Origin of the sequence: Desemzia sp. FAM 23989 (genome assembly GCF_045528345.1) — a bacterium.
Lineage (GTDB): Bacteria > Bacillota > Bacilli > Lactobacillales > Carnobacteriaceae > Desemzia.
In genome coordinates this window covers 1-48,671 of the sequence record NZ_JBGQQT010000021.1, presented here as the reverse complement: position 1 = coordinate 48,671, position 48,671 = coordinate 1, and the positions used below count along the sequence as shown (strand labels likewise).

Below are 48,671 nucleotides of genomic sequence, written 5' to 3'. Positions count from 1 at the left end.
ACGAAGCTGAACAAACAGCTTAAGACTAATTTTAACAAATTCGGTCACATTAATGCAAGCTTTTGCGAAGTAAAAGCTTGCATTAATGTGAGCCTTGGTTTTAGGACATTTTAACTTTCGCTTGACACAACTAAATGTCGTGATACACGTTATACGCATGAAAAGTACTTTCTCCCAAAAAAATTAAGGTCTTCTTTTTAAACCGCTCTCTTAATGAGTAGGGGCGTCTCTATGAGGTGAAATTTCCTCCGGGATGGACGGGTTTGCTTGTGGAAAGCCATGGGACCGTCTGGAGCCTGTAGTCTCCAGACTTTCAAGCTTCAAACGGAATCGTAATCGCTGAAGCGCCAACGCTCTCTAATTCACATTTCATCCTTGACATGGCTACAAGCAACCCCTATTCCTCCAGAAATATCACGGGTTTCAAACGAGTCACAGCTTAAAAAGCGTGTCTAAACATTTCGGGAAGTTCAAAGAAAGCAGGTCTATCTCATAATGAAGACCGAAGTCTTTCACTTCACTCAACAGATGGAAAATCTCGTTCATGTCGCCCGTCTCCGCATTTTTCTTTTAGCAGAGCCGAGAGCATTCGTAATCTTATTTTTTATTTAAATTTTTTCATACGTATGATGTGGTCGTGATACTTCATTGATTTAGTCCAGAATAGTGTTCCAATATAAACGGTAAAAAAAGAGGACTGAATTTCGATATTCAGCCCTCTTTCTTTCTATACATGATTAATCTATTCTTCTGTATCTGCGTCTTCAGATTCAATCTCTTCAGCCATTTCTTCTTCTGAAAGAATTTCGATTTCACCATCTGAACCATTGATTACTTCGCTGGTATTTTCAGTATCTGCTGACAACTCTTCCTCTTCTTCCGGTTCTACTTTCGCCATAGAAGAAACTATCACGCCATCTGCTAGGCGCATCAAACGAACGCCTAATGTTGCACGTCCAGTTTGAGAAATAGTTCCTACGCCAATACGGATAATAATACCGGAGTTGGTGATCAGCATGACATCTTCTTTTCCGTTAACTGTAGTTAAACCCACTAATTCACCATTTTTCTCAGTAATATTAGCTGTTTTGACCCCTTTACCTCCGCGTCCGCGAATAGCATATTCGCTTGCAGCAGTACGTTTACCGTATCCTTTTTCAGTAATGATCAATACTTCAGAGTCTTCTTTCAGTAGATCCATACCGACTACGTAATCATCTTCTGCTACGCGAATACCACGAACTCCTCGGGCAGTACGTCCCATATTACGAACTTTGCTTTCATGGAAGCTTACTGCTAGTCCTTCATGAGTTCCAATAATGATGTTTTGGTTTCCATCAGTTACAGAAACTGTCATCAGTTCATCATCTTCATTTAGCGAGATAGCTTTCAAACCATTGCTGCGAATATTTGCAAATTCTGTTACAGCTGTCCGTTTAACCGTCCCTTTTCGAGTAGTAAAGAAAAGATATAACCCTTCTTCTGCTTCTCCTCGTACGTTGATGATAGCTTGGATGCTCTCTCCAGAATCAATGCCAAGTAAATTGATTGCTGGTATTCCTTTGGCAGTACGACCATACTCTGGAATCTCATACCCTTTAGACCGGTATACTTTTCCATTATTGGTAAAGAACAGCAATGTATCGTGAGTTGAACAAGATACTAAGGTTTCGATGAAATCATCATCGTGTACTCCCATACCCTGAACTCCGCGTCCGCCACGATTTTGGATTTTAAACTCAGAACTAGGAAGACGTTTAATATAACCATTGTTAGTTAATGTAATAACACTATTTTCTTCTTCGATTAAATCTTCATCTTCAATGCTCAACAATTCGCCTACTAGTAATTCAGTACGACGTTCATCTCCAAATTTAGCTTGAACCTCAGCCAATTCATCTTCAATGATCTTATGAATTCGTTCAGGTCTGGCTAGTATGTCAGCTAAATCGGCAATTAATGAAGACAACTCTAAATATTCGCCTTCAATTTTTTCACGTTCTAATCCAGTTAAACGGACCATACGCATATCTAAAATAGCTTGAGATTGTTTATCCGATAAATCGAAACGACTGATCAATGTTTGTTTAGCTAAATCAGCTGTTTGTGAACTGCGGATAATAGAAATAATTTCATCTATATGATCCAAAGCAATTCTTAAACCTTCTAAAATATGTGCTCTAGCTTCAGCTTTTTTCTTGTCAAAAGCTGTTCTTCTGCGAATAACGATTTCTTGGTGTTTTAAATATTCTTCAAGGATACTCTTCAAGCCAAGAACTTTTGGTTCACCATTCACAATAGCCAGCATGTTAAATCCAAAAGAAGTTTGCATAGAGGTCATCTTATACAAGTTATTTAATACTACACTCGCACTCACATCTCTTCGTACATCAATAACAATACGCATTCCATCACGGTCAGATTCATCCGCTAAGTCCGTGATTCCTTCTAACCGTTTCTCACGAGCTAATTCAGCGATGCGAGATACTAAGCGAGCTTTGTTGACCATATAAGGGATCTCAGAAACAATGATGCGTTCTCGTCCATTTTTTAATATTTCAATGTCCACTTTAGCCCGTAATGTAATTGAGCCTCTTCCAGTTTCGTAAGCTTTTCTGATTCCTGATTTTCCTATGACTAGACCGCCTGTTGGAAAGTCAGGACCAGGAACAGCTTCCATCAAGTCGGCTGTAGTAGCTTCTGGATTCTCCATCAAAATTTGCAAACCTGAAATGATTTCAGTTAAGTTATGCGGCGGGATATTTGTTGCCATCCCAACAGCAATACCTGTTGCTCCATTTACCAGTAAGTTTGGAAAGCGTGCAGGTAAAATCTCAGGCTCTCGTTCAGTACCGTCGTAGTTATCTATGAAGTCAATCGTATCTTTGTTGATATCTCTCAACATTTCCGTAGCTAATTTTGCCATACGTGCTTCAGTATAACGCATCGCCGCAGCGCCGTCACCATCGACGGAACCAAAGTTTCCATGTCCATCTACTAAAGGATAACGGTAACTAAAATCTTGTGACATCCGTACCATAGATTCATAGATCGCACTATCTCCATGAGGATGGTATTTCCCCATAACATCTCCTACAATACGTGCGGATTTTTTGTGTGCTTTATCTGGAGTTACTCCCAGCTCATTCATTCCATATAAAATACGACGGTGCACTGGTTTTAGTCCATCACGAACATCTGGTAATGCTCTAGCAACAATAACACTCATAGCATAATCAAGGAATGACGTACGCATTTCTTTTGACAAATTAATATCTTCTATTTTTCTATCGTAATTATTTTCTGTCATTTTTTCCCCTCCTTGATTAAATGTCTAAGTTCTGAACATATTTAGCATTGGTCTCAATAAAATCACGTCTGGGTTCTACTCGGTCACCCATCAACATATCTAAAACTTTATCTGCATCCGCTGCATCTTCTACCGTTACCCGCAACATTCTTCGGTGCTCAGGATTCATTGTTGTATCCCATAATTGTTCAGCATCCATCTCTCCAAGTCCTTTATAACGTTGGATAGAAGGTCGTGGACTAGCAGGAATCTCTTTCAAATAATTCTCTAGTTCTTCATCACTATCTAAATAGACTTCTTTTTTCCCTTGTTTTACTTGATACAAAGGTGGTTGAGCAATATAAACATAGCCCGCTTCTACGACTGGACGCATAAAACGATAGAATAAAGTTAAGAGTAATGTACGAATATGAGCGCCATCAACATCGGCATCGGTCATAATCACTAATTTATGGTAACGCGCTTTAGACACATCAAATTCTTCTCCAAAACCAGTCCCCATAGCTGTAAATAATGAACGAATCTCTTCATTCGCTAAAATACGATCTAATGAGGCTTTTTCAACGTTCAATATTTTACCACGAATCGGTAAAATGGCTTGGAAGATACGTGAACGGCCTTGTTTAGCAGAACCGCCCGCTGAATCCCCCTCAACGATGAATAATTCGCTGATTTCTGGATTTTTACTTGAACAGTCTGCTAATTTACCAGGTAAATTGCTGATCTCCAGTCCACTCTTCTTACGCGTCACTTCTCTTGCTCGTTTAGCAGCTAAACGAGCTTTTGCCGCCAGTAAACCTTTCTCAACGATTTTTTTAGCCGTTTGCGGATTTTCCATCAAAAAGCGGTCAAAATGTGTAGAAAATAGGCGATCTGTTATAGTACGAGCTTCAGAATTTCCTAATTTTGTTTTTGTTTGTCCTTCAAATTGAGGATCCGGATGTTTGATAGAGACTACTACTGTTAATCCTTCACGTACATCGTCCCCGCTCAAATTGTCTTCGTTATCTTTCATCAATTTGTTTTTACGAGCGTAATCATTTACAACACGTGTCAAAGCTGTTTTGAACCCTGACTCATGTGTTCCACCTTCATAGGTATGGATATTGTTCGCAAAACTCATTAAATTAGAATGGTACCCGTCTGTATGCTGCATAGCAACTTCAACCGCGATACCTTCTTGTTCGCCTTCCAAGAAAATCGGTTCTGGATAAATAACCTCTTTATTTTCATTTAAAAACTCAACGTAACTTTTAATTCCGCCTTCATAAAAGTAATCGTATTTTTCTTGATCTGGATTGCGTTTGTCTTCGATTGATATAGACAAACCTCGATTTAAAAAGGCTAATTCACGAACGCGAATAGCTAATTTATCAAAATCAAATGTAGTTGTTTCTGTAAAAATCGTTGGATCCGGCATAAAATGAACGGTTGTTCCATGGCGATCAGTGTCTCCAATGATTTCTAAATCATTCATTACTGCTCCGCGCTCAAAAGCTTGGTGGTATATTTTTCCATCTTTATGAATATAAACATCTAAAGCAGAAGATAACGCATTAACAACAGAGGAACCTACCCCATGTAGACCACCTGAAACTTTGTATCCTCCACCGCCGAACTTTCCTCCAGCATGCAAAATGGTAAATACTGTTTCAACTGCTGGACGACCGGTTTTTTCTTGAATATCTACTGGAATCCCACGTCCATTATCCACAACAGTGATACTGTCATCCGCTTCAATAGTAATATCAATTTCATCCGCAAATCCTGCTAGAGCTTCATCGATCGAATTATCTACGATCTCCCATACTAAATGGTGTAAACCTTCTTTACTTGTTGAACCAATATACATACCAGGGCGTTTACGTACAGCTTCTAATCCTTCTAATACTTGGATTTGGCTTGCATTATAGTCCTTTGCAAGATCAGCTCTGCTTCTCATTTCCTCTGCCACGCTTATTCACTCTCCATTTCTACTTGTCCTTGATCGATATTAAAAACTCTTGGAGCTTCGATAAGGTTTTTCTCAATGCCATCTAAACTAGTGGTTGTTAAAAAAGTTTGTACTTTATTTTGAATCGCTTTTAATAAATGAGTTTGTCTGCTGTCATCTAATTCAGACAACACATCATCTAACAACAATACAGGATACTCACCGGTCATTTCCTGCATCAAATTGATCTCCGCCAGTTTTACACTCAGTGCAGTCGTTCGTTGTTGTCCTTGTGATCCATACGTCTGGACATTTTTTCCGTTGACATAAAACTTTAAATCATCTCGATGTGGACCAGTAAGCGTTGTACGTTGTTCTAATTCTCTTGTTTGGTTTGCTTTATACGTATCCATCAGATGGATATAATTAGCATCCTTATCAGTTGGATTCTCTAAAGGAACACTGGAATGATAGTGTATTTCCAGCACTTCTTTTTGTTTAGAGATCTCTTGATGGATAGTTTGAGCCCAATTTTGCAATTGTTCGACAAATAAAAAGCGCTCCGCCAAAATCGAAGCTCCGTGGGCAGCCATTTGTTCAGTTAACACTTCTAAAAAGGTTAAATCTGAAGCTTGTTTCATACTCAACTGTTTTAAATACAGATTCCGCGACTTTAACAAGTGCTGGTACTCTACTAAATGGTGCAAATAAACGGGATTCATTTGTCCCAGTTCCATATCCACAAATTTACGCCGCACAGAAGGAGAACCTTTCACTAGAGACAAATCTTCCGGGGCAAATAAAATCACATTCAAATTTCCGATATAAGAGCTCAACTTTTTCTGCTCTAAATGGTTGAATCTCGCTTGCTTGCCTTTTTTGGACAAAACGATTTCCAAGGGAAAAGAAGAATTCTTTTTCTGGACTCTGCCGCTGATTTTAGCAAAATCTTTTTCCCATTGAATCAGTTCTTTATCACTTGAAGTCCGATGGCTTCTAGCCATCGCAAGAACATAGATAGCTTCCATCAAATTGGTCTTTCCTTGAGCATTTTCTCCCAAAAAAACATTGATTCCATTTGAAAAAGTTACCTCAGCATCTGCATAATTTCGATAATTCGTCAGTTTCATTTCATTGATATACATTAGCGCGATTCCTCAGAAAGTTCTTCTGAAGATTCATGTTGAATAAAATACGTTCCTTCACCTGGAATTTCTACGATCGATCCAGGAAAAATCTTCTTGCCTCTGCGATTTTCCAACTCATTGTCTAAAAAGACACTGTTTTCTGCTAAAAAATGTTTAGCCATGCCGCCGCTTGAAATAATATCGACATGTTTCAGCAATTGTCCTAATGTAATATATTCGCTGTCTATTAAGACCGTTTCTTTCATCTTGTCACCTGCTTTTCAATAAAATAAGCGTGGAACGTAAAAATCCACGCAAATCTCTTTTATGTCTTGGTTTTATTATACTCCTTTTTCGGCTATTTTACAAATTTATCTTAAAATAAACGTGTTTCTTTCGTTTTTACCTAAAAAACGTCTAAACTACCTAAATGGACCGAAAATAGCTAGAAACGAAAAATTTGCCTATATAAATCTATGCACATAAAAAAACACAGTCTGAGATAAAAAGTCTCGAACTGTGTTTTTTTTAATTATTTGATTGATAAATATGCAACAAAATCGGTTTGCTTTAAGTTTTGTGTGTTTATAACCGTCTTACGCAAAGCCCTTAAAATGTGCGTACTGGCGTAATCAGTTGAACAAATTCTTTTCCGTCTTCCGATGGCACGATGACAAATGGGCGGATTGGAGATGTAAATTTAATCAAAATATCTGATTGTCCAAATGTTCTTAGTGCATCTTTCATATAATCCGGATTAAATGATAGTTCGATTGCTTCCCCTTCAAATGATTGAAAGTTGATTTCTTCTTGGACATTTCCAATTTCAGGAGAATTTCCAGAAATTTCCACTCTATCTTTTGATACAGCTAGCTTAACGACATTGTTTTTTCCTTCATGAGAAAGAAGCGAAGCACGTTCAATAGACCCAAGTAAAGAATTCGCATTAAAAACAACACTTGTAGAAGATGTATCAGGAATCAAACGTTGTGTTTCAGGATAAATCCCTTCTAACAATCGTGTATAAAAATATAAATTCTCTGTTTTAAACAATACCTGATTTTCGGTGATCATCATTTCAGCAGTTTCGGCATCTTCTTCTAGAATTTTAGAAAGTTCCGTTAAACTTTTTCCAGGAATAATGATTTTGTATTTCTGTTGTGCTTGTTCTTCACTCATTGTCAAAGGGATGATCCGTTGACTTAAACGGTGGCTGTCTGTTGCTACAGCAGATAATGTTTGGTTTTCGATAACGATATTGACCCCTGTCAAAATTGGGCGGCTTTCATGAGTAGACGTTGCAATAACCGTTTGTGAGATCACTTGTTTGAATAAATTAACATTCAAAATAAAAGATTCATTGCTGTCAATAACTGGTAAATGTGGGTAATTATTTGGATCCAGTCCATTGATCGTAAATGAAGCTGATGCTGAAGTGATTTGTGTTTGGAAATGATCCAATACTTCAATAGTCATTTTGTCATCTGGTAATTTTCGAACGATTTCGTTGAAGAAACGGGCTTGAAGAATAATACCCCCTGTTTTTTCAATGTTCAATTGATTTTTGTCATCTTCAACAGGGATAAAAGCTTCAATTGAAATATCTGAATCGCTACCTGTTAAGGTAAGTCCTTCTTGGGAAGCAATGATTTTAACACCTGTAAGAATAGGGATCGTTGTTTTTGACGAAATAGCTCTTTGTACGTCAGCTAAGTTGTTTAAAAAAGCACTTCGATGAATTGTAAATTTCATAAATTAACCTCCGACTGTTTAGTTTTAATAGAGTAATTACTTTAGTAATAGTAGTAGGGCTTGTTGATACTGTGGATAACGCACATGAACCCAAACGACAGAGACTTTTACACATGTTGATAACTTGTGTAAAAGCTCGGGAAAACTCAACGAGTTATCCACATGTTAAAAAAGAGATTTATTTCCTTTATCAACTAAATGTTTTTTTCAATTCGCTGATTTCTTTTTTTAACTGATCATTTGTCGTCAAAGCTTGCGCAATTTTTTCATACGCATGAATAACGGTCGTATGATCTTTTCCTCCAAATTCAGCCCCAATCTTAGGCAATGAGCTGGAAGTCAATTCTCTAGATAAGTACATTGCGATCTGACGTGGCAAAACAATGGATTTCACTCGCTTTTTACCTTTCAAATCAACCATCGAAATTTGATAATATTTGCTGACAACAGATTGGATATCTTTGATCGTAATGGTTGTGGGTTTAGAAGATGGAAGCATGCTTTTTAGTGCATCAGCTGCTAAACTTGTCGTAATTTCTTGACTCACGATCGCGGCATAAGCTTGAACGCGTACTAAAGCTCCTTCGAGTTCGCGAATGTTTGAATCGATTTGTCCTGCAATGTAGCTTAACGTATCATCCGGAATCTCTAATCTTTCAGCATTAGCTTTTTTACGCAAAATAGCGATACGTGTTTCTAAATCTGGCGGTGTGATATCAACAGATAACCCCCATGCAAAGCGAGATACAAGACGTTCTTGTAATTTTGGTATTTCATTAGGCAGCCGATCACTTGTTAAAACGATTTGTTTGCGATCATCGTATAAAGCATTGAACGTATGGAAGAATTCTTCCTGCGTTCCTTCTTTATCTGCAAAAAATTGAATATCATCTACCAATAATAAGTCTACATTCCGGTACTCTTGACGAAATTTTTCTTGTGTTTTGTTTTGAATTGAATTAATGAAATCATTGGCAAAAGTTTCACTACTTACATATTTAATTTTTGCATCTGGATTCAATAATAACATTTGATGACCAATAGCATGCATCAAATGGGTTTTTCCTAAACCAACTCCTCCATAAAAGAACAATGGATTGTAAATAGTACCAGGTTCCTCAGCTACAACTAAAGCTGCGGCATGGGCCATTTGATTTCCTTTACCAATAACAAAAGTATCAAATGTGTATTTGTCATTTAACAAGGCATTCTTTTTGAATGGATTTTTTTGTTCTATAGATGTTGCAGAAGATTCTTTTTGTGCAGCAATAGCCTCTTCCTCATTTTTGATCACGAAAATTGGGGATAACTCTTGTCCGGAAAATTCATAAATATTTTCTACGATTCTCGTAGTCAGGTTGTTTTCCCAATATTCTTTGTGCAGCGACGAAGGAACTTCAACGATCACATGTTTGTCCGTCAAACGGATTGGGTTGGCAGATTCTATCCAAGTATCATAACTTACTTTAGAGAGTGAATCTTTAAATTTTTCTTTTAAATAGTTCCATAGAGAATGCAAGTCATCCAACAGAAAACCTCCTTTTAAAAATAAGAGCCAGAAAAGCTCCAGTACTTCATTAGTATTTTTGCTATTTTGTTTGTAAATAGGTTGAGAAAGAAATTACTTCCTGTTTAAAGTTCTCATTTCAATAAGTATGGCTCTAATTCATTTAGATCTATTCCTTATTGTTCCATGTATTTAAATATCAAAGAGAGCTTTTCCACACATTTTAAGGAAATGGTAAAACCAGCCACACTCCTAGATAATATCTTTTTCTATTCTAGCACGATAAATAAAAGTTTTCCACAAGTACTTTCCACCTGTTGAAAATATATCCAGACGAGGTGTATAAAGTTATCCACAAGGCAAAAAGAACAGGTGGATAACTTGGATTTTCTTTTTTTATCCCAGAAAAATTGTGGATAAAAATTTAGATTAAAAGCTTTTGTATCAATGGTTACGAGAGTTTTCCACAAATTTAACAAAAGAAAAGCGACAGCCTAGTAACAAGTTGTTGGTATGTGCATAAGTGCGGGAAAACATGGTGGAGAAGTTTATTAAATAAAAATGGCAAAAACAGAGTATGGGGATAGAAAAATAGGTGTGTGGATAACTATAGAGCAAGAAAAAGCACAGAGAAGGCCTGAAAAAATGTTCATTGTTTAACAATCGCTTATTAATTCGTGAGCAATCTCCTTCGGAAAAACTGGAATCAAAAAAGAAAAAAATTGAAAAAGGTCAAAATAAAAATATTTTTAGGAATTGCTAAAAAGAAGCGCTATAAAATGCAAATGAACTATTCTTCTATATATAAATAAAAAATAGCTGCAGTGTGCCTAGGACTGATCGATACTCATCGCATAATGGATTTTTTTAGACAAAAGGATAAAAAAAAGTGACAAATATGAGAAAATGCTAAAAAGTTGTTTTATGTTTATTTCATTTATGATATGATATCTTAGTGAATGATTGAAATTGGGTAGATGTCCTTGACAAGTCTAATTTTTATCATTAGAATGTTCAAGACTGTCTTTAAAAATCCTAATAATTTTAAGAAAGATAGTTTTTCAGGAGGTGTAACACGCATGAAAAGAACTTACCAACCTAAAAAGCGTAAACGTCAAAAAGTACATGGTTTCCGTAAACGTATGAGTACTAAAAATGGACGTAATGTATTGCAAAGTAGACGCCGTAAAGGCAGAAAAGTATTGTCTGCATAAGATCACTGACCGTCTCAGTGGTCTTTTTTTTCTATTTTTTATGCAAAGGGGCAGACTGTATCAAAAATTTGAATGAGTCACTAGGTCTCTATAAAAAAGATTTGTAAGATGAGGGAATGAACGTTATGAGGAAAGCTTATCGTGTAAAAAAAGAAACCGAATTTCAAAAAGTCTTTCATCACGGAAAATCCACAGCAAATCGTCAGTTTGTTGTTTATGTATTAAAGAAAGAAAATCAGCCTCATTTTAGAGTTGGACTTTCTGTTGGGAAAAAAATAGGCAATGCAGTTGTAAGAAATGCAGTAAAACGCAAAGTTCGGCAAAGTCTAACTGAACTGAAGCCGGAACTAAAAGCAGATAAAGATTTTATTGTTATTGCCCGTAAGCCGACAGCGACTATGTCGACGAGTGAAATCAAAAAAAGTTTGATTCACGTTCTGAAGTTAGCTAAAATGTTGGATAAATGAAGAGAAGTGGAGGAAATACAGCGTGAAAAAGCGTAAGCGATTACTTCTTTTATTAGGAATGTTGGGACTGACTGTAGTCTTAGCAGCATGTGGTACAAGTCCGATTACAAGTGACAGTACTGGTTTTTTTGATCGATATGTTATCTATAACTTTTCACAAGTTATTATTTGGTTGTCTAATTTATTTGGAGGAAATTATGGGATCGGTATTATTGCCTTTACCTTGATTATTCGAATCATTCTTTTGCCTCTTACTTATTACCAAACAAAGAGTAGTCGTAAGATGACAGATGTACAACCGCAATTAAAAGCTTTGCAAGAAAAATATTCTTCTAAAGATGCTGAAACAAAAGAAAAATTACAAGCCGAAACATCTAAGTTATATGAAGAAGCAGGAGTAAACCCTGCAGCAGGTTGTTTACCTCTATTGATTCAAATGCCTGTGTTGATTGCATTGTACCAATCAATTAATCGTACGGAAGTATTAAGTACAGGTGATTTCTTATGGGCAAACTTAGGAACACCGGATCCATACTTCATTTTACCAGTCTTGGCAGCTCTATTAACTTTAGCTACATCTAAGTTATCTAGTATGAGTCAAGCAGGTTCTAACCCGACAACGGCTATTATGACATACATGATGCCGATCATGATTTTATTCATCAGTATTTCATTACCAAGTGCTGTTTCATTGTACTTTGTAGTAAGTAATGGATTCTCTGTGGCTCAAACACTGTTGTTCAACAATCCATTTAAAATAAAAAAAGAGCGACAAGAAAAAGAAGACGCAGAAAGACAACGAGAAAAAGATCGTCAACGAGCGTTGAAATTAGCACAAAAAACAAAACGTAATGTGAAGAAAAAATAGTAGTTTAGGTTATAAAATCTTTATGATTATCTAACAGTTTTGAATGGAGGATAGATATGGATAAGTATACCGCAAAAGCCCCTACTGCTGAGGAAGCTGTTGACAAAGCTTTACGCACTTTAGGAATTAGTAAAGAGGAAGCTTCTATTGAGGTTATTGAAGAAGGGAAAAAAGGGTTTCTTGGATTCGGTCAAAAAGATGCGATCGTTACAGTCAGAAATAAATCTGCTGTTAGAGTAGAAAAGGATATTTTTACTGACACAGACGAAGCCGTACCAGAAAAGACTGAAGATAGTGAAGCTGAACTTCCCCATGTTACAATAACTGCTGAAGCTGAGAAGGGTCCTAATGAAGTAAATGATATGGAAGAATCCACTGACTTCAATGAAGATATCAATACTAGAAACGATAGCCAAGCTATTGAGACGGTATCTGATTATTTAGTAGATGTCGTTGCAAAACTTGGTGCTCCAGCGACCATTAGTGTTGAGCAAAAAGAAAAACAAGTCATTTTTCATTTAGATTCTCAAAAAGCAGGGGTCATCATTGGAAAGCATGGAAAAGTTTTGAATGCACTTCAATCTCTGGCACAAGTATTGCTGCACCGTCAAGCAAAAACGAAGATGGTTGCTGTAGTCAATGTGGGAGATTATCGAGAACGTCGGGAAGCTATTCTAAAACGTTTAGCAGAACGTACGGCATCAAAAGTGGAACAAACGAACCAACCAGTGTTCCTAGAACCTATGCCGGCTTTCGAAAGAAAGGTCATACATTATTATCTCAGTCAAAACGAATGGGTAACCACTCATTCAGAAGGCAGAGAGCCACATCGTTATTTGGTAGTAGAACCTTCGGATAAACAAATATAATCATTCAATCTTTAAACGCAGAAGTCTTCATCAAAGAATTCACTTTGATGAAGGCTTTTTTTTTGCATAAATAAGGGAAGCGAGCTACATTAAAACTAAAGAAACGAAAGGAGCGTGAAAGGTATCTGTGACTGTTTTACGGTACCGTCATTCTTTTAAAGTCCCCATAGTAAACATCTCTTCGCTAACCAGACAAGTTCATCGTCCGAGCACTTAAGCCACTCTCTCATTTCAACAAACCAAGGAAAATAACAATCTAAAAATAGTGAATCTATCCCTTTATTGTAGAGGAAAGCTGAACAAAATCGAAACTTGTTTTTAAAACGCTTGCAATAATAATAAAAAACGTTATAATAAACTTGTATATACAAGTTAAATAATTTTTTTCAGCACTTATTACATTTTTTTAAGGAGGAAACAAGATGGCAGATTTTAAGCAAGATGCAAAACAGTTGCTTGAGGATATTGGTGGATCAGATAACATTTCAGCTGTTACTCATTGTGCGACACGTATGCGGTTTGTATTGAACGATCCGAGCAAGGCAGACAACAAAAAGATCGAAAAAATTCCAGCAGTAAAGGGTACCTTTACACAAGCAGGACAATATCAGGTTATTATTGGAAATGATGTAGCTACTTTTTACAATGAATTTGAAAAGGTTTCCGGAAAATCCGGCGTTTCAAAAGATGATGTGAAAAAAGCCAGTAAGCAAAACCAAAACCTATTGCAACGTGCAATGTCGGTATTGGCAGAAGTTTTCTCACCTATTATTCCAGCAATCGTTGTTGGGGGTCTTATTTTAGGGTTCCGTAATATTTTGGAAGCCATTCCAATGGAAACACTTGGACAAGCAATAGTAGATGGTGTACCACAAGTTAATGCAGCTGGAGACCCTATTTACAATACGATCGTTCAAGTATCTCAATTCTGGAATGGGGTTAACTCTTTCTTATGGCTGATTGGTGAAGCGATCTTCCACTTCTTGCCAGTAGGAATCACGTGGAGTATTGCTAAGAAAATGGGAACAACTCAAATTCTTGGAATCGTACTTGGTATTACTTTAGTCTCTCCGCAATTACTAAATGCTTATGGAGTAGCTGAAGCAACAGAGATTCCATTTTGGGACTTTGGGTTCTTCCAAATCGATATGATCGGTTACCAAGCTCAAGTTATTCCGGCGATGTTGGCTGGTTTCGTATTGGCTTACTTGGAACTGGGTTTACGTAAAATCATCCCGCAAGCCATCTCGATGATTTTTGTTCCGTTATTTGCATTAGTACCGACAGTATTGATTGCTCACACGGTTTTAGGACCAATTGGCTGGCAAATTGGAGACTGGATCTCAAATGTTGTCTACTCTGGTTTGACAGGTTCATTCAGTTGGTTGTTTGGTCTATTATTTGGAACATTCTACTCGCCACTGGTTATTACTGGATTGCACCATATGACAAATGCAATCGACTTGCAGTTAGTAGCTGACTTTGGCGGAACAAACTTATGGCCGATGATCGCTTTATCTAATATTGCTCAAGGTTCAGCAGTATTGGCGATTATCTTCATCAACCGCGACAACAAAGAAGAACGCGATATTTCAATCCCAGCAGCTATTTCTTGTTACTTGGGAGTTACTGAACCGGCGATGTTCGGTATCAATATTAAATATGCGTACCCGTTCTTTGCAGCGATGATTGGTTCAGGAATTGCCGGGTTGGTCGCATCTATCTTTAACGTAACAGCAAACTCAATTGGTGTTGGTGGACTTCCAGGTATCTTGTCTATCCAAAATCAATATTGGGTAATTTTCCTAGTTTGTATGGCTATCGCTATCGTAGTACCTTTTGTATTGACATTTGTATTCAGCAAAAACAAACGATTCAGCAAAATGGGAATCGATGATCTACCACAACCTAAGTTAGGTTCATAATTTTTAAGAAAGCAGGGATTCTGTGAGTAACATGCATGAAAAAGTCGTCTATCAAGTTTATCCAAAATCTTTCAACGATTCGGATGGAAATGGAATTGGAGATTTAAGAGGCGTTATTGAAAAAATTCCTTATTTGACCGAATTAGGGGTAGAGATGTTGTGGCTGAATCCATTCTTTATTTCACCGCAAAATGATAATGGATATGATGTTGCACATTATACAGAAATAGACCCTTTATTTGGAACGATGAGTGATTTTGATGAGTTGGTATCAAAAGCAAAAGAAAATGGTATGGGACTTATGCTGGATATGGTGCTGAACCATACTTCTACAGAACATGAATGGTTTCAAAAAGCTTTGGCTGGAGAGAAGAAATACCAAGATTACTATATTTTAAGAGAAGCGAAAGCGGACGGCAGTTTGCCTACAAACTGGGCTTCCAAATTCGGAGGTCCATCATGGTCAAAATTTGGAGATACTGATCAATATTATCTGCACCTTTACGATGTTACCCAAGCTGACTTAGATTGGCGTAATCCTGAAGTGCGCGAAGAGCTCTTTAGCATCGTGAACTTCTGGCTGGAAAAAGGCGTAAAAGGGTTTCGTTTTGATGTGATCAATGTTATCGGTAAAGATGAAGTACTGTTGGATGCAGAAGACGGTATAGGGAAAGCACGTTATACTGACAGACCAATCGCACATGAATTTCTGCGTGAATTGAACCAACGCACATTTGGCCGATATGAAGACATCATGACAGTTGGAGAAATGTCTTCTACGACAGTGCCGAATGGAGTTCAATACTCTAATCCAGAAAATGAAGAGCTGTCTATGATTTTTAGTTTCCATCATTTGAAAGTGGATTACGTTGAGGGCGAAAAATGGACTAAAATGGACTTTGATTTCATGGAATTAAAGAGAATATTGGATGAGTGGCAAGATGGGATGTCAAAAGGGAATGGATGGAATGCCTTGTTCTGGAACAACCATGACCAACCCAGATCAATCAGTCGCTTTGGGGATCCGGTAAATCATTTTGAAGCCTCGGCTAAACTTCATGCTCAAACCATTCATTTACTAAGAGGAACTCCTTATGTTTATCAAGGCGAAGAAATTGGGATGACCAATCCGAATTATTCCGATATTCAAGATTTTGCGGATGTTGAAACCCTCAATGCCTATAAAGAACTATCTGAAAAAGGTATGCAACATGAAGAAATTATGGAAATCATCAGAGATAAATCGAGAGACAACAGTCGCACACCGATGCAATGGACAAATGAATTGAATGCTGGTTTTACAACTGGGGAACCTTGGTTGAAAGTGACTGATAATTTTCATGAAATCAATGTTGAAAATGAATTAGCAAACGGTTCGATTATAGAATACTACAAACGATTGATTGCTTTAAGAAAAGAAATGAAAGTTATTTCTGAAGGCAGCTATCGTGGAATAATGATGGATCATCCCAACGTCTACGCTTATGTAAGAGAATATGAAGGGCAGCAGTTATTAGTGCTGAACCATTTCTATGCTGATCCGGTAGCGATTGATGTTCCTGAAGAATTTCAAAACCGTAGTAGTAAATTCCTTATTGGTAATGGAGAAGAACGATCATTAGGTTCTTCCATTACTTTGGGAGCTTATGAAACGGCAGCTTACTTGTTTGAAAAATAAGTGTTAGAACAAAACAAAATGAGAACACCCTAAAATGCGGACTCTATAGTCTCATTTTAGGGTGTTTTCTGTTAAATGAATGGGTATTTGCTTAGTGCAGGTATGAAGTTCTGGACAATAGCGTGGTAAAAGGCCGTTAGCTGACTTGTGAGAAATATTCTGGCACTCACAAGTCAGGTTTATCTCTTAAAGCTGACTTGTGCCTCAGATTTTCATCTCCACAAGTCAGATAAAGAAGAGTTACCTGACTTGTGGCAATGATTTTGAGATCGATAAGTCAGGTAAGAGAATGCAGCCCTCCTGATAGGCATAAAAAGCAGAGACAACGGCAGGGTTGTTAAACAAGTTGGCTTTGTCCGCTCGCTTAAGGTAAATAGACAACAAAACACACTCCCTGCTGAACAAAATCGTTCATAGTTTTGGGAGTGTGTTTTAGTTTGTGCTCTGTAGACGAGCTGGACAAGGCAATTTAAACGCCTTGTCCAGCTCTCTTCTTATAGCCAGTAGTCTAAGCGCTCTGCTCAACTCTCTAGGGTGTTTTTCTTCTGGCGAAGTCTACAAACCTGAATTTATCGAGTCTGTGGCGGGATTCGGTGTATTGGAAAAATCGAGTGTCTTCTAAATATACCGTACTCCTGACTACGACTACATGAGAATCGTTGTGTAAGTCCATCAATAGCTTGTCATCTTTAGTAATTGGCTCAACCGTAAATTCTTTTTGAGCGTATCCGATTGTTAGTCCTAATCCATCTTCGATATAACGGTATAAGGAATTTTCAGCTTCTTTATCAGGTATCTGTGGAATGATGGAGGTCATTAAGTAGTCTTTATCTAAAATCACGCATTCGCCATCTACTTGACGCTGACGTTCAATATAATGGACTTCTGTGTCCGCAGGCATACCGAGTTGTTGAATAACGTGTTTGGGCAGTAATTGACGCTGATTCGCTGTCAGAATCGTCTTACCAGTTATATGTTGTGTTTCTTGCAGTTCTTTATAGCTTGTTAAACCAGAGACTGGGAAATTAAATCTTTTAACATCTAAAACGATGGAGCCTTTTCCTTGCTGTTTTTGAATGTATCCGCTTTCTAATAACAAGACCAAAGCCTTTCGTATTGTTTCACGGGAAACATTGTAATTTACAGCTAGTTTGTTTTCGCTTGGCAAAAGTTCGCCTGGTTTGTAACGTTGATTTAATATATCTGCCTCAAGGTCTAAATAAATTTCATGGAATTTATTCATATCATTAACCTCGCAATCCTTTATTCATCAATAGTTTACCACATTTAGAGACTAAATTCTTTAACTAGGCGCGTGTTGTAAATGAATTTATGGCAAAAAAGATAAGATTGCTTCAAAATATGAAAAAAAGTCTTCGAATTTATTGACAAAAAGTTAGAGACCTTGTATTATGCTTAAGGATGTAGGATTTATAGTTCTCTACAAGAATGCTCACTAATTAAATAAATTTATCTAAAGGATAAAAAGTAGTCAAAGTGCTTTATCCATTTCTAATTTGAACAGTTCAAATCAAGGGGTGGAGTGGGCACTTTTTTCGTGCAAAAAAATAAAGGAGTGAACGAGTTTGTCATTAGAATTTGATACTATTGCAGCTATTTCAACACCGCCTGGAGAAGGGGCTATCGGGATCGTCCGTTTAAGTGGAGAAGACGCGATAACTATTGCAGACAGTGTTTATCAACTAGGTTCAAAACAATTAAAAGATCAAGACAGCCATACGATTCACTATGGCCACATCGCTAATCCCAAGACAAATAAGACAGTCGATGAAGTGATGGTAACCATCATGCGTGCGCCAAAAACATTTACCAGAGAAGATGTCGTTGAAATCAACTGTCACGGCGGGATATTAGCTGTCAATCAAGTATTGCAAACGGTATTGCATAATGGCGCTCGTTTAGCTGAACCTGGTGAATTTACGAAACGTGCTTTCTTGAATGGTCGAATCGATCTATCTCAAGCAGAAGCTGTGATGGACTTGATACGTGCTAAAACAGATAAAGCAATGAATGTAGCTTTGCAACAATTGGACGGAAACTTGTCTAATTTAATTCGCAATTTACGTTCAGAAATATTGGATACTTTGGCCCAAGTAGAAGTGAATATTGATTACCCTGAATATGATGATGTAGAAGAAATGACTTCTATCTTGCTGATCGAAAAAGCGAAGCAAGTCAAAGCACATATCCAGCAATTATTGGAAACAGCGAGTCAAGGGAAAATTTTAAGAGAGGGATTAGCTACAGCAATCATTGGTCGTCCAAATGTAGGGAAATCCAGCCTGTTGAACCATTTGCTGCGTGAAGAAAAAGCAATTGTAACCGAAATAGCGGGGACGACACGGGATGTTATTGAAGAGTACGTGAGTGTTAAAGGCGTTCCGTTACGATTGATCGATACGGCGGGAATCAGGGAAACAGAAGATATCATTGAACGAATCGGTGTTGAACGTAGTCGTAAAGCGTTAGTAGACGCAGATTTGATTTTATTGGTGTTCAACCAAAATGAACCGTTGACCGATGAAGACAAAGCGTTGATCGAAGTGACAAACCACAACAACCGAATTGTTATCTTAAACAAAATGGACTTGCCCAACAAATTAGATTTAGAACAATTAGAGTTCCTAGTAGGAGAAGACACAATCGTTAAAACGTCTGTCTTGACTCAAGTAGGAGTAGATGTACTGGAACAAAAAATAGCTGATCTGTTTTTCTCAGGAAACACGGGAGAAAAAGATGCGACTTACGTATCGAACGTACGCCACATTGCTTTATTGAATGAAGCGGAAGAAGCATTAGACAGCGTGATCGAAGGAGTAGAGGACGGCATGCCTGTCGACCTTGTCCAAATCGATATGACTCGCTGTTGGGATTTATTAGGTGAAATTACCGGAGACAGTGTTCAGGATGAATTGTTGACGCAACTATTCTCCCAATTCTGTTTAGGAAAATAAGACGCCTTAGTTGAAAAAGAGAGGATGTTTAGATGAACCAATACGAAGCAGGATATTATGATGTTATTGTTGTTGGAGCAGGTCATGCAGGATCAGAAGCTGCCTTAGCTGCAGCACGCATGGGCTCAAAAACGTTGTTGATTACTATCAATTTGGATATGGTTGCTTTTATGCCATGTAATCCTTCTATTGGAGGACCGGCTAAAGGTGTAGTTGTACGTGAAATCGATGCATTAGGCGGAGAAATGGGACGCAACATCGATAAAACGTATATTCAAATGCGGATGTTGAACACATCAAAAGGACCTGCTGTTAGAGCTTTACGTGCGCAAGCAGACAAGTTTATGTATGCCAATGAAATGAAAAAAACGATTGAACAAGAAGAAAACTTGGATTTAAAACAAGGGATAGCTGAAGAATTAGTCATTGAAGATCGCGTCGTAAAAGGAATTATCACCAATACTGGTGCTGTTTATCGAGCTGGAGCAGTTATCTTAACTGCTGGGACATCTTCACGCGGAGAAATTATTATTGGAGAACTGAAATATTCTTCAGGTCCCAACAATTCTCAACCTTCGATCAAATTATCTGAAAGTTTATTGGAGCACGGCTTTGAATTGAACCGATTCAAAACAGGAACGCCACCGCGTGTAAATGCTTCAACAATCGATTACAGTGTCACAACTGAACAACCGGGTGATGAAGAAGCCAATCATTTTAGTTATGAAACGCCAAACAGTGCGTATTTGAAAGATCAGTTGTCTTGTTTCTTAACGTATACGAATGAAAGAACGCATGAGATTATTCAGAATAATTTGCACCGTGCACCGATGTTCACAGGAATCGTTGAAGGTGTAGGCGCACGTTACTGTCCATCGATCGAGGATAAAATCGTACGTTTCAGCGATAAACCACGTCATCAATTGTTCTTAGAACCAGAAGGCCGGAACACAGAGGAAGTTTATGTTCAAGGCTTATCTACGTCACTCCCTGAAGATGTTCAAGAAGAGATTTTACATTCCATTGCCGGTTTGGAAAATGCTCGTATGATGCGTACAGGATATGCGATTGAGTATGATGTAATCACTCCATACCAATTACGTCCATCTTTAGAAACGAAGAAAATTGAAAATTTATTTACAGCTGGTCAAATGAACGGAACATCTGGTTATGAAGAAGCAGCTGGACAAGGGATTATTGCTGGTATTAATGCGGCGTTGAAGGTTCAAGGAAAAGAACCGGTAATATTGAAACGCAGTGAAGGGTACATTGGCGTGATGATTGATGACTTGGTGACAAAAGGAACGAATGAGCCGTATCGTTTGTTAACGTCTCGCGCTGAATACCGTTTATTATTGCGTCATGACAATGCTGATTTACGTCTGACTCAATTAGGTTACGATATTGGTTTAGTCACACAAGAACGTTACGATACATTTTTAGTGAAAAAGGCTCAAATCGAAGGCGAAGTAGAACGATTAAGCAACATTCGGTTAAAACCTACAGCTGAGATCCAAGCTTTCTTAGCAGAAAAAGGAAAAGCACCGTTGAAAGATGGTATTTTAGCGATCGATTTCTTGCGTCGTCCAGAGATCAGCTTCCAAGATTTGATGTACTTTGCTGGAGATGATATTGAATTGCCTGAAGATGTGCAAGAACAAGTCTCTATTCAAGTGAAATATGAAGGTTACATTGCAAAAGCAGTTAATAAAGTGGATAAACTGAAACGCATGGAAAACAAACGTATTCCTGAAAATATTGATTACCGTGCCATCAATGGTTTAGCTACAGAAGCGAAAGAAAAATTGATTAAGATTCAACCTGAAACGATTGCTCAAGCAAGCCGGATCAGTGGTGTAAATCCTTCTGATATTTCGATATTGATGGTTTATGTAGAACAAGGAAAAATCGCAAAAGTGTAAGAAAATTTAGTCTCTTCATCTTCTAACGTTGGTAAAGAAATTTCCTCCGGCCTATGGGGTCGCTTATAGAACGCCATGGGAATGCCTTGAGCCGAAAACCGCGTCTTCAAGACTTGCAAGCTTTGCCGAAGCCGTTGGTTGGAGCGCTAGCAACGTACGGATATGGTATGCGCAGCGCAGCGGAGAACAAACCCCGAGTAAAAGCTGAAGCTTAACTCGGGGTAATTCTCATTGCATCCTTTTCATGGCTATAAGCAACCCCATATTCCTCCAGAAATTTCTAGAACTGAGTTTCTAATAGATTTAGAGTTAGAAAGAAGTGTATTTTCTACTTACCAACGTCAAATGTTGTAGAATCAAAATTCAACTGTGAGTTATGGCGAAAATCAAACAGGTGCCACTAAGAAAACAATTTTTCTTAGTGGGGCCTGTTTTTTCGCTCTAAATAAGAAGGCTGACGCAGCTAAAAGGTAACTTTCAGGAATGAGGGCAAAATAATGGTCGAATATGATATAATGTAGGTTAAGTTAGCGTTCTCAAAGAAAGGAAGAGAAAGAAGAATGAAAATCGATGTTATGAAAGTGAAAGCACCTATTTTGGATCATTCAGGTATTCCTGTTATGTTGACGGATGAAACGATTGAAGAGCGGAAGCAAAAAGTGAGACAATTGATGAAAGATTTTGGCTATAGTTCTTTGATTATTTATGCAGATAAAGAACATGGGAGCAACTTTGAGTATTTAGTTGGTTTTATTCCTCGCTTTGAAGAAGCTTTATTGGTTTTTAATGCAGACGGGAGCGCTCATTTGATTTTAGGAAATGAGAACTCTAATAAAGTTTCCTATTCGCGTATTAAAGCAGAAGGGCAGAAATGCTCATTATTTTCTCTGCCTAATCAGCCAATGGGAGACAGTAGTGAATTAACAGAATGTTTAAAAAAGGTTTCGTTAGATAAAAGCGAAAAAGTAGGACTGGTAGGCTGGAAACTGATGCCGGACACTTTAGGCAAGTCATTTGATCTACCGTATTTTGTTCTTGAAGCTGTTCGATCGATTGTAACAGATGATAAGTTACACAACGCTACCGGCTTATTTATCGGTCCTGTAGATGGAGCACGTACCACAAACAATGCAAATGAGATAGCTCATTATGAATTTGGAGCTTCCTTAGCTTCAGACGGTGTACTAGAAAGTATGAACAAGCTGCAAGTTGGAGTCGTGGAAACAGAAATAGGGAACTATTTGAATCGCGCTGGGCAATACAATAACGTTGTCACCATTTCAGCATTTGGTCCTCGTTTTGTGAAGGGGAATTTATACCCTACCGATAATAAACTAGAAAAAGGCGAAAAAGTTGCCTTAACAGTAGGATATAGAGGTGGTTTGTCTAGCCGATCAGGTTACGCTGTATCCAATAGAGATGAATTGGAAGCTGTAGACAAAAATTATTTTGATGAAGTAGTAAAACCTTATTTTTCGGCCTATCACTTCTGGCTTCAAAATATTGAGATCGGAAAAAATGGTGGGGATTTTTACCAAGAATTTGAAAAGTTTTATCCTCAAGCAACATACGGTTGGGAATTGTGTCCAGGACATCTAACAGCTGATGAAGAATGGTTGTCCTCGCCCTTTTATGCTGGTTCAAAAGCAACTATTCAAAGCGGAATGATATTTCAAGTTGATTTTATCCCTTCACAAGAAGGACACAATGGCATTTCAGCAGAAAGCACCGTTGCTTTAGCGGATGAGCAATTAAGAAAAGAGATTGCATCTAATTATCCGAAATTGTGGAAGCGTATTGAGGCAAGAAGGAACTATTTAGCCGAAGAGTTGAATATTCAATTAGACGCATCAGTTCTTCCTCTAGCGAGTACATTAGGGTACTATCGTCCGTTCTTACTCAATAAGGATTTCGCGTTAGGGATAAAAGAAAACTAAATGGACTATTACTAAAAAATACTGAACTTGTTTCAACCAAAAACCTTTTATCTAAAGAAACGCACAAACTGCCCCCTATAAGAAACAGCTTGTTAAAAGCTTGTTCATTATAGGGAGCAGTTTTTTTTAACCTAAAGCAACGTCTAGAACCATCATCACAGCAAATCCAATCATTAAGGACAGGGTAGCAATATCATTGTTCCCATTTGTTTGAGATTCAGGAATCAATTGTTCTACTACTACGAAGATCATAGCTCCTGCAGCAAATGCTAAGGCATAAGGTAAGATAGCTGCCATGGAGATAACTGCTACAGCACCAATAACAGCAGCAATCGGTTCTACGATAGCGGATAATTGACCCAGATTAAAGGCTTTCCAACGGCTGTTTCCAGCAGCACGAATCGGCATGGACAAAGCGGAGCCTTCTGGTATATTTTGAATCCCGATTCCTAAAGCAAGTCCAATCGCGCTTAAGAAAGCATCTCCATTAGCTGCTCCTGCAACAGTTGCTCCAAAAGCAACCCCTACAGACAACCCTTCAGGAATGTTGTGAATCGTAACGGCTAAAAAGAGCAATAAATTTTTGGAAGCTTTTGTTTTTGGACCTTCACTATGTTCGATAGGTTCTTCCAAATGCAGATGGGGAATGACCACATCGATCAATCTTAAAAAGAATCCTCCCACTAAAAACCCAACTGCTGCTGGAACCCAAGACCAAGTGCCGTAACCATTTTGTTCTGCATAAGAAATAGAGGGGGCTAGTAATGACCAAAATGATGCAGCAATCATGACACCAGCTGCAAAACCATTCATAGAATCAAGAAATTTGCGATTGATATCCTTAAATAAAAAGACAAAAGCTGAACCAAATATTGTACAACCCCATGTAAATAATCCTGCTATAAGTGCTTGTAGTACAGGGTGAAACGATGAAAATGTTTCAAGCATATTCTTTCCTCCTTGATAAACACCATTTTTATTAGATTAAAGATAAAGCGTGCCTAAAAATTTAAATGGAATCCATATAATGGATTCGATTTAAGAAATTAAATTCAGAATAATTTCATTTTATTATTAGTTTAGGCTTGCCTAAAATTTATATTAAACGTACTTGTCGGATTTTGCAAGAAATATATTAAAGATGCTTTACTTCCAATTGACTCAATTTGAAGCGAAGCACCTTCAATTAGCTGATTAAGCAACGATATTCTGGAATTTTGAAGCGCCCTGAAAACGATAAACAATTACTTGAAATGTATGTTGGAGAGAATAATTTTACTATTTGGGATAGTAGGAAATTCTGACAGATTAAAATTTAAGTCTTGTTCAGGAACAGAAAACTGCAGCTGATTGACCAAGTGGTCTAAAAATACATTCATCACTTTGATCGTGATCCATTCTCCGGCACACCGATGTCCGCCTAAGTGGTCTCCACCGCCTTGAGGAATAAAAGAGAAGGGACTTTCTTTCCAATCTTTAAATCGTTCAGGTAGAAATTCGTGAGCTTCTTTCCAAATTTTTGGATCGTGATTGGTTCCATAAATATCCAGAATGGTTAAGGTGTCTTTTTTAAATTCGTATCCATTCCAAGAGAAATCTTTTTTGGTTAAAGCACCTTGAAAAGGGAAGAAGGGATAAAAACGGCGCACCTCTTGGACAAAGTGCTGGTAGTCTGCAGGATTTTGTGAGTTCAATGTTTCTGCTGCAGTGGGAAACTGAATCAAGGCCAAAGCTGTAAAAGCTGCATAGATCGAAATAGCAACGATTGGACGAATAATATTTAATATTTCGACTGCTGCAACATCTTCATCTAGTAACTTTCCAGTAGTGTCTCTATGCCAAGCAAAGACATAAAGAGCAGTATTCTCTTCAACGGATAAGTTTTGATGACGAACTTGTTGGACAAGGTCTTTAATCCACTTTTCAGATTTTGTCCTAGAATGTCTGCCTTTTAAATAAGCGGGACTGACAGAAGCGGTCGTTTCAAATAAATTCGCGACGTCTTTTGTACGACCGGCCACCTCTTCTTCAGATAATGGCACACCAGCCCATTCACATGCTGTGTGGAAAAGAATCTCTTTGACTTCTTCATAAAAGACTACTTGATCCATTGATTTCCATTTAGAGGCATACTGATTCCAGTAGCTGTTTAAAATAGCAGTTAATCGGTCCAATTCTTTAGGCGACATCAAGGACATAAACATTTTTTTACGATTCTCGTGTTCTTCTCCATCCAGTGACTGCACTCCATGTTCGCCAGTAAGTACTTTTTGGATAGGTTTCGGCATGGCATTTTCTCTTTTAAATTTAGAAGTATCATAAAACAGTTCAGCACCTGCTTCTCCACCTAGACAATACGTTTTTTGTCCCAATACAGTCGTTTCAAATACATCCGTATCAAGTTTTTTACGTCTTTCCAGAAAATAAGCATAACCTTCTTTCAATACATCCAATGAATGATCCAATCCTTCTTCTTTAGGTATCTCTTGAGTATGAGTCATATTAAATTCCTCCCTTAATTCAAAGCATATTTTTTTCTAGGAATGGAGTCAACTAAAGAGCTTGAAAAAGAGAGATACAGTTGGAGAACTGTATCTCTCATGTGAAAATTAGAGCTAGTATTCGTTTAATGTTTGTTGGACCATACCTGCTGACTTCAAATCGCAAGCAATGACCAAGTGATCTCCAACATGAATCAAAGTTTCTCCATGAGGAACATGGTATTCGCTCCCTCTACGCAAGGATGTGATTACCATTTCTTTAGGCCAAGCGACTTCTTTGATCGATTTGCCAGCTAAAGAACTATCAGGCTCAACAGGATGAACAAAAGAGTAGGGTTTATGGAGAGTGACATTCGTGCTGGAAGGAATCAATTTTTCCAATAAACTTTCATAAATGGGTTTAGACCCTAAAAAGTCAGCTGTTACATAAGCGATTAAGGCAACGACCGCTAATGGCATCAATTGATTCAATCCACCTACCATCTCTGTTACCAATAAAATAGCTGTTAATGGAGCTTTACCAATAGCGGTAAAGTAACCTGCCATAGCAAATAAAATAAAATGCGTCACAAACAGAGGTTCCATTTGAAAATAAAGGACCAATAGTTGGGCGAACAACGCTCCAATAATGGCACCTAAAGATAAAATAGGCAAGAAAATACCGCCTGGAACATGAGCACCATAAGAGGCCATTGAAAAAATAAATCTAAAAATAAATAAGCCAAATAAGATGGCTAATGATAGATTCCATTCAGGTAGGTTCACAACGATCCCGCTTCCTCCGCCAACCAGTTCAGGCAAATAAAAGGTGATCGGGATCAAGAATAAAAGAGGAATCACTGAATTAAAATAGACAGGTATAAATGAAAAAAGCTGATAAAATTTAGGCAGTACATCTAATAAGACTTTGTTGTAAAACCAACCACAAAAGCCTAACACGATTCCTAATATCGGCAAATAGATGTAGTATTCTAACGGCAGCGAAAGTACAGGACCAATGTCCAACACCGGGGTTAAACCAAAAATAGTCAAAGATACAAAATTAGCGACTATAGCTGAAGTAAAGGTGGTGATTGCGACTACAGGGGAGAAATTGTGATGTACTTCTTCCAATACAAACATCAATCCTGCGATGGGAGCGTTGAATGCGGCCGCTAAACCCGCTCCAGCGCCACTAGATAAGAGGACATTTTCCTCCGTCTCATCCCCATGAGTCAACTGGCTAACTCCTAAGCCCACAGATGCTCCCAATTGGATTGAAGGACCTTCTCTTCCAAGAAACAGACCTGATCCAATCGCTAGTAGTCCGCTGATAAATTTTTTCCACAAAATAGGCCACCACTTGACCTGGATCACACCTTGGACTTGGCCTTCTACTTGCGGAATACCACTCCCTTTGATATGAGGTTCGCTTTTGACAAATAAACCAATAATGATTGCTGTAACGATTGAAACCAACACCCAAGGAATCAACCATAATGGTTGTTCATGGAAAAATGAATACAAATTAAGCATATGTTCAAGAATAAGTTCTACTCCTAAACGAAATAAACTGACAACTATACCTGCAAAAATACCTACCACAATCCCTTTAGTGATGTATCGGATACGGCGGTCAGCAAGTGCAGAAAATAATTTTTTCACGATAACGAGGTCCTTTCTCTATAAAACTGACTTTTAGACTCTACTTTCTATACTACTACTTTTCATTCAGCTAAAACAGGGCGTTTTCTTGAACAGTCAATAAAAAAAGGCTCAAAACTGGATATTCCTCCAGTGTTGAGCCTTTTTTAGCGGCTGTCGCTTGTGTACGTCAAATTATTTGTAATCTGTTTCTTCTATCACCTGATGCATATCGCGGACGCTAAAGATCGCTTTGATGATAATCGCTACGACTGCCCCTAAAAGCGCTCCAATCGGTCCAAAAATCAACACACAGACGATGGTAGACAGGAATGTGTACAGCGGACGAACCCCAATTTGTTTTCCAGTCAGATACGGTTCTGCGAATTGGCGTACCAGCAAAATGACGACGTAAAGCACGGCAATTTTCCAAGCGACATCTCCATCGCCCATTAAAGCTCGAATGATGGCCCAAGGAAGCATGATGATTCCACTGCCTAAAATTGGAATCATATCTACAATAGCGATACCTAGAGCTTTTAATCCCCACCAGTCAATTCCGATAACTACAAATCCGATACACAGTAAAACAAACGTTAATACAGAAAGTTTTAGTTGGGCAATCAGGAAACCTTTGATTCCTTTCCCAGTAGCATACAAAATTTCTCTTAAATAATAAGCCCATTTATCCATTTTCAAATCCCTCTCTTGATGAATTAGTAGGTGTAGTATAACACGAAGCTTTCCTATTTTACTCAGTCTAAGGTTTGAGCATTGAATTTTGCAGGATTATTTCCTGGGAAATAAAAATGAATCTCTATCTTGTATGAAATAAATAGAAAAATCACAACAAACCTGACCAGACAAAACTTGCGGCATTATGGATAGTAAAACTATCCTCAGGAATAGAAAGTTCTTGTGCTATCAGTTCTCTAAATTTTTCTTCAGATAGAGAAGTCGCTATTCTATAACTATTTTTCCCATAATTTTCCCAAATGCCCAGTATTTCTAACAGAGGCTGTTCCTCTATTAAAGGTTTAGGTATAGTGGTAAAGGTTAGAATGTAATCAAGTTTAGTCGTATTATTTTGAAAAAAAATCACTTTAAACTGGTCTTTAGGAATGTTTAATTCTGTATAAATCAATTGGACAAGATCTGATTTGGGAATGGTGATATTTCCTTTAAATGACAGTTGGCCGCTTTTTTCCCACTTAGCAACCTTCCTAAATAATTCGTAACTTCTAATATCTGCATAATAGTCCTCTTGAAAAGCAACTACCGTATTAAACTGAGTTCCTAACAGTGAGGACTCATCACCTTGTTTAGCAGAATAAACAAATATTCCAATGACGACAAGTAGTATCAAAAGACCAAACATATCTTATCCCTCCAGTACAGAATCCGCTTTCTTTTGGTTTATTATAACACATGTAGACACTAAAAATTTAAACAATGATTGGTTTTATAGGAGTTAATTCTTTTTATCGATATATTGGCAAGCTAGTTGAAAGATAACCAATATTAAAATGATCGAAATAAGGAAGGTTACTAAATTACTTCCAATACATACTTCAAAAAGAATATAAGATCCTCCTAAAATGATCGAAACACACGTAAGAAAAATGACTTCTTTCATAATTTATTTCTCCTCTTTCGCTCTTTTAACTATCATACTGAAAGTAATCAGCAATGACTATAAGCCATCAGTTGCTTTTTAGCACTCAATGGTTGCTGAAGTGTCAAAAGAAAAGAAATTTAATTTTAAGAGGGATTTTTTTACTTATTGTAAGTTTTATTCGAAGTGGGAAGTTAATAATTGTTCACTTAAATTAAAATAAGTAGTTATTAATGCGAACTTATCTGTTATATTTTATATGTTATTATAAAATATATTTGGAGGGATTTAGTTGAAAAAAATAGTTTTTCTTTTAAATTGTGTTACTTTTTTTAGTTTGGTCACTACAACGAAGGTGCACGCTGAAGAGACTTTTCCATCACCCTATAACAGTGTTTTTTATGATATAAACCAAGGCGGGATGCAACAATTTGAAGTTGAAGGCGATCTAGGGGAGACGTATATCATTAGTGTTGAAGAAGAGCCGCAATTTTTTATGAGGGCAAGCAACGTCAAGAATGGTACCTATAAAATTACTAAAGAAAGACCCTTACAGTGGAAGGCAAGCTATAAAATTGACATAAGCAATCAGAAAATTACAAGAGCACATTCTGCTTCGGCAACAGCTTTAATTGGAAGTTTTAAAAGCTTGCAACTAAAAGTAGATAGTCCTACACAAGCCACTTATTATTTAAAGAGAACGGTGCTGCTTGTAGAATCTTCTATAAATTTGAGAGCTAAATTATCTGGCAGTAATATTGTCATCACGTACTAGTTATTAATCGCCAAGATATTCAACAGTTGTTGTGCCCCAGCCCATATAGTCGCCGACAGCACTATACACAACAAATACATTAACGAATAAACAACAAGCACATGCTAAGTACACCAACTTATAGAGTGTGTTTGTTTTTTTGTTGCGCTTGATGAGGAATGGAGCCACAATAAACCCTAAAGGTGCAATTAAACAACCTATAAAAGCAAGGATTAACAGCATAAGACCTTCATCTTTGCCAGAATTTCCACGAATGAAATCCAATTTTTGGTAATTTTCCTCAATTTTAACTTCATTTTCTGCTATTTTCTTTTTAAATTCTTGATTCTCTTTTAGTAATTCATCGATGGAAACTTCGTAGTAGTTGCTTAACTTTACTAAATTATCTAAATCAGGGTAACTATTGCCATTTTCCCATTTTGAGATGGATTGTCTTGAAATATGTAAGAGTTCTGCTACATCACCTTGAGAATATCCTTTGTTGACTCTGCTTTCCTTTAATCTTTCACCTAAGGCCATTTTCTTCCTCCTTGTATCTTATTCATGTTTATCATACCGAAATTAAAGCTTAATGACTATCATTTATTAGTTGCACTTTAGCACTTGTTGGGTGCTGCAAATAATAGAGCATGTAACACCACATAAATTATTTTTATACTGTAGTATTTACGAACGATTATTTTTAGGGTATACTGATTAAGGATTGTGTAACAATGAACAAAAAATTGGTTCCTTAGCTCAGTTGGGAGAGCATCACCTCGACAAGGTGGGGGTCGCTGGTTCGAGCCCAGTAGGGACCATCAATTATAAAACAGCAATGGTTTTTTCTCTTAAAAGTCGTTGCTGTTTTTTGTTTTATTTTTTTGAAGATTCTGAGCTGAGAACAGGAGTGTATTTAATGAGTAAAATAATGAATAGGCTTACATTGAAAAAGATAATTTGTTGGATAGTGGTTATTTTTGGCGTGTTAATCCTGTTAGCTGCTTGCAGTTCGCCTGCTGTCGGTATCAGCGAAATGAAAAAGATTCCTAATGAGGTACAAGAAATCGCCAATCCTGATCATAGGCTGCAATTGATTTCTTTTGATGAGGATGCTTATTATGTTGTCTTTCATTCTGTAGGGACAGTGACGGCGGATACTGAAACCAATGAAGATACTTTAAATATTTTATTAGAAGTAGCAGATCAACAAGATGAAGAGCTGAAGCAGCATGTATACAAATTGATCTTGGCACCTGAACATGAAGTTATTGATGTTCAGATAAATGGACTATCGGTATATTTTGATGAAGTTACGGGAATCAATTAAATCAAAATAAGTGAGTTTTCTGTACTAGCAACTAATGGTTGCGTGTATGTAAACTGTTAGGTGCTTACTGTTTTTAAGAAATTAAACTACAGGATAAAAGAGTTCACCGATTTAATATTTTTTTTAATCATATCATTTATAAGGAGATGGTTAAATGAATAAAATGTACATACTAAAAGTATTGTTTTTGATTATAATGATTCCTGGAATAGTGTATTATTTTTTAAAAACACCTGTATCTGAAGTAACGATAGTTTCATTTTTTATACTGTTTTTTACAGCGATGCAAGTGCATGAAGAAGTCTCTTTAACTCGCCAACCTTCAGATAAAAGAACTAACTATCAAGTAGGTATAGATCGCACTGTGATTTTGCTTCTTATCATTATTTCAATTGATATTATAGCATCGGTTTGGGGCAACGGGATTTCTCTGTGACGTCGAACAACTTAATTTTTTTGCTTGTATTTTTTAAAAAACTGTCCGATTATCCATATCCCTACTAGTATTACTGGCAGTGTTTTTAGTAAATATTCCATTGTTCCTTTTGGAATATTGGTATAAATAGCCCAAAAAATACCAACATTAACCAAGTAAAGATGGCAAGACCTTCGAATACTTTGATTTTCATAATTTACTCCTTTGAATGGCCCTATATCTATCCAAGCACTAGTGAGAAATTACTCTCTTATGTGCGTTTTTTTTAATTATCTGCTGATTTGTTAAAGATAGCCATTATATTCTATATTTTCTCATCTTATAAGTAAGAAATGGAAAGGAATTTAGTTATGAAAAAGTATCAAACTATTTTAGGATGGGCTTTTATTGTAGTAGCTGTCATAATATTAGTTAATTTAACCGGCATGGTCTATCCAACGATTGGCGAAGATGGAATAGATACCAATCAATATTTTCTAGAAGTAATATTAAATGCAATAAGGTATATCGTACTTTCCATGTTCTCTTTCATTTTAGGGATGAAGTTTTTATTTCAGAATTAGTCAGATAATATTTATTAAAAAAATTTACGCTTCCTTTGCTGAACTCAGCAGAGGGAGCGTAAGTTTTATAAACTATTCAAAACAAATACTCTATTTAACCACTAAAGCCATATCACCTTTACGCACATACTCAAATTTGTTCATCGCAAATGAGATAAAGAACGTCACTGCAAATGGAACAACTACACCAGCCACCATATAATTAAGGAAGCTGCTCAAACCTTGGTTACCAAGAATAGTAATGGGAGCGATAAAAGAACAGAATCCCAGTCCGCCTAATGCACTTGCAGTAGTCAAACCAAGGACTGATGTTGCAATGGGTGCAGCAATTGCACAGGCAATTGTTGGAGCCACAAGAATCATGGGGTTTTTAATGATATTTGGCAATTGTACTTTTGGAGTACAAACAAATTGTGCCAAAAATCCGCCAAGGTCATTTTCACGTAACGATACAAATGAGAAAGCAACATACATACTAGTCGTTCCAATCAGCATAGCTGCACTGGATACTGGATCTAAGTTTAAGGCAATAGCAATTGCAGCGGAAGAAGCTGGCGACATCAATACAAGCCCTCCGACAACAGCAATGACAGCAGAACCGATAACTAGATACCCAGCTACAGAAGCAGAAATAAATGCACTAATCGTATTCAATAAAGGCGAAATCACAAAATTCAAATAATACCCGCTGATACCACCAACCAAAACAGCTGCTAAAGGAATAGCCATCATATCTAATGGAGTTTTTCCAGAAATCCGTTTTCCGACAAACGTAGCGATAGTAGCTGCGATTAAACACCCAATCGGTTCTCCTGAAGCAATGGAAATTATCCCATCAGCAGTTGTTTGAACAGCACCTGCACCTACCGTCCCAGCGGCCATAGCACTGAAGAGGGTCAAGTTGTTCCCGCCTAGCATAATAGCGATCCCTGCACCAATTGCTGGTGCCATCAGCATTTTCGTTGCTACGCCAATAGTCACTAAAACAGAGAGACCAGTCATGTTGCCAATAGTTTCTAACAATAAGCCGATACCGATGGTGACGAAAATAGCATTGGCTATTCCTGATGATGCCTTGTACATGCGATCTACTAAATATTTTTTCATACTTGTTGCCCTCCATTTTTAGTGATAGTTTTGGTCTTTTATGTCATCTAGGTAAAAAACGAAATAAAAAAAGAAGCAAGCCCCAAATCGTTCAGGCTTGCTTCATTACTAAAGCTAAGCCCGTGTACGCGAACAAGGACTCAACTAAATGAATAGTTCGAATCCTAGCTAAAGTAATAAAATGACAATGACGACAAAAGAGCTGCTGAAAATACGAGAAACAGGTCTCGCTAGATGTGTTTTTAGATTCATCATTTTTCAACAACTCCTTTGTCTGCACTGTATTTTTTTGACCATTGAAGATAGTTTAACGACCTTCTATGAGAACGTCAATAAATAAAATCATTTAATTTTAATCTTTCTAATCTAATTGTTATCCAAAGAGAGAATAGACAGAAATTTTTCGTAAAAATTCTTCTAAAAGCATTGAAGTTCAAAGGGATTTGTTATACAGTTAAACAAGTAATCCGTGAAACAAATTGTGTTTCACATTTGGAAAACAAGGAGTTGGAATGATGAACCCAGAAGAGTTTAAAAAAGCCCTTCAAGAGAAAGGGATTCCGCTTACAGAAAAGAAAATGGAACAGTTTGAGCAATATTTAAAACTGTTGCAAGAGTGGAACGAAAAAATCAACTTAACCGCAATTACTCAACGTGAAGAAGTTTATCTGAAACATTTTTATGATTCGATTACAGCTGGATTGTATGTGGATTTTACTAAAGGGGTCCAAAGCCTGTGTGATGTAGGTGCTGGTGCAGGATTTCCAAGCATCCCCCTAAAAATCGTTTTTCCAGAGTTGGAAGTAACGATTGTTGATTCACTAAATAAGCGAATTCAATTTTTGAAATTACTAGTTGAGACATTAGGATTAGAAAATGTTCATTTGTACCATGATCGTGCAGAAACATTTGGTCAAAATAAGCAATTCAGAGAAACTTTTGACTATGTTACAGCCAGAGCTGTAGCCAGAATGAGTGTATTGTCGGAATTGTGTTTGCCTTTGGTTAAAAAGGGCGGAGCATTTATAGCTATGAAAGCAGCCAGCAGCGAAACAGAAATGCAAGACAGTAAAAAAGCCATTGCTACTTTAGGCGGTAAGTTTCGCGAGGAATTCTCTTTTGAGTTGCCGAATGAAGCTGGGGAACGTCATATCTTAGTGATCGATAAGAAAAAAGAGACCCCAAATAAATACCCTAGAAAACCAGGTACACCAAATAAAAATCCTTTATAACGAACCAATTGCATGAGCATTTGAACAAGGATTGTCTTTTTGTGGCAGTACCTATGTTTTAAGAATGGCATTTGTTATAATAGAAGAGTATTTGGAGTTGTACAGAGTAGAAATTAAGGGGAGTTTAGCGAATTATGGCTTTGTCTGATTTGTTTGGTTCAGGAAAATCCAAGAAAAAAACAGAGAAAATGGAAGAAATATTTGCGGAGGAACTCAGTGATTCATCAAAAGTGCAACAGATTCCGGTAAAAAATATTCGTCCCAACCAGTTCCAGCCTAGAAAAATCTTTAATGATGAAAAGCTGCAGGAACTTTCGCGTACTATAGAAGAGCATGGATTGATCCAACCGATCATTTTGCGTAAAACAGAAGAAGATCATTATGAGATAATTGCTGGGGAACGTCGCTTTCGAGCTGTTCAACTATTAGAATGGACAGAAGTTACAGCGATCGTTACGGAAATGACGGATAAAGAAACCGCGTCGGTAGCGTTGATCGAGAATTTGCAGCGTGAAGAGTTGACTTCTATTGAAGAAGCGCAAGCGTATCGAGACTTGATGCACATGAATAAAATCACCCAAGAGACATTAGCTGGACGTATTGGGAAAAGCCAATCTTTTGTAGCCAATAAACTGAGGTTGCTGAAGTTGTCTGAACCCGTCAGAACGGCTTTATTGCAAAACGAGATCACTGAACGTCATGGACGTAGTTTGTTGGCAGTGGATACGGAAAAACAACAGGCATACCTTGGCCGGATCAAAGCAGAAAAATTAACGGTCAAAGAAGTAGAACAACTGATCAAAAATGAAACTGCAGAGTTGACAAAAGAAGTTCCAAAAAAAGCTAGACGAAAAAGCGTCTCTAAAGATGTTCGTTTGGCGATGAATACGATCAAAAAAACAGTCTCTATGGTAAAAGAGACCGGTATGAAGATCAAAGCAACCGAAGAAAACTTAGAGGATGTTTATCGGATCACGATTGAGATCCCTAAAGACAAAAAAGAATAAAGAGCGGCAAATGAAAAATCATTTGGAAAAGATGCGTATAAGGAGAGATGCGTGTCGTATCTCTCTTTTTGTTTGGTGTTGGAAAAGAAGAATTGTTCAGCTTTAGCGAGTTTATAATATGGAGGAAATGAAATGGCCCGAGTGATATCAGTAGCAAATCAAAAAGGCGGCGTTGGAAAAACAACCACAACGGTAAATCTAGGCGCTGCATTAGCGCATCAAGGAAAGAAGATTTTATTGATTGATATTGATGCACAAGGAAATGCGACAAGTGGTTTAGGAGTACGTAAGGTAGATGTTGAAAAAGACATTTATGATGTGTTGGTAAATGAAACCCCGATAGCAGAAGTTGTCATGCCATCCTCTAGAGAAAATCTATGGGTAGTGCCGGCAACCATTCAGTTGGCTGGGGCAGAAATTGAATTAACGACGCAAATGGCTCGAGAATCTCGTCTAAAAAGTGCTTTACGTGACTTGCAGGATGAGTACGATTATATTTTGATTGATTGTCCGCCTTCATTAGGGCATTTAACCATCAATGCTTTTACAGCTAGTGATTCCATTCTTATCCCAGTACAATGTGAGTACTATGCTCTTGAAGGGTTAAGCCAATTGCTGAATACAGTCCGGCTGGTTCAAAAACACTTTAACCCTGATCTAAGAATCGAAGGGGTATTGCTGACGATGTTAGATGCGCGAACAAATCTCGGTTATGAAGTAGTGGATGAAGTGAAAAAATATTTCCGTGAAAAAGTTTATAAAACGATTATTCCACGCAATATCCGTTTATCTGAAGCACCAAGCCATGGTTTATCTATTATTGATTACGATCCACGTTCCAGAGGTGCAGAAGTTTATGTTGAACTAGCAAAGGAAGTGTTAGCAGTTGGTTAATAAAAACAGTAAAGGTCTCGGCCGCGGAATCGATGCGTTGTTTACGGAATTTGCAGAATTTGATAAAGTGGACGCTAATGACGAACGGGTACAAGAGATTCAGTTGATCGAGATTCGTCCGAATCCTTATCAACCGCGCCGTACTTTTGACGAAGAAGCGTTGAATGAGTTAGCAGCTTCAATCAAACAGTCTGGTGTATTTCAGCCGATTATTTTACGAGAGTCTGCTGCAAAAGGGTTTGAAATCATTGCTGGAGAGCGCCGATTTAGAGCTTCTAAACTAGCTGGTAAAGATACGATTCCGGCTATTGTCAGAGAATTTGACGAAGAAACGATGATGCAAGTCGCTGTATTAGAAAACTTGCAACGAGAAGACTTATCACCTCTTGAAGAAGCAGAAGCTTACAACATGTTAATGAAAAATTTGAAATTGACTCAAGAAGAAGTGGCTCAACGATTAGGAAAAAGCCGTCCGTACATCGCCAATTATTTAAGACTGTTGGGATTGCCAGAGGAAGTCAAAAAAATGTTGCAAACGAATACTATTTCAATGGGACAAGCCCGCACTCTATTGGGTTTAAAAGATAAAAAACAAATCGTCCGAGTGGCCAAAAAAGTGATCAAAGATAATCTGACCGTTCGACAAATCGAGCAGTTGGTATCACAGATGAATGAAAGCAAACAAAAACCACAGTCTAAAGAACCTGTGAAAAAGCCTTATTATATTCGTGAAAGCGAAGAGCGTTTGATGGATAAATTTGGCACAAATGTCTCAATCAATGACAAGAAAAGCAAAGGAAAGATTGAAATTGAGTATCTTTCTACAGAGGATTTAACTCGGATCTTGGATATTCTTGAGATCCAATTTGATGAGGAATGAGTCCGGGCATAACTAAAGAATGGAAGTGGCTTTGATGTATGATTTAAACGATATTGTAGAAATGAAAAAACCGCATCCTTGTGGCGCAAATCGCTGGCAAATCATCCGTATGGGAATGGATATTCGCATCAAGTGCACAAAGTGCGGTCATATGGTCATGATGCCGAGAAGAGATTTTGAACGGAAAATGAAAAAAGTTCTTGAAACTGCAGAGAAGAAAAGTGAATCGAGCAGTAAATTTTAATCATAGAAAGTGAGCAGATAGTATGCCATTAACAGCAGGAATAGTAGGATTGCCAAATGTGGGGAAATCAACATTGTTTAACGCCATCACCAAAGCAGGAGCAGAAGCAGCAAATTACCCGTTTGCAACGATCGACCCTAACGTAGGAGTAGTAGAAGTACCGGATTACCGTTTGAATCGATTGACTGAACTAGTTGAACCGAAACGAACTGTTCCCACAACTTTTGAGTTTACAGATATTGCTGGAATCGTTAAAGGGGCTAGTAAAGGAGAAGGACTGGGAAATAAATTCTTGGCTAATATCCGTGAAGTAGATGCGATTTGTCAAGTCGTGCGTTGTTTTGATGATGACAATATCACGCATGTTAGCGGAAAAGTAGATCCGATCGATGATATCGAAACAATCAACTTAGAGTTGGTATTGGCGGATTTAGAGTCTGTTGATAAACGTCAAAAACGTGTAGCTAAAATGGCTAAAACTAAAGACAAGGAAGCTATGGCTGAATTAGCGGTTTTAAATAAAATCAAGCCGGCTTTAGAAGCTGGGCAACCCGCTCGTTCAGTAGACTTTACCGACGATGAAATGCCGACAGTAAAAAGCTTTTTCTTGTTAACAACAAAACCTGTTTTATATGTAGCTAACGTTGCAGAAGACGATATTACGAATGCTGATAAAAACGAATATGTAAAACAAGTGCGCGAGTATGCGGCTAAAGAAAATGCAGAAGTGATCGTGATTTGTGCACGTGCGGAAGAAGAAATTGCTGAACTGGATGATGATGAAAAAGCCATGTTCTTAGAAGACTTGGGAATTGAAGAAGCTGGTTTAGACAAATTGATTCGTTCTGCTTACAATCTACTAGGCTTGGGCACTTATTTCACAGCTGGTGTACAAGAAGTACGAGCTTGGACATTTAAAAAAGGCATGAAAGCTCCTCAAGCAGCCGGAGTAATCCATACAGATTTTGAACGAGGCTTTATTCGCGCTGAAACCATCGCTTATGAAGACTTTGATCAACTGGGCAGTGAAAAAGCAGCGAAAGAAGCAGGTAAAATGCGTTCAGAAGGTAAAGAGTATGTAGTTCAAGACGGCGACATTATGCTCTTTAGATTTAATGTATAGACTAAATAGGGGGCTTTAAATCGGTGAAGAAGAATGAAGAGAAAAAAGTAAACGCTGAACAAGCAGTAGATAATTTGGTAGCGTTGAAAGAAGAAAATACTACTTTATATGCACAATTGACTAACAAAAATGAAGATTACATGGCTAAACTGGACAAACGTTTGATAGAAGCTAATTACCCAGATGATGACAAAACAAGAGTGTTTAACGACATGTTAAAGAATATCATTTCTCAACAAGCTTCTGGAATAACAGCCCGTAAATTATATGGTACGGTTACCGAGCGTTCTATTGAAATCGTTGAAGGTCCTCAACAAGCGGTTGACGGGAAAGCAGAACGTTCCGAAGATTGGAAGCTGTACGTAGATGGAGCACTGATGTTGGGTGGAATGTTTGCTTTGATTACAGGATTGTCCGCTTTGTTGGGAGATGGGGCTAATTCTACGGGTATGGGAATCATCACTCTTCTATTGAACTTCATAGTGGGGGGATTTGTTATTTTGGCGATCACTAAGAATGCACCTACTCAAGGCGTCAAAGGAAGTTTATTGCGCTACATTTTAGTTTCCGTTGTAGCGATGTTTGCTTGGATTATCGTCATGACCGGATCAATGGCTCTTCTCCCAACTTCAATCAACGTCGTGTTGCCAGGCATCGTTAATCTGATTATCGGAGCACTTGCCTTTGCAGGGAAATGGTACTTCAAACGCAAATACCACGTAAAAGGGACCTTATTTTAAGAGCGTGGAGCAACCCATTTTGATTTCCAAAACACGTTATACTTACTGAACGACTTGCGACTGTGACAGTGGGAGGTTCTTTCCGAACAGTTGCGATTATGCAATGTTCATACAAAATAACTTAAGCTGCTGATTCCATTCGAGATTTATTTTCGAATCGAATCAGCAGTTTTTTATTTTGCTATTTGGAATGAGGAACAAATGAGAAAAGGAGGCAAATCTTGAAAGAAATGGGAAAACGGCTTGACGCAAGGGGGTTATTTTGATAGGTTAGATAGTAAAAAATCTGACAAAAGTTCAGTATATTTGAGAAGGAGTGCTTGATGGAAATGTCTAACTGGGAAACGAAATTTGCTAAAAAAGGGTTTACGTTTGATGATGTTTTATTAATGCCGGCGGAAAGCCATGTATTGCCGAATGATGTAGATTTGAGTGTTCAATTGACTAAAAAGATTAAATTGAATATTCCAATTATGAGTGCAAGTATGGATACTGTAACAGATGCAAATATGGCGATTGCTATGGCGCGTCAAGGCGGGTTAGGTGTTATTCATAAAAATATGAGTATTGAAGCGCAAGCTGATGAAGTACGTAAAGTAAAACGTTCAGAAAGCGGCGTTATTATTGATCCATTTTATTTGACTCCTGATCATCTTGTTTCAGATGCAGAAGCATTGATGTCCCGTTACCGTATCAGCGGTGTTCCAGTTGTCAACACAATGGAAGAACGCACATTAGTAGGAATTTTAACGAATCGTGATATGCGTTTCATCACAGATTACTCTCAAAAAATCAATGATGTCATGACGAAAGATAAACTTGTTACGGCTCCAGAAGGTACTTCTCTCAAAGAAGCAGAACAGTTATTGCATCAACACAAAATTGAAAAATTACCCTTAGTAGATAAAGAGGGTCGTTTGAGTGGGTTGATCACAATCAAAGATATTGAAAAGATCATCCAATTCCCTAATGGCGCTAAAGACAAACATGGTCGTTTATTAGTTGCTGCAGCAGTAGGAGTAACAAGTGATACGTTTGAACGTGCTCAAGCGTTAATTGACGCAGGTGTGGATGCTATTATTGTGGATACAGCCCATGGACATAGTGCCGGCGTTATCCGTAAAATCAAAGAAATTCGTGAAGAATTCCCAAATATTGATTTAATTGCTGGTAACGTGGCAACAGGCGCAGCAACTAGAGCGTTGTTCGATGTTGGAGTTGACGTTGTAAAAGTTGGTATTGGACCAGGTTCTATTTGTACGACACGTGTTGTTGCGGGTGTTGGTGTTCCTCAAATCACAGCGATTTACGATGCAGCTACAGCTGCTAAAGAGTATGGCAAATCTATTATTGCTGATGGCGGAATCAAGTATTCTGGAGACATTGTTAAAGCGATGGCTGCTGGAGGACACGCAGTAATGCTGGGCAGCATGTTAGCTGGTACAGATGAATCTCCAGGTGAATTCGAGATTTTCCAAGGACGCCGTTTCAAGACTTATCGTGGAATGGGCAGCTTAGGCGCAATGAAAGCTGGTTCCAGTGATCGTTACTTCCAAAAAGCAACCAATGAAGCGAATAAGCTAGTTCCTGAAGGCATCGAAGGACGTGTAGCTTATAAAGGAAGCGTCCAAGATATTATTTTCCAAATGCTTGGCGGAATCCGTTCAGGTATGGGATATGTTGGAGCAGGAAATTTAAAAGAGCTTCGTGAAGATGCTCAATTTGTTCAAATGAGTGGTGCAGGTTTACGCGAATCTCACCCACACGATGTACAAATTACAAAAGAATCACCAAACTACTCTATTCAGTAAGATAAGAGCGTGACGCAAGCCGTTTAGACTCTCGTAGAGTTCATCTCCTCCTTTTAATTGGGTGCTTTTCCCAAATAAAAGGAGGAGTGAAATCATAGAGAGTCTGGCTTGCATAACGCGTCTAGTAAGAGCGTGACGCAAGCCGTTTAGACTCTCGTAGAGTTCATCTCCTCCTTTTAATTGGGTGCTTTTCCCAAACAAAAGGAGGAGTGAAATCATAGAGAGTCTGGCTTGCATAACGCGTCTAGTAAGAGCGTGACGCAAGCCGTTTAGACTAAAAGATTGTCTCAGTTGAGGCAGTCTTTTTTTGTAAATTAAAATTTAGATATTTTAAGATTTCGTTTGGCTTGAAGAAAAGAGAAAAAATTCTTCCAAAATCGTGATTGCTGGGTGAAAGCCATGGGACCGCTTTGAGTCAAAAAGTGTCTCAAAGCTTTCAAACCTCAAAGTCCAAATAAATGCTGAAGCGTTAACTCGGACTAATTCGCATTTCATCTTGAACATAGCTACCAGCAATCACGATTTCTCCAGAATTTTTTTGTGTGTGAAAGTTAAGAGAGTTTATTTTTGAAACTATTTTTGCTTATTAAGAGAAATATATTGGAAGTAATAAAAGCTGTCTTAGAAGAACTTAAGTAGCGTAAATGACTAATCGTTGTACTATATTCTAAAAAAGCATAGGCGCTGGACTTCGCTACGCATACCGAATCCGTACTTCGCTAACGCTCCAACGGTTTCGGCAAAGCGTTCCTATGGATCTCACCAAGCACACTCGATTCTGGGGGAGATTTTACTAAGCAGCTGAATCATTTTCTGCGCATCTGTCTATTGAGATTTTCTTATAGCCAGTAGTCTAAACACTCTTCTCCACTCTCTTAAAACTTAATCATTATTTTACCTTTAGAGCGGCTATTTTTTGTTATGATGAAGGTGACTATATTCTAAGAAAAACGAGGGATTGTTATGAAAATATTGGTCGTTGATGATGATAAAGAAATTGTTGAATTATTAGGGATATATATTCAAAATGAGGGCTTCGATTTAGAGAAAGCCTATAATGGAAAAGATGCATTGAGCAAATTGAACACGCAAGAGATCGATTTAGTCGTTTTAGACGTCATGATGCCCGAAATGGACGGGTACGAGATCATTAAAGAAATTCGAAAAGACTCGCAACTGCCTATTTTAATGTTGAGCGCTAAGACAACAGATGTGGATAAGATAAAAGGTTTAATGACGGGAGCCGATGATTATGTGGTCAAACCATTTAATCCGTTAGAAGTGATGGCCCGTATCAAATCATTGCTTCGCAGGAGTAAGTATATGGGAGTTCCTGAACAACCAGATAAATTGGAGATTGGGCCGCTGATTATTGAAAAAGAATCGCACGAAGTTTCAACAATTACTGGCACAAAAATTGTCCTTACGGTGTTGGAATTCGGTATTTTGTATTTATTGGCCAGTCATCCCAACCGTGTTTTCAGCGCAGAAGAAATTTTTGAACGTGTGTGGCAGCAAGAAAGTATTGTTTCTGCGAAAACCGTTATGGTTCACGTAAGTCATTTGCGCGATAAGATTGAAGAAGCTACTGGTGGAGAGAAAGTCATTCAAACAGTATGGGGAGTAGGGTATAAAATCGAAGATCGTTAAGGTGCGGTTTTATTTGCTGTCGCTAACAGTTCTTTCTACTATATATAAGGAGTTTTTTCCTCATGAAATTGTCCAGAAAAGAAAAAAGTAAAATGATTATAGAAGCTTTTATCACTGCAGGATTAATGTGCTTATCTTACTATGCTGTGCACATGATTTTTAGACGTGTAGTGCTGGCTTTTCCTGAATCATTCAAATCTATTTGGGTAATCGGTGACGTGATCATCAACCTTGAAGACGGCCAAGTGTTTACTTCTACACCACCATTTCTTATTTTATTACTGATATCCGTCGTAATAGTGACGTACTGGCGATTAAAAAGACGTTACCGTCAATACCAGCTGAACCACATTATCAGTGAACTGCATTACATTGCAGAAGGCCATTATGAACATCGAATTTCACATGATTACCGAGGAGATATGTCTGAAGTAGTGGATAGTATCCATGTGCTGGTAGACAGTACCGTGAGAGCCATGGAAGAGGAACGGATGATCGAACAATCAAAAGATGAGTTGATTACCAATGTCAGTCACGATATACGTACTCCTCTAACGTCCATTATCGGTTACTTAGGCTTGATTGAAGAAGGACGCTACCAAAGTAATGAAGAATTGTTGAAGTACACCAGAACTGCGTACACTAAAGCCAAGCAAATGAAAGTTCTGGTAGATGATCTGTTTGAATACACCAGAGTACGTCAAAAAACGACTCCTTTGACGCCGACTTCTTTTGATATGATCCAAATGCTGGAGCAAATTGCTGCTGATTTTGAGTTAGAAGCGAGCAAACGTGAAATGGAAATTGAAGTAGTGTCTCATTTAACTCATTTGCAGATGGAAGCGGACACTGAAAAGTTAGTGCGGGTATTCAATAATTTGTTATCAAATGCTTTGAAATACGGGAAAGACGGCAAACACATCTTAATTGAAGTGGAACAGGAAGCACAGGAAGCAGTGATCACCATCAAAAATGATGGGAAGAAAATTTCTTCCAAAGCTTTAGCGCATCTTTTTGATCGTTTTTACCGAGCGGATGAATCCCGTTCTCAAGAGACTGCTGGAACTGGTTTAGGTCTAGCGATTGCTCAAAGTATTGTAGAATTGCATCACGGGACGATCAGTGCAGTATCAGATAAAAACTGGACGCGTTTTATTATCCGACTTCCACTAAATTCTCTAGAGTGAAATGCTTGATTGTTTCACGTGAATCATTTTAAAAAAATGTGAACACAAAACAGCCGTCATTCTTTCTTTAACGGGAAAGAGGGTTGTTTTTTTATACCTTCTTCGTTAATATAGAAAAAGCGAGAAAATTACTTATTTATCTCTATTACTTAATGAATTTAAAAGAAAAACTAAAAAACAAATCATCATATGATTGAGGAGAACATAAAACCCATGAAAAAACTTAAAAAATTCGGAGCTATCCTTGCTACTACAATCTTAGTTGGGACAGCAGCGCCTACTTTTCAAATTGCTGGAACAGAATTTAACGTCACGACAGAAGCTGTAGCAGCTTCACAAGCACCTGAAATCAATGCAAATGCTGCCTTTGCTATAGAAGCAGGAACAGGAAAAGTGTTGTTGAACCAAAATGGAGACACTCCACTAGGAATTGCTTCGATGACGAAAATGATTGTAGAATATATTTTATTTGAAGCTATTGAGGCTGGCGAAGTGAGCTGGGATCAACAAGTTTCTATTAGTGATTATGCATTTAAGATCAGTCATGATACAAGACTGTCAAATGTTCATTTGCGTCAAGACGAAACTTATTCTATCGAAGAATTGTACCAGTCACTAGCAATCTATTCAGCAAATGGCTCAACGATCGCAATTGCTGAAGCTATTGCAGGATCAGAACCAGCTTTTGTTGACTTAATGAGAGAACAACTGGACGAGTGGGGTATCACAGAATACCAAATCTATAATGCTACAGGTTTAAATAATTCTGATTTACAAGGAAATGTTTATCCAGGTAGTTCAGAGACAGATGAAAACACTATGACTGCAAGAGGAATTGCTGAAGTAGCGATGCATTTGGTCAATGATTATCCAGAGGTATTGGAAACAACGAGTATTCCTAAAATGACTTTTAGAGAAGGAACTTCCGACGCTATTGATATGTCGAACTGGAACTGGATGCTGGAAGGTTTGTTATTTGAACGTGAAAACGTGGATGGTCTTAAAACAGGAACGACTGATTTTGCTGGAGCTTCAATAGCTGGTACGGCAAAAGAAGATGACATGCGTATTATCACTATCGTAATGAATGCAGAAAACGGTGAGACAGACAAAGGGGCTCGTTTCAAAGAAACCGATAAAATCATGGATTGGGTATTTGCCAACTGGGACTTCTTAGATGTTTATAAAGAAGGAGACGTTGTATCTGAAGCTGGAACGGTAGCTGTTGATAAAGGAAAAGCTGATTCTGCAGAGGTCTCAGCGGGTTCTGATGTAACGATTGTCGTCCCACAAGGAACAGACGCAGAATCTGTAACAGCTGACTTTGTTGCTGATCCAGAGTTGCTAAATGCGGAAGACCAAGTAACAGCTCCGCTTAAAAAAGGACAAGAGATGGGTAAAGTCCAAGTATCTGTTGAAGGTGAAGATCTAGGATACATTGATGGAAATGATGGGCAAGAAGTATCGGCTGTTGCAACAGAAGCCATTGAAAAAGCAAATGTATTTGTACTTTCAGGTCGTTGGGTCGGAAACTTCTTCTCAGATTTATTCGCTGATATCTTCAAGTAAGCCAAATATTAGTTTTTGTTGACTTATAAATAGTGATTCGTTAAAATAAAGGCACATAAATTCAATAGATTGAACGTTAGTAATGTGAGCTAGTAAAGAAGAATTGATTTGCAGAGAGTCAGCGGGTGGTGCAAGCTGATAATTACTTTTCTTGAATCCATCACGTGAAGTAAATAATGAACCTTAGCAGTTTGTGGTTAAGTATTAAATTATTTCGGCTCCAGACCGTTATCTGAAGTAGAGAGTAGCTTTTTTATAAAGTTAAATCTGGGTGGTACCGCGAAATAGATAGTCCAATTCGTCCCTATATCATTAGGGAGGATTGGACTTTTTTTGTACATACAATTTTAGGAGGGAAAACAATGTTAGACAACAAAGAGCTGAGAAACAATTTTGATGAAGTGGCTAAAAAATTAGCTGCTCGTGGAGTTAAGGAAGAAGAGTTGAATCGTTACCTCGAATTGGATGGTAAGAGACGTGATTTAATAGTCGAAACAGAAAAGTTAAAAAGCTACCGTAATGAAGTATCCGATGCAATTGCTACATTAAAGCGCGCGAAAGAAAATGCAGAGAGTAAAATCATTGAAATGCGTGAAGTAGGCGGAAAGATCAAACAGTTGGATCAAGAGTTGGCTACTATAGAAGAGAACCTGGAAAACATTGCCACTCGTTTACCTAATTTACCGCACGAATCAGTACCAGTTGGCGCTGATGAAGAAGAAAACGTAGAAATACGCAAATGGGGCGAAACTCCTAGTTATGACTTTGTGCCTAAACCCCACTGGGAAATAGGGGAAGAATTGGGGATTTTAGATTTCGAACGGGGCGCGAAAGTATCTGGCAGCCGTTTTCTTTACTATAAAGGACTTGGAGCTCGCCTAGAACGAGCTGTTTACAATTTTATGTTAGACTTGCATATTTATGAACACAACTATACAGAAATGATGACACCTTACTTGGTAAACAGCAAAGCGATGTTTGGAACAGGACAATTCCCTAAATTTAAAGAAGATGTTTTCCAAATGCAAGACAGTGATCTGACCTTGATTCCAACCGCTGAAGTACCACTGACCAACTATTACCAAGATGAGATTATTGATGCAAAAGAATTGCCGATTTATTTCACAGCTTTAAGCCCTTCTTTTAGATCTGAAGCTGGAAGTGCTGGACGAGACACCAGAGGTTTGATTCGTTTGCACCAATTCAATAAAGTAGAAATGGTTAAATTTAGTAAACCTGAAGAATCATATGAAGAACTAGAAAAAATGACTGCTAATGCGGAGGATGTGCTGCAAAAATTGAATCTTCCTTACCGTGTGTTGGCATTGTGTACAGGAGATATGGGCTTTTCAGCAGCCAAAACATATGATTTAGAAGTATGGATACCTGCTCAAAATACGTATCGCGAAATTTCTTCTTGCTCAAATACGGAAGCTTTTCAAGCTAGAAGAGCAAAAATCCGCTACCGTAATGAAGAAACAGGCAAATTAGAATACGTTCATACGTTAAATGGTTCAGGACTAGCAGTAGGACGAACAGTAGCAGCTATTCTAGAAAACTATCAACAAGCAGATGGCTCAGTAAAAATTCCGGAAGCATTGGTTTCCTATATGGGTGGATTAACTGAAATCCGTTAAAAAATGTATTATATAGTAGCAACTTGTTCTATTAATCAGACGGGTACAAAAGGAAGCAGTCATTTGATGCTTCCTTTTTGCAATTAACATCAATCGTAACTTTTTAAAAACTCCATTAAAGGTGATATACTAGTAAATACTAATTTAGAAAAGAAGGTATAGAGATGGGACAAACTAATTTAAAACAAGCTACATTTGCTGGCGGATGTTTCTGGTGTATGGTAAAACCTTTTGATTCTCTACCCGGTATAGAGAAAGTAGTTTCTGGATATACGGGTGGGCACGTTAAGAATCCAACATATGAAGAAGTTACAACGGGTACTACTGGACATACAGAAGCTGTACAAATCACTTATGATCCAGAAGTATTTAAATACGAAGATTTAGTAGAAGTGTATTGGAGACAAACGGACCCAACAGATGCTTCAGGTCAATTTGCAGACAAAGGAGATTCTTACCGCCCTGTTATTTTTTATTATGATGAAGAGCAAAAGAGAATTGCAGAAGCTTCTAAACAAGCTTTACAAAGCAGCGGAAGATTTCAGCAACCGATTGTTACCTCTATAGAACCGGCACAACCATTCTATGAAGCAGAAGAGTATCACCAAGACTTCTACAAGAAAAATAGTGCTCATTACAATAGATACAGTCGCGGTTCAGGTAGAGTCGGGTTTATCCAACAAAACTGGGGAAATGAATAATAGTATATTTTTGCAATAAATATACATTTTGATTAAAGCTGTACCATTTTAGAAATCAATCGACTAACGTTCGCTAATTTGAATGAAATATGTCGTTTTAGCGAAGGTTTGATTTGTAAAGTTCAGCTTTGGTATTTTGTAAATTTTATTTCAATGAAAAGCTTGACGAAACCCAAGAATGTTGGTATAGTAATAAACGTTGCAGGTGACAAAGATTCAACAAACCAGTAACAAAAAATAATTTCAAAAAGTTGTTGACATTGAGTCGACGATCTGGTATTATTAAGAAGTTGTCTCAGCGACAACGCGAACGAAATTAGACCTTTGAAAACTAAACAAAGTAAGACGAACCAAACGTGTAAGGAAGTTTTGGCAAGTGCCAAAACAAACAAATTAGTGAATATTTATTCGCTAGCAATCAATTAATGAGCTACAAGCATCATTAAAATAAGCAGACTTCGGTCTGCAACTTTTATGAGAGTTTGATCCTGGCTCAGGACGAACGCTGGCGGCGTGCCTAATACATGCAAGTCGAACGCTTCCTATCGGTGCTTGCACCGAGAAAGAAGAGTGGCGGACGGGT

Annotated in this window: 42 protein-coding genes, 1 tRNA gene, 1 rRNA gene and 1 other annotated feature; of the genes, 29 read left to right on the top strand and 15 right to left on the bottom strand. The window is 37.8% G+C overall.

The window, feature by feature from the left end; all coding sequences use genetic code 11:
• Positions 1 to 742 precede the first annotated feature (742 nt).
• From gyrA to dnaA, 6 genes are all read right to left on the bottom strand, one after another.
• The gene (gene gyrA / locus ACEN36_RS10935) at positions 743 to 3,310 is read right to left on the bottom strand and encodes a DNA gyrase subunit A (RefSeq protein ID WP_407126579.1); all 2,568 of its coding nucleotides are present in this window, start codon (positions 3,308 to 3,310) and stop codon (positions 743 to 745) included.
• A 16-nt stretch (positions 3,311 to 3,326) separates the two neighbouring features.
• Complete coding sequence (gene gyrB / locus ACEN36_RS10930; protein ID WP_407097298.1) at positions 3,327 to 5,252, bottom strand: DNA topoisomerase (ATP-hydrolyzing) subunit B; 1,926 nt, start codon at positions 5,250 to 5,252, stop codon at positions 3,327 to 3,329.
• 14 nt (positions 5,253 to 5,266) lie between these two features.
• Complete coding sequence (gene recF, locus ACEN36_RS10925) at positions 5,267 to 6,388, bottom strand: DNA replication/repair protein RecF (RefSeq protein ID WP_407103055.1); 1,122 nt, start codon at positions 6,386 to 6,388, stop codon at positions 5,267 to 5,269.
• Positions 6,388 to 6,636: a S4 domain-containing protein YaaA gene (gene yaaA / locus ACEN36_RS10920; protein WP_407097267.1), complete on the bottom strand. Its 249-nt coding sequence runs from the start codon at positions 6,634 to 6,636 to the stop codon at positions 6,388 to 6,390. Before yaaA ends, recF begins: the two co-directional genes overlap by 1 nt.
• Before the next feature lie 343 nt (positions 6,637 to 6,979).
• Positions 6,980 to 8,122, bottom strand: coding sequence for a DNA polymerase III subunit beta (gene dnaN, locus ACEN36_RS10915; protein WP_407097268.1), 1,143 nt, complete (start codon positions 8,120 to 8,122; stop codon positions 6,980 to 6,982).
• 190 nt (positions 8,123 to 8,312) lie between these two features.
• Positions 8,313 to 9,650 (bottom strand): chromosomal replication initiator protein DnaA, encoded by a 1,338-nt coding sequence (dnaA, locus tag ACEN36_RS10910; protein WP_407097269.1) that lies wholly within the window; start codon positions 9,648 to 9,650, stop codon positions 8,313 to 8,315.
• A 1,058-nt stretch (positions 9,651 to 10,708) separates the two neighbouring features.
• Here dnaA and rpmH point away from each other — a divergent pair.
• The 6 genes from rpmH (at position 10,709) to treC (ending at position 16,650) form a co-directional block, all read left to right on the top strand.
• A complete protein-coding gene (gene rpmH, locus ACEN36_RS10905) occupies positions 10,709 to 10,843 on the top strand; it encodes a 50S ribosomal protein L34 (protein WP_007725519.1) in 135 nt (44 codons plus the stop codon).
• A 125-nt stretch (positions 10,844 to 10,968) separates the two neighbouring features.
• A complete protein-coding gene (rnpA, locus tag ACEN36_RS10900) occupies positions 10,969 to 11,310 on the top strand; it encodes a ribonuclease P protein component (RefSeq protein WP_407103056.1) in 342 nt (113 codons plus the stop codon).
• Between the two features lie 22 nt (positions 11,311 to 11,332).
• A complete protein-coding gene (yidC, locus tag ACEN36_RS10895) occupies positions 11,333 to 12,178 on the top strand; it encodes a membrane protein insertase YidC (RefSeq protein WP_407126578.1) in 846 nt (281 codons plus the stop codon).
• A gap of 56 nt (positions 12,179 to 12,234) precedes the next feature.
• The gene (gene jag / locus ACEN36_RS10890; RefSeq protein ID WP_407097271.1) at positions 12,235 to 13,047 is read left to right on the top strand and encodes an RNA-binding cell elongation regulator Jag/EloR; all 813 of its coding nucleotides are present in this window, start codon (positions 12,235 to 12,237) and stop codon (positions 13,045 to 13,047) included.
• Between the two features lie 422 nt (positions 13,048 to 13,469).
• On the top strand, positions 13,470 to 14,972 hold the full coding sequence (gene treP, locus ACEN36_RS10885; protein ID WP_407097272.1) for a PTS system trehalose-specific EIIBC component: 1,503 nt from the start codon (positions 13,470 to 13,472) through the stop codon (positions 14,970 to 14,972).
• Positions 14,973 to 14,994: 22 nt separating this feature from the next.
• The gene (gene treC, locus ACEN36_RS10880) at positions 14,995 to 16,650 is read left to right on the top strand and encodes an alpha,alpha-phosphotrehalase (protein WP_407126577.1); all 1,656 of its coding nucleotides are present in this window, start codon (positions 14,995 to 14,997) and stop codon (positions 16,648 to 16,650) included.
• Positions 16,651 to 17,179: 529 nt separating this feature from the next.
• On the opposite strand, the gene treR is transcribed toward treC, so the two are convergent.
• Positions 17,180 to 17,893: a trehalose operon repressor gene (treR, locus tag ACEN36_RS10875; protein WP_407097274.1), complete on the bottom strand. Its 714-nt coding sequence runs from the start codon at positions 17,891 to 17,893 to the stop codon at positions 17,180 to 17,182.
• 343 nt (positions 17,894 to 18,236) lie between these two features.
• Here treR and mnmE point away from each other — a divergent pair, with 343 nt between their 5' ends.
• The 4 genes from mnmE (at position 18,237) to ACEN36_RS10855 (ending at position 23,484) form a co-directional block, all read left to right on the top strand.
• Entirely contained in the window at positions 18,237 to 19,625 is a 1,389-nt protein-coding gene (gene mnmE / locus ACEN36_RS10870) for a tRNA uridine-5-carboxymethylaminomethyl(34) synthesis GTPase MnmE (protein WP_407097275.1), read from the top strand.
• A 32-nt stretch (positions 19,626 to 19,657) separates the two neighbouring features.
• Positions 19,658 to 21,547 carry a tRNA uridine-5-carboxymethylaminomethyl(34) synthesis enzyme MnmG gene (gene mnmG / locus ACEN36_RS10865; protein WP_407097276.1) on the top strand — a complete coding sequence of 630 codons (1,890 nt, stop codon included), beginning with the start codon at positions 19,658 to 19,660 and terminating at the stop codon, positions 21,545 to 21,547.
• Positions 21,548 to 21,633: 86 nt separating this feature from the next.
• Entirely contained in the window at positions 21,634 to 21,762 is a 129-nt protein-coding gene (locus ACEN36_RS10860) for a hypothetical protein (protein ID WP_407126576.1), read from the top strand.
• 345 nt (positions 21,763 to 22,107) lie between these two features.
• Positions 22,108 to 23,484 carry a Xaa-Pro aminopeptidase gene (locus tag ACEN36_RS10855; RefSeq protein ID WP_407103060.1) on the top strand — a complete coding sequence of 459 codons (1,377 nt, stop codon included), beginning with the start codon at positions 22,108 to 22,110 and terminating at the stop codon, positions 23,482 to 23,484.
• A 126-nt stretch (positions 23,485 to 23,610) separates the two neighbouring features.
• Here ACEN36_RS10855 and ACEN36_RS10850 read toward each other — a convergent pair whose 3' ends face one another.
• From ACEN36_RS10850 to ACEN36_RS10825, 6 genes are all read right to left on the bottom strand, one after another.
• Positions 23,611 to 24,432, bottom strand: coding sequence for a ZIP family metal transporter (locus tag ACEN36_RS10850; protein ID WP_407103061.1), 822 nt, complete (start codon positions 24,430 to 24,432; stop codon positions 23,611 to 23,613).
• 296 nt (positions 24,433 to 24,728) lie between these two features.
• Positions 24,729 to 25,985, bottom strand: a complete 1,257-nt coding sequence (locus ACEN36_RS10845) for a cytochrome P450 (protein ID WP_407097279.1) — start codon at positions 25,983 to 25,985, stop codon at positions 24,729 to 24,731.
• A 114-nt stretch (positions 25,986 to 26,099) separates the two neighbouring features.
• Complete coding sequence (locus ACEN36_RS10840; protein ID WP_407126575.1) at positions 26,100 to 27,629, bottom strand: chloride channel protein; 1,530 nt, start codon at positions 27,627 to 27,629, stop codon at positions 26,100 to 26,102.
• Between the two features lie 174 nt (positions 27,630 to 27,803).
• Positions 27,804 to 28,301: an AI-2E family transporter gene (locus ACEN36_RS10835; RefSeq protein ID WP_407103064.1), complete on the bottom strand. Its 498-nt coding sequence runs from the start codon at positions 28,299 to 28,301 to the stop codon at positions 27,804 to 27,806.
• 151 nt (positions 28,302 to 28,452) lie between these two features.
• On the bottom strand, positions 28,453 to 28,986 hold the full coding sequence (locus ACEN36_RS10830) for a hypothetical protein (RefSeq protein WP_407103065.1): 534 nt from the start codon (positions 28,984 to 28,986) through the stop codon (positions 28,453 to 28,455).
• 93 nt (positions 28,987 to 29,079) lie between these two features.
• Positions 29,080 to 29,244, bottom strand: coding sequence for a hypothetical protein (locus ACEN36_RS10825; protein WP_407097283.1), 165 nt, complete (start codon positions 29,242 to 29,244; stop codon positions 29,080 to 29,082).
• Positions 29,245 to 29,515: 271 nt separating this feature from the next.
• Between ACEN36_RS10825 and ACEN36_RS10820 the strand changes: the two genes are divergently transcribed.
• On the top strand, positions 29,516 to 29,998 hold the full coding sequence (locus tag ACEN36_RS10820) for a DUF5626 family protein (RefSeq protein WP_407103066.1): 483 nt from the start codon (positions 29,516 to 29,518) through the stop codon (positions 29,996 to 29,998).
• A gap of 3 nt (positions 29,999 to 30,001) precedes the next feature.
• Here ACEN36_RS10820 and ACEN36_RS10815 read toward each other — a convergent pair whose 3' ends face one another.
• A complete protein-coding gene (locus ACEN36_RS10815) occupies positions 30,002 to 30,517 on the bottom strand; it encodes a helix-turn-helix domain-containing protein (RefSeq protein ID WP_407103067.1) in 516 nt (171 codons plus the stop codon).
• Between the two features lie 208 nt (positions 30,518 to 30,725).
• Here ACEN36_RS10815 and ACEN36_RS10810 point away from each other — a divergent pair.
• From ACEN36_RS10810 to ACEN36_RS10795, 4 genes are all read left to right on the top strand, one after another.
• A tRNA-Val gene (locus ACEN36_RS10810) sits at positions 30,726 to 30,798 on the top strand.
• Between the two features lie 98 nt (positions 30,799 to 30,896).
• A complete protein-coding gene (locus ACEN36_RS10805) occupies positions 30,897 to 31,307 on the top strand; it encodes a hypothetical protein (RefSeq protein WP_407103068.1) in 411 nt (136 codons plus the stop codon).
• A gap of 154 nt (positions 31,308 to 31,461) precedes the next feature.
• Entirely contained in the window at positions 31,462 to 31,743 is a 282-nt protein-coding gene (locus ACEN36_RS10800) for a hypothetical protein (protein WP_407103069.1), read from the top strand.
• 350 nt (positions 31,744 to 32,093) lie between these two features.
• Positions 32,094 to 32,306: a hypothetical protein gene (locus tag ACEN36_RS10795; RefSeq protein ID WP_079651025.1), complete on the top strand. Its 213-nt coding sequence runs from the start codon at positions 32,094 to 32,096 to the stop codon at positions 32,304 to 32,306.
• A gap of 90 nt (positions 32,307 to 32,396) precedes the next feature.
• Here the strand turns inward: ACEN36_RS10795 and ACEN36_RS10790 are convergent, their stop codons facing one another.
• On the bottom strand, positions 32,397 to 33,413 hold the full coding sequence (locus ACEN36_RS10790; protein ID WP_407126574.1) for a PTS transporter subunit IIC: 1,017 nt from the start codon (positions 33,411 to 33,413) through the stop codon (positions 32,397 to 32,399).
• 515 nt (positions 33,414 to 33,928) lie between these two features.
• Here ACEN36_RS10790 and rsmG point away from each other — a divergent pair.
• The 14 genes from rsmG to ACEN36_RS10720 form a co-directional block, all read left to right on the top strand.
• On the top strand, positions 33,929 to 34,645 hold the full coding sequence (gene rsmG / locus ACEN36_RS10785; protein WP_407103071.1) for a 16S rRNA (guanine(527)-N(7))-methyltransferase RsmG: 717 nt from the start codon (positions 33,929 to 33,931) through the stop codon (positions 34,643 to 34,645).
• Positions 34,646 to 34,779: 134 nt separating this feature from the next.
• A complete protein-coding gene (gene noc, locus ACEN36_RS10780; protein ID WP_407103072.1) occupies positions 34,780 to 35,652 on the top strand; it encodes a nucleoid occlusion protein in 873 nt (290 codons plus the stop codon).
• Between the two features lie 132 nt (positions 35,653 to 35,784).
• Entirely contained in the window at positions 35,785 to 36,546 is a 762-nt protein-coding gene (locus ACEN36_RS10775) for a ParA family protein (protein ID WP_407097289.1), read from the top strand.
• Complete coding sequence (locus tag ACEN36_RS10770; protein ID WP_407103073.1) at positions 36,539 to 37,426, top strand: ParB/RepB/Spo0J family partition protein; 888 nt, start codon at positions 36,539 to 36,541, stop codon at positions 37,424 to 37,426. Before ACEN36_RS10775 ends, ACEN36_RS10770 begins: the two co-directional genes overlap by 8 nt.
• Positions 37,427 to 37,460: 34 nt before the next feature.
• Positions 37,461 to 37,670, top strand: a complete 210-nt coding sequence (locus ACEN36_RS10765; RefSeq protein ID WP_079650637.1) for a DUF951 domain-containing protein — start codon at positions 37,461 to 37,463, stop codon at positions 37,668 to 37,670.
• Positions 37,671 to 37,692: 22 nt separating this feature from the next.
• Positions 37,693 to 38,793: a redox-regulated ATPase YchF gene (gene ychF / locus ACEN36_RS10760; RefSeq protein WP_407103075.1), complete on the top strand. Its 1,101-nt coding sequence runs from the start codon at positions 37,693 to 37,695 to the stop codon at positions 38,791 to 38,793.
• Between the two features lie 23 nt (positions 38,794 to 38,816).
• Positions 38,817 to 39,533, top strand: a complete 717-nt coding sequence (locus ACEN36_RS10755) for a DUF1129 domain-containing protein (protein WP_407097292.1) — start codon at positions 38,817 to 38,819, stop codon at positions 39,531 to 39,533.
• Positions 39,534 to 39,862: 329 nt separating this feature from the next.
• On the top strand, positions 39,863 to 41,344 hold the full coding sequence (gene guaB / locus ACEN36_RS10750) for an IMP dehydrogenase (protein ID WP_407097300.1): 1,482 nt from the start codon (positions 39,863 to 39,865) through the stop codon (positions 41,342 to 41,344).
• Between the two features lie 963 nt (positions 41,345 to 42,307).
• Entirely contained in the window at positions 42,308 to 42,994 is a 687-nt protein-coding gene (locus ACEN36_RS10745) for a response regulator transcription factor (RefSeq protein ID WP_407103076.1), read from the top strand.
• 62 nt (positions 42,995 to 43,056) lie between these two features.
• On the top strand, positions 43,057 to 44,181 hold the full coding sequence (locus tag ACEN36_RS10740; protein WP_407097294.1) for a sensor histidine kinase: 1,125 nt from the start codon (positions 43,057 to 43,059) through the stop codon (positions 44,179 to 44,181).
• Positions 44,182 to 44,394: 213 nt separating this feature from the next.
• Positions 44,395 to 45,750 (top strand): serine hydrolase, encoded by a 1,356-nt coding sequence (locus ACEN36_RS10735; RefSeq protein ID WP_407097295.1) that lies wholly within the window; start codon positions 44,395 to 44,397, stop codon positions 45,748 to 45,750.
• Positions 45,751 to 45,820: 70 nt separating this feature from the next.
• Positions 45,821 to 46,059 (top strand) — a binding site (T-box leader).
• Positions 46,060 to 46,112: 53 nt separating this feature from the next.
• A complete protein-coding gene (serS, locus tag ACEN36_RS10730) occupies positions 46,113 to 47,387 on the top strand; it encodes a serine--tRNA ligase (protein ID WP_407126573.1) in 1,275 nt (424 codons plus the stop codon).
• 164 nt (positions 47,388 to 47,551) lie between these two features.
• Positions 47,552 to 48,088 carry a peptide-methionine (S)-S-oxide reductase MsrA gene (gene msrA, locus ACEN36_RS10725; protein WP_407103303.1) on the top strand — a complete coding sequence of 179 codons (537 nt, stop codon included), beginning with the start codon at positions 47,552 to 47,554 and terminating at the stop codon, positions 48,086 to 48,088.
• A 470-nt stretch (positions 48,089 to 48,558) separates the two neighbouring features.
• Positions 48,559 to 48,671 (top strand): 16S ribosomal RNA (locus ACEN36_RS10720); the annotation flags it as partial.

Coding starts and splice junctions, on each gene's coding strand:
- rsmG (WP_407103071.1), top strand. CDS start 33,929: ATGAACCCAGAAGAGTTTAAAAAAGCCCTTCAAGAGAAAGGGATTCCG.
- ACEN36_RS10795 (WP_079651025.1), top strand. CDS start 32,094: ATGAAAAAGTATCAAACTATTTTAGGATGGGCTTTTATTGTAGTAGCT.
- ACEN36_RS10735 (WP_407097295.1), top strand. CDS start 44,395: ATGAAAAAACTTAAAAAATTCGGAGCTATCCTTGCTACTACAATCTTA.
- ACEN36_RS10825 (WP_407097283.1), bottom strand. CDS start 29,244: ATGAAAGAAGTCATTTTTCTTACGTGTGTTTCGATCATTTTAGGAGGA.
- treR (WP_407097274.1), bottom strand. CDS start 17,893: ATGAATAAATTCCATGAAATTTATTTAGACCTTGAGGCAGATATATTA.
- ychF (WP_407103075.1), top strand. CDS start 37,693: ATGCCATTAACAGCAGGAATAGTAGGATTGCCAAATGTGGGGAAATCA.
- ACEN36_RS10740 (WP_407097294.1), top strand. CDS start 43,057: ATGAAATTGTCCAGAAAAGAAAAAAGTAAAATGATTATAGAAGCTTTT.
- treP (WP_407097272.1), top strand. CDS start 13,470: ATGGCAGATTTTAAGCAAGATGCAAAACAGTTGCTTGAGGATATTGGT.
- ACEN36_RS10845 (WP_407097279.1), bottom strand. CDS start 25,985: ATGACTCATACTCAAGAGATACCTAAAGAAGAAGGATTGGATCATTCA.
- yaaA (WP_407097267.1), bottom strand. CDS start 6,636: ATGAAAGAAACGGTCTTAATAGACAGCGAATATATTACATTAGGACAA.
- gyrA (WP_407126579.1), bottom strand. CDS start 3,310: ATGACAGAAAATAATTACGATAGAAAAATAGAAGATATTAATTTGTCA.
- msrA (WP_407103303.1), top strand. CDS start 47,552: ATGGGACAAACTAATTTAAAACAAGCTACATTTGCTGGCGGATGTTTC.
- ACEN36_RS10745 (WP_407103076.1), top strand. CDS start 42,308: ATGAAAATATTGGTCGTTGATGATGATAAAGAAATTGTTGAATTATTA.
- serS (WP_407126573.1), top strand. CDS start 46,113: ATGTTAGACAACAAAGAGCTGAGAAACAATTTTGATGAAGTGGCTAAA.
- ACEN36_RS10790 (WP_407126574.1), bottom strand. CDS start 33,413: ATGAAAAAATATTTAGTAGATCGCATGTACAAGGCATCATCAGGAATA.
- dnaN (WP_407097268.1), bottom strand. CDS start 8,122: ATGAAATTTACAATTCATCGAAGTGCTTTTTTAAACAACTTAGCTGAC.
- ACEN36_RS10830 (WP_407103065.1), bottom strand. CDS start 28,986: ATGTTTGGTCTTTTGATACTACTTGTCGTCATTGGAATATTTGTTTAT.
- gyrB (WP_407097298.1), bottom strand. CDS start 5,252: ATGAGAAGCAGAGCTGATCTTGCAAAGGACTATAATGCAAGCCAAATC.
- recF (WP_407103055.1), bottom strand. CDS start 6,388: ATGTATATCAATGAAATGAAACTGACGAATTATCGAAATTATGCAGAT.
- guaB (WP_407097300.1), top strand. CDS start 39,863: ATGTCTAACTGGGAAACGAAATTTGCTAAAAAAGGGTTTACGTTTGAT.
- ACEN36_RS10835 (WP_407103064.1), bottom strand. CDS start 28,301: ATGGATAAATGGGCTTATTATTTAAGAGAAATTTTGTATGCTACTGGG.
- ACEN36_RS10800 (WP_407103069.1), top strand. CDS start 31,462: ATGAATAAAATGTACATACTAAAAGTATTGTTTTTGATTATAATGATT.
- noc (WP_407103072.1), top strand. CDS start 34,780: ATGGCTTTGTCTGATTTGTTTGGTTCAGGAAAATCCAAGAAAAAAACA.
- ACEN36_RS10775 (WP_407097289.1), top strand. CDS start 35,785: ATGGCCCGAGTGATATCAGTAGCAAATCAAAAAGGCGGCGTTGGAAAA.
- jag (WP_407097271.1), top strand. CDS start 12,235: ATGGATAAGTATACCGCAAAAGCCCCTACTGCTGAGGAAGCTGTTGAC.
- ACEN36_RS10855 (WP_407103060.1), top strand. CDS start 22,108: ATGAAAATCGATGTTATGAAAGTGAAAGCACCTATTTTGGATCATTCA.
- ACEN36_RS10815 (WP_407103067.1), bottom strand. CDS start 30,517: ATGGCCTTAGGTGAAAGATTAAAGGAAAGCAGAGTCAACAAAGGATAT.
- rpmH (WP_007725519.1), top strand. CDS start 10,709: ATGAAAAGAACTTACCAACCTAAAAAGCGTAAACGTCAAAAAGTACAT.
- rnpA (WP_407103056.1), top strand. CDS start 10,969: ATGAGGAAAGCTTATCGTGTAAAAAAAGAAACCGAATTTCAAAAAGTC.
- ACEN36_RS10765 (WP_079650637.1), top strand. CDS start 37,461: ATGTATGATTTAAACGATATTGTAGAAATGAAAAAACCGCATCCTTGT.
- ACEN36_RS10805 (WP_407103068.1), top strand. CDS start 30,897: ATGAGTAAAATAATGAATAGGCTTACATTGAAAAAGATAATTTGTTGG.
- mnmG (WP_407097276.1), top strand. CDS start 19,658: ATGAACCAATACGAAGCAGGATATTATGATGTTATTGTTGTTGGAGCA.
- ACEN36_RS10850 (WP_407103061.1), bottom strand. CDS start 24,432: ATGCTTGAAACATTTTCATCGTTTCACCCTGTACTACAAGCACTTATA.